The sequence below is a fragment of the Nesterenkonia halotolerans genome (genome assembly GCF_014874065.1).
GTDB classification, from domain to species: Bacteria; Actinomycetota; Actinomycetes; order Actinomycetales; family Micrococcaceae; genus Nesterenkonia; species Nesterenkonia halotolerans.
Genome location: NZ_JADBEE010000001.1, coordinates 626372 through 683742, shown reverse-complemented (window position 1 = coordinate 683742; position 57371 = coordinate 626372). Strand labels below are relative to the sequence as shown.

At 66.4% G+C, this 57371-nt stretch carries 50 protein-coding genes and 1 tRNA gene (1 of these 51 cut by a window edge); 33 read left to right on the top strand and 18 right to left on the bottom strand.

Annotated elements, in window-relative coordinates:
* Both H4W26_RS03115 and H4W26_RS03110 read left to right on the top strand, forming a co-directional pair.
* Positions 1-397 carry the final stretch of a BCCT family transporter gene (locus tag H4W26_RS03115; protein WP_192591987.1) on the top strand. Its footprint begins 1391 nt before the window's first position, so 397 of the gene's 1788 nt are visible here — the last part of the coding sequence; its start codon lies off the left edge, out of view; the stop codon is at positions 395-397.
* A 183-nt stretch (positions 398-580) separates the two neighbouring features.
* Positions 581-1198 carry an SGNH/GDSL hydrolase family protein gene (locus H4W26_RS03110; protein WP_192590695.1) on the top strand — a complete coding sequence of 206 codons (618 nt, stop codon included), beginning with the start codon at positions 581-583 and terminating at the stop codon, positions 1196-1198.
* Here the strand turns inward: H4W26_RS03110 and H4W26_RS03105 are convergent.
* The gene (locus H4W26_RS03105; protein ID WP_192590694.1) at positions 1141-2124 is read right to left on the bottom strand and encodes an EamA family transporter; all 984 of its coding nucleotides are present in this window, start codon (positions 2122-2124) and stop codon (positions 1141-1143) included. The genes H4W26_RS03110 and H4W26_RS03105 overlap by 58 nt on opposite strands.
* Before the next feature lie 72 nt (positions 2125-2196).
* Here H4W26_RS03105 and H4W26_RS03100 point away from each other — a divergent pair, with 72 nt between their 5' ends.
* From H4W26_RS03100 to H4W26_RS03075, 6 genes are all read left to right on the top strand, one after another.
* Positions 2197-3135 carry a LysR family transcriptional regulator gene (locus H4W26_RS03100; protein WP_192590693.1) on the top strand — a complete coding sequence of 313 codons (939 nt, stop codon included), beginning with the start codon at positions 2197-2199 and terminating at the stop codon, positions 3133-3135.
* A gap of 9 nt (positions 3136-3144) precedes the next feature.
* Positions 3145-3759, top strand: coding sequence for a dephospho-CoA kinase (gene coaE / locus H4W26_RS03095; RefSeq protein WP_225939574.1), 615 nt, complete (start codon positions 3145-3147; stop codon positions 3757-3759).
* Between the two features lie 9 nt (positions 3760-3768).
* Entirely contained in the window at positions 3769-5913 is a 2145-nt protein-coding gene (uvrB, locus tag H4W26_RS03090; RefSeq protein WP_192590692.1) for an excinuclease ABC subunit UvrB, read from the top strand.
* A 114-nt stretch (positions 5914-6027) separates the two neighbouring features.
* Entirely contained in the window at positions 6028-6999 is a 972-nt protein-coding gene (locus H4W26_RS03085; protein WP_318779750.1) for a glycosyltransferase family 2 protein, read from the top strand.
* Positions 6996-8036 (top strand): glycosyltransferase family 4 protein, encoded by a 1041-nt coding sequence (locus H4W26_RS03080; protein ID WP_192590690.1) that lies wholly within the window; start codon positions 6996-6998, stop codon positions 8034-8036. The genes H4W26_RS03085 and H4W26_RS03080 overlap by 4 nt, the downstream gene beginning before the upstream one ends.
* A 1-nt stretch (position 8037) precedes the next feature.
* Positions 8038-8988: a glycosyltransferase gene (locus H4W26_RS03075; RefSeq protein ID WP_192590689.1), complete on the top strand. Its 951-nt coding sequence runs from the start codon at positions 8038-8040 to the stop codon at positions 8986-8988.
* A 64-nt stretch (positions 8989-9052) separates the two neighbouring features.
* Here the strand turns inward: H4W26_RS03075 and H4W26_RS03070 are convergent, their stop codons facing one another.
* Positions 9053-10066, bottom strand: coding sequence for a glycosyltransferase family 2 protein (locus tag H4W26_RS03070; protein WP_192590688.1), 1014 nt, complete (start codon positions 10064-10066; stop codon positions 9053-9055).
* Between the two features lie 348 nt (positions 10067-10414).
* Between H4W26_RS03070 and H4W26_RS03065 the strand changes: the two genes are divergently transcribed.
* Positions 10415-11638, top strand: a complete 1224-nt coding sequence (locus tag H4W26_RS03065) for a TerC family protein (RefSeq protein WP_192590687.1) — start codon at positions 10415-10417, stop codon at positions 11636-11638.
* Between the two features lie 7 nt (positions 11639-11645).
* Here the strand turns inward: H4W26_RS03065 and H4W26_RS03060 are convergent, their stop codons facing one another.
* From H4W26_RS03060 to H4W26_RS03045, 4 genes are read right to left on the bottom strand one after another with little or no spacing between them, the layout of a single operon-like run.
* Positions 11646-12980, bottom strand: a complete 1335-nt coding sequence (locus tag H4W26_RS03060; RefSeq protein ID WP_225939573.1) for an alpha/beta fold hydrolase — start codon at positions 12978-12980, stop codon at positions 11646-11648.
* 26 nt (positions 12981-13006) lie between these two features.
* Positions 13007-15685 carry a DEAD/DEAH box helicase gene (locus H4W26_RS03055; RefSeq protein ID WP_192590685.1) on the bottom strand — a complete coding sequence of 893 codons (2679 nt, stop codon included), beginning with the start codon at positions 15683-15685 and terminating at the stop codon, positions 13007-13009.
* On the bottom strand, positions 15664-16356 hold the full coding sequence (locus H4W26_RS03050) for an MBL fold metallo-hydrolase (protein WP_192590684.1): 693 nt from the start codon (positions 16354-16356) through the stop codon (positions 15664-15666). The genes H4W26_RS03055 and H4W26_RS03050 overlap by 22 nt, the downstream gene beginning before the upstream one ends.
* Before the next feature lie 5 nt (positions 16357-16361).
* The gene (locus H4W26_RS03045) at positions 16362-17198 is read right to left on the bottom strand and encodes an HAD hydrolase-like protein (RefSeq protein ID WP_192590683.1); all 837 of its coding nucleotides are present in this window, start codon (positions 17196-17198) and stop codon (positions 16362-16364) included.
* Positions 17199-17523: 325 nt separating this feature from the next.
* On the opposite strand from H4W26_RS03045, the gene uvrA reads away from it, so the two are divergent.
* From uvrA to secG, 11 genes are all read left to right on the top strand, one after another.
* Positions 17524-20427 (top strand): excinuclease ABC subunit UvrA, encoded by a 2904-nt coding sequence (gene uvrA / locus H4W26_RS03040; protein ID WP_318779840.1) that lies wholly within the window; start codon positions 17524-17526, stop codon positions 20425-20427.
* A gap of 78 nt (positions 20428-20505) precedes the next feature.
* Positions 20506-21216 carry a lysophospholipid acyltransferase family protein gene (locus tag H4W26_RS03035; RefSeq protein WP_378625964.1) on the top strand — a complete coding sequence of 237 codons (711 nt, stop codon included), beginning with the start codon at positions 20506-20508 and terminating at the stop codon, positions 21214-21216.
* Positions 21209-23251: an excinuclease ABC subunit UvrC gene (gene uvrC, locus H4W26_RS03030; RefSeq protein WP_192590682.1), complete on the top strand. Its 2043-nt coding sequence runs from the start codon at positions 21209-21211 to the stop codon at positions 23249-23251. The genes H4W26_RS03035 and uvrC overlap by 8 nt, the downstream gene beginning before the upstream one ends.
* A gap of 48 nt (positions 23252-23299) precedes the next feature.
* Positions 23300-24193, top strand: a complete 894-nt coding sequence (gene rapZ, locus H4W26_RS03025; RefSeq protein ID WP_192590681.1) for an RNase adapter RapZ — start codon at positions 23300-23302, stop codon at positions 24191-24193.
* A gap of 2 nt (positions 24194-24195) precedes the next feature.
* Positions 24196-25206, top strand: coding sequence for a gluconeogenesis factor YvcK family protein (locus H4W26_RS03020; RefSeq protein WP_318779749.1), 1011 nt, complete (start codon positions 24196-24198; stop codon positions 25204-25206).
* A 101-nt stretch (positions 25207-25307) separates the two neighbouring features.
* Positions 25308-26288 (top strand): DNA-binding protein WhiA, encoded by a 981-nt coding sequence (gene whiA, locus H4W26_RS03015; protein ID WP_192590679.1) that lies wholly within the window; start codon positions 25308-25310, stop codon positions 26286-26288.
* 168 nt (positions 26289-26456) lie between these two features.
* Positions 26457-27080, top strand: a complete 624-nt coding sequence (locus tag H4W26_RS03010; RefSeq protein WP_192590678.1) for a superoxide dismutase — start codon at positions 26457-26459, stop codon at positions 27078-27080.
* Positions 27081-27365: 285 nt separating this feature from the next.
* Entirely contained in the window at positions 27366-28370 is a 1005-nt protein-coding gene (gene gap, locus H4W26_RS03005; protein ID WP_192590677.1) for a type I glyceraldehyde-3-phosphate dehydrogenase, read from the top strand.
* Positions 28371-28478: 108 nt separating this feature from the next.
* Positions 28479-29705: a phosphoglycerate kinase gene (locus H4W26_RS03000; RefSeq protein WP_192590676.1), complete on the top strand. Its 1227-nt coding sequence runs from the start codon at positions 28479-28481 to the stop codon at positions 29703-29705.
* Between the two features lie 113 nt (positions 29706-29818).
* The gene (gene tpiA, locus H4W26_RS02995; protein WP_192590675.1) at positions 29819-30637 is read left to right on the top strand and encodes a triose-phosphate isomerase; all 819 of its coding nucleotides are present in this window, start codon (positions 29819-29821) and stop codon (positions 30635-30637) included.
* A 73-nt stretch (positions 30638-30710) separates the two neighbouring features.
* A complete protein-coding gene (secG, locus tag H4W26_RS02990; protein WP_192590674.1) occupies positions 30711-30962 on the top strand; it encodes a preprotein translocase subunit SecG in 252 nt (83 codons plus the stop codon).
* 84 nt (positions 30963-31046) lie between these two features.
* Here secG and pgl read toward each other — a convergent pair whose 3' ends face one another.
* The 7 genes from pgl to serB form a co-directional block, all read right to left on the bottom strand.
* Positions 31047-31850, bottom strand: a complete 804-nt coding sequence (gene pgl / locus H4W26_RS02985; RefSeq protein WP_192590673.1) for a 6-phosphogluconolactonase — start codon at positions 31848-31850, stop codon at positions 31047-31049.
* Between the two features lie 59 nt (positions 31851-31909).
* On the bottom strand, positions 31910-32872 hold the full coding sequence (locus tag H4W26_RS02980; protein ID WP_192590672.1) for a glucose-6-phosphate dehydrogenase assembly protein OpcA: 963 nt from the start codon (positions 32870-32872) through the stop codon (positions 31910-31912).
* Between the two features lie 10 nt (positions 32873-32882).
* Positions 32883-34352, bottom strand: coding sequence for a glucose-6-phosphate dehydrogenase (gene zwf / locus H4W26_RS02975; RefSeq protein WP_225939779.1), 1470 nt, complete (start codon positions 34350-34352; stop codon positions 32883-32885).
* An 80-nt stretch (positions 34353-34432) separates the two neighbouring features.
* Positions 34433-36082, bottom strand: a complete 1650-nt coding sequence (locus tag H4W26_RS02970; RefSeq protein ID WP_192590670.1) for a glucose-6-phosphate isomerase — start codon at positions 36080-36082, stop codon at positions 34433-34435.
* A gap of 241 nt (positions 36083-36323) precedes the next feature.
* Positions 36324-37445, bottom strand: coding sequence for a transaldolase (gene tal, locus H4W26_RS02965; protein ID WP_192590669.1), 1122 nt, complete (start codon positions 37443-37445; stop codon positions 36324-36326).
* 94 nt (positions 37446-37539) lie between these two features.
* Positions 37540-39651 (bottom strand): transketolase, encoded by a 2112-nt coding sequence (tkt, locus tag H4W26_RS02960; protein WP_192590668.1) that lies wholly within the window; start codon positions 39649-39651, stop codon positions 37540-37542.
* Between the two features lie 209 nt (positions 39652-39860).
* Positions 39861-40823: a phosphoserine phosphatase SerB gene (gene serB, locus H4W26_RS02955; protein ID WP_192590667.1), complete on the bottom strand. Its 963-nt coding sequence runs from the start codon at positions 40821-40823 to the stop codon at positions 39861-39863.
* Positions 40824-40871: 48 nt separating this feature from the next.
* Here serB and H4W26_RS02950 point away from each other — a divergent pair, with 48 nt between their 5' ends.
* From H4W26_RS02950 to H4W26_RS02940, 3 genes are all read left to right on the top strand, one after another.
* On the top strand, positions 40872-41669 hold the full coding sequence (locus H4W26_RS02950; RefSeq protein WP_192590666.1) for an ABC transporter ATP-binding protein: 798 nt from the start codon (positions 40872-40874) through the stop codon (positions 41667-41669).
* Complete coding sequence (locus tag H4W26_RS02945) at positions 41669-42577, top strand: sulfite exporter TauE/SafE family protein (protein ID WP_225939572.1); 909 nt, start codon at positions 41669-41671, stop codon at positions 42575-42577. The genes H4W26_RS02950 and H4W26_RS02945 overlap by 1 nt, the downstream gene beginning before the upstream one ends.
* 144 nt (positions 42578-42721) lie before the next feature.
* The gene (locus tag H4W26_RS02940; RefSeq protein ID WP_192590665.1) at positions 42722-42979 is read left to right on the top strand and encodes a type B 50S ribosomal protein L31; all 258 of its coding nucleotides are present in this window, start codon (positions 42722-42724) and stop codon (positions 42977-42979) included.
* 234 nt (positions 42980-43213) lie between these two features.
* Here H4W26_RS02940 and yczR read toward each other — a convergent pair whose 3' ends face one another.
* The gene (gene yczR, locus H4W26_RS02935; protein ID WP_225939571.1) at positions 43214-44629 is read right to left on the bottom strand and encodes a MocR-like transcription factor YczR; all 1416 of its coding nucleotides are present in this window, start codon (positions 44627-44629) and stop codon (positions 43214-43216) included.
* Positions 44630-44690: 61 nt separating this feature from the next.
* Here yczR and yczE point away from each other — a divergent pair, with 61 nt between their 5' ends.
* From yczE to H4W26_RS02920, 3 genes are all read left to right on the top strand, one after another.
* Positions 44691-45338, top strand: coding sequence for a membrane protein YczE (gene yczE, locus H4W26_RS02930; RefSeq protein ID WP_225939570.1), 648 nt, complete (start codon positions 44691-44693; stop codon positions 45336-45338).
* A 276-nt stretch (positions 45339-45614) separates the two neighbouring features.
* Positions 45615-46706: a lipoate--protein ligase family protein gene (locus H4W26_RS02925; RefSeq protein WP_192590664.1), complete on the top strand. Its 1092-nt coding sequence runs from the start codon at positions 45615-45617 to the stop codon at positions 46704-46706.
* 118 nt (positions 46707-46824) lie between these two features.
* A tRNA-Leu gene (locus H4W26_RS02920) sits at positions 46825-46910 on the top strand.
* A 193-nt stretch (positions 46911-47103) separates the two neighbouring features.
* Here H4W26_RS02920 and H4W26_RS02915 read toward each other — a convergent pair.
* Both H4W26_RS02915 and H4W26_RS02910 read right to left on the bottom strand, forming a co-directional pair.
* Positions 47104-47703, bottom strand: coding sequence for a hypothetical protein (locus H4W26_RS02915; RefSeq protein WP_192590663.1), 600 nt, complete (start codon positions 47701-47703; stop codon positions 47104-47106).
* 208 nt (positions 47704-47911) lie between these two features.
* Entirely contained in the window at positions 47912-48523 is a 612-nt protein-coding gene (locus H4W26_RS02910) for a YdeI/OmpD-associated family protein (RefSeq protein ID WP_192590662.1), read from the bottom strand.
* A gap of 481 nt (positions 48524-49004) precedes the next feature.
* Between H4W26_RS02910 and H4W26_RS02905 the strand changes: the two genes are divergently transcribed.
* Both H4W26_RS02905 and H4W26_RS02900 read left to right on the top strand, forming a co-directional pair.
* Positions 49005-50345: a M20/M25/M40 family metallo-hydrolase gene (locus H4W26_RS02905; RefSeq protein ID WP_192590661.1), complete on the top strand. Its 1341-nt coding sequence runs from the start codon at positions 49005-49007 to the stop codon at positions 50343-50345.
* Positions 50346-50390: 45 nt separating this feature from the next.
* Positions 50391-51551, top strand: coding sequence for an acyl-CoA dehydrogenase family protein (locus tag H4W26_RS02900; RefSeq protein ID WP_192590660.1), 1161 nt, complete (start codon positions 50391-50393; stop codon positions 51549-51551).
* Between the two features lie 88 nt (positions 51552-51639).
* Here H4W26_RS02900 and H4W26_RS02895 read toward each other — a convergent pair whose 3' ends face one another.
* Positions 51640-51807 carry a DUF5703 family protein gene (locus H4W26_RS02895; protein WP_378625976.1) on the bottom strand — a complete coding sequence of 56 codons (168 nt, stop codon included), beginning with the start codon at positions 51805-51807 and terminating at the stop codon, positions 51640-51642.
* Between the two features lie 194 nt (positions 51808-52001).
* On the opposite strand from H4W26_RS02895, the gene H4W26_RS02890 reads away from it, so the two are divergent.
* From H4W26_RS02890 to mshC, 3 genes are all read left to right on the top strand, one after another.
* A complete protein-coding gene (locus tag H4W26_RS02890; protein ID WP_192590659.1) occupies positions 52002-52307 on the top strand; it encodes a primosomal protein in 306 nt (101 codons plus the stop codon).
* A gap of 88 nt (positions 52308-52395) precedes the next feature.
* Positions 52396-53223: an undecaprenyl-diphosphate phosphatase gene (locus tag H4W26_RS02885; RefSeq protein ID WP_192590658.1), complete on the top strand. Its 828-nt coding sequence runs from the start codon at positions 52396-52398 to the stop codon at positions 53221-53223.
* 80 nt (positions 53224-53303) lie between these two features.
* Entirely contained in the window at positions 53304-54674 is a 1371-nt protein-coding gene (gene mshC, locus H4W26_RS02880; RefSeq protein ID WP_192590657.1) for a cysteine--1-D-myo-inosityl 2-amino-2-deoxy-alpha-D-glucopyranoside ligase, read from the top strand.
* A 10-nt stretch (positions 54675-54684) separates the two neighbouring features.
* Here the strand turns inward: mshC and H4W26_RS02875 are convergent, their stop codons facing one another.
* Positions 54685-55677, bottom strand: a complete 993-nt coding sequence (locus H4W26_RS02875; protein WP_318779747.1) for a PAC2 family protein — start codon at positions 55675-55677, stop codon at positions 54685-54687.
* Between the two features lie 52 nt (positions 55678-55729).
* Between H4W26_RS02875 and H4W26_RS02870 the strand changes: the two genes are divergently transcribed.
* Entirely contained in the window at positions 55730-56479 is a 750-nt protein-coding gene (locus H4W26_RS02870; protein ID WP_192590656.1) for an HAD family hydrolase, read from the top strand.
* Positions 56476-57231: a site-2 protease family protein gene (locus tag H4W26_RS02865; RefSeq protein WP_192590655.1), complete on the top strand. Its 756-nt coding sequence runs from the start codon at positions 56476-56478 to the stop codon at positions 57229-57231. Before H4W26_RS02870 ends, H4W26_RS02865 begins: the two co-directional genes overlap by 4 nt.
* Positions 57232-57371 lie beyond the last annotated feature (140 nt).

Genomic DNA, 57371 nt, shown 5'->3' with positions numbered 1-57371 from the left:
GGCCGTGCTGCTCACCGCCACCGGTGAGGGTGGTCTGGCGGCTCTGCAGAACGTCGCCCTGGTCCTGGGGCTTCCGTTCTTCATCCTGGGCTACTTCATGATGTACAACCTGTCCCGGGCCATGCGCGAGGATGCTGGCGAGATCGGCTTCCTGAGGACCCGCCGCTGGCTCAAGACGCTTCCTCCCGAGGAGTACGAGCGCCGCATGGAGGAGCCGGACGAGTCGCTGCAGGAAGCAGTGGTCGCCCCGGATTATCACGAGGGCACCCAGCCGGAGAACGCCCCGGATGTGGACCACGCCGAGCAGCCACCCATCGTGGAGGAGTACCGGGTGCGCACCGGTGATCTGCCCAGCGTCGGCCCGAGGGAGCCCGGTGGCCCTCACGTGAGTCGCTGAGCTGCGCCGATTGATTCGCATTGCTCCACGAAGAGATGCCCGGCTCCCCAAGGGAGAGCCGGGCATCTCTGTCTGCGATGGCGGCGCACACATGATCACGGGGCGCGCATGAGCCAGAGGCGCCGGCCCCGTACTCCCACGAGAGTCTGGAAGTACGTTCCCCCCGTCGTGCTGGCTCTCGTTGTGGGCGCACTGGTAGTCCCGATCGAACGCGAACCCGAGTCTGCCTCGCAGGAAGCTGAGGTGGCCGAGTACGGCGGCGTCGCGGTGGTGGGGGATTCACACACCGAGATGGACTCTCTCAACTTCGCCGCGGGACGAATCGGGGACCGCTCCTGGGTCTCCACTCTCCTGTCCGAGGGGTACCGGTTCGCTGGCGGCTGGGCCGTGGCCGGGGCGACCTCCACCCTGCAGGCTGAAAGTTTCCGTGGGGTCAGGGGCGCAGATGCCTTGATCGTGCTGACCGGGACGAACGATCTCGTCCAGGGGGTCCCCTTTGATCTCACCGCCTCGAGTCTCGAAGCGATCGTCGCGAAGGCGCCGGCCGACCGCATCATCGTGCTGGCCATCCCCCCGCTGGACCAGGAAGTCATGCCGACGAGCAGCGAATTCAACCGATCGCTCCGAGATCTGGCTGCTGGCCGGGGCTGGGAGTACTTCGATGGTTTCGACTTCCTGCGAGACCCCGACGGTGGTTTCGTCGAGGGAATGACCTACGACGGAATCCATCTCACCCCGGACGCTCAGGAGCGATTCGGAGAGGCGGTGGCCGAGTACCTCGGTGGAGAGACTGACTCGTGACGGTTGGGATGTTCGGCCGTCTCCAGCGTCGCTGGATCTGTCCCCGAGAGTGTGACGGGGGAGGCGCCTCGCCGCGAGGCGTAGATGACTCCGCCGACCACCAGCATACCGCCCGCCAGCTCCAGCCAGGTCGGCACCTCATCCAGCACGAGCCAGGCGGCGAGGATCCCGACCACGGGCACCAGCATGGAGAACGGCGCGACGACGCCGGCCGGGTGTCTGCGCATCAGCCAGACCCAGATCCCCGAGCCCAGCACCGTGCCGATCAGCACCGTATAGGCCAGCCCTGCCCAGGCAGGCACCGTCTCGACGCTGATCGAAGAGGCCAGCGCCGCCCAGATCTCCTGCGGCCCCTCCACCAGGAACGCGATGCTCAGCAGCGGAATCGGGGGCACCACAGCCATCCACATCACCAGCGCCATCGGGCGGTCCGTCTGGGCCTTGCGTGAAGCGAGGTTGCCCAGCGCCCAGCCGAAGGCGCCCAGCAGCACCAGCAGGAAAGGCAGCCATCCGTCCAGGCTGCCCCGCGAGACACCCACCAGTGCCAGGCCCGCGACGGCGACCGCGATGCCGGCGGCTCGTCGCGCGGTGACCTGCTCCTTCAGCAGCAGCGCACCCAGGACCACGGTGAAGGGCGCTGAAGCCTGCAGCACCAGGGAGGCGAGTCCGGTGGGGAAGCCCGCTGCCATGCCCAGGTAGAGACCGAAGAACTGCAGCGTGCCGAATCCGAGGCCATAGCCCAGCAGGTGCCTGATGGGCACCTTGGGCCGGGGGATGAACAACAACGCGGGCAGTGCCAGGATGAGAAAACGCAGACCTGCGAGGAACATCGGCGGAAACTGGTCGAGGGAGAATCGGATCGCCAGGAAGTTCAAGCCCCAGAGAAAGGCGACGAGCACGGCGAGGAGGGTATGGCGCATGGGCATAGGTCAATGCTCCAGCCCCCAAGGCCATCAGGTCTACTGAATTGTTCTTCGATGACAGTGTAGGTTTCCTACATGGAGATGCGTCATCTGGAGCTGTTGCGCGAAATCGCCGCGAGGGGCACGCTGGCGGCCGTGGCGCGGGCGACCCACCGCACGCCATCGGCCCTCTCCCAGCAGCTGCGGACGGCCGAGCGTGATCTGGGAGTCCGCCTGGTCGAACCTGACTCGCGCGGGCTGCGGCTGACCTCGGCAGGGCAGCTGCTCGCCGAAGGAGCAGAAGAGGTGGCCGAGAGTCTCGCCAGGCTCCAGGCGCGCCTGGAGGAGAGCACCGGGGAACCGCGTGGACTCGTCCGGGTGGGCACGCTACCCAGTGCCGGCCAGGCGCTGCTGCCTCCGTTGATCGGACGGCTGCGAGGAAGCGCCATCACGCTGGCCTTGGATGACTTCGACATCGCCGAGGCCGATTTCGCGGCGCGTGCACTCGATGCCGACATCGTCATCAGTCACAGCCTCACCGGAGAGACGCCGACCGGCGCTGAGGGGCTCAGCAGCACACTGCTGGCACGGGAGCCCATCGACGTGGCACTCCCACGGGATCATCAGCTGGCGTCCAAGTCGAAGCTCACGCCCGAGGATCTGGTGAACCATGACTGGATCGGTGTGCCCGAGGGGTACCCCTTCGACGCGATTCCGCTCGCCATCGAGCAGCTCACCGGTCACCCCGCGCATCGCGCATTTCGGCTCAGGGACAACCACCTCGTGGAGTCACTGGTGTCCGCCGGGGCAGGGATCGGCCTGCTTCCCCGATTCAGCACCCGACCGAGCGCCGGAGTGGTGCTGCGACCGCTGATCGGCGTCCATGCGGAACGCAGCATCGTCGCACTGAGCAGAGGCGACCGATTCCAGCGACTGGCCGTGAGAACCGTCACTGCGCATCTCGTGGAGGTCGGTCGGGAGGTCGCAGGACTTCACACCGTTCCTGTGAGCAGCTCCCCAGGCCCCGAGCATTAGAATCGGCGTATGGCGGAGATCTATTCAGTGGGACTGACCGGAGGCATCGCCTCCGGCAAATCAGCGGTGGCGGCCCGGCTCGCCGAGCACGGGGCGCTGATCATCGATGCCGACCTCCTCGCCCGCGAGGCACTCGAACCCGGAAGCCCAGGGTTGGAGGAGGTGATCTCCACCTTCGGACGTGAGCTGGTGACCGAGGCAGGGGAGCTGGACCGATCCGCTCTGGGCCGGGTGGTCTTCAACGACGAGGAAGCCCGGGCAAAGCTCAACGCGATCGTGCATCCGAGGGTGCGCGCCGAAGCCGCACGGCTGCGAGAGGGCGCCTCGGTGGGAACCGTGGTGGTCGAGGACATTCCGCTGCTCGTGGAGACCGGCCAGCAGGACCGGTTCGACCTGGTGCTGGTGGTGCAGGCACCGGAGTCGCAGCGGATCAGCCGGATCGTGGAGAACCGCGGCTCCACCGAGGAGGACGCCAGGGCGCGCATCTCCGCGCAGGCCACCGACGCCGAGCGGGCCGCGGCGGCTGACGTCGTTCTGGACAACTCCGGAACCGTCGAAGAGCTGCAACGACAGGTCGATGAGCTGTACGTGAAACTCCAGGGACGTGTCAGAGCCCGGCAGTAGCATTGATCCATGAGTCTCGCTCAGAAGATCAGCCGCACTGTCGCCCCGTTTGAGGTCATCAGCCCGTTCCAGCCCTCGGGTGATCAGCCCAAGGCGATCGAAGAGCTTGCTGAGCGCATCGAGGGGGGCGAGAAGGACGTCGTGCTGATGGGTGCCACCGGCACCGGAAAGTCAGCGACGGCGGCCTGGCTGGTCGAGCGCATCCAGCGCCCCACTCTGGTCATGGTGCAGAACAAGACCCTGGCCGCCCAGCTCGCCAACGAGTTCCGCGAGCTGCTGCCCAACAACGCGGTGGAGTACTTCGTCTCCTATTACGACTACTACCAGCCTGAGGCCTACGTGCCGCAGACGGACACCTTCATCGAGAAGGACTCCTCCGTCAACGAAGAGGTCGAGCGACTGCGGCACTCCGCCACCAACGCGCTGCTGACCCGTCGCGACGTCGTCGTCGTGGCCACCGTCTCCTGCATCTATGGCCTCGGCACCCCCGAGGAGTACATCAAGCAGATGGTCGAGGTGAAGGTCGGGCAGACCATCGAGCGTGATGAGCTGCTGCGCCGCTTCGTGGGTATGCAGTACGCCCGCAACGACACCGATTTCCACCGCGGCACCTTCCGTGTGCGAGGGGACACCGTAGAGATCATCCCCATGTACGAGGAGCTCGCGGTGCGCATCGAGTTCTTCGGTGACGAGATCGAATCGATCTCCACGCTGCACCCGCTCACCGGCACAGTGGTGCGCGAGGAGGAGGAGATGTATATCTTCCCCGCCAGCCACTATGTGGCGGGCGATGACCGGATGGCCCAGGCGATCACCCGGATCGAGGACGAGCTGCGCGTCCGGCTCGAGGAGCTGGAGTCACAGGACAAGCTGCTGGAGGCCCAGCGGCTGCGCATGCGCACCACCTACGATCTCGAGATGATGCAGCAGATGGGCTTCTGCAACGGCATCGAGAACTACTCTCGGCATATCGATGGCCGCGGTCCCGGTTCGGCCTCACACTGCCTGCTCGACTATTTCCCGGATGACTACCTGCTGATCGTCGACGAGTCCCACGTGACGATCCCGCAGATCGGAGGCATGTACGAGGGCGATATGTCGCGTAAGCGGACCCTGGTGGACCACGGCTTCAGGCTGCCCTCGGCGATGGACAACCGGCCGCTGAAATGGGACGAGTTCCTGGAGCGGATCGGGCAGACCGTGTATCTCTCGGCGACACCGGGCTCTTATGAGCTGGGCCAGGCCGATGGCTACGTGGAGCAGATCATCCGCCCCACGGGTCTGGTGGATCCGCAGATCGTGATCAAGAAGACCAAGGGACAGATCGACGATCTGCTCGGCGAGATCCGCACGCGCACCGCGAAGAACGAACGCGTGCTGGTGACCACGCTGACCAAGCGCATGGCCGAGGACCTCACCGAGTACATGCTGGAGAACGGCATCAAGGTGGAGTACCTGCACTCGGACGTGGACACGCTCAAGCGCATCGAGATCCTGCGCGACCTGCGCCGTGGCGTTCACGACGTGGTCGTCGGCATCAACCTGCTGCGTGAGGGCCTTGATCTGCCTGAAGTGTCCCTGGTCGCGATCCTCGACGCGGACAAGGAGGGCTTCCTGCGCTCCACCACGTCGTTGATCCAGACCATCGGGCGCGCAGCCCGCAACGTCTCCGGCGAGGTGCACATGTATGCAGATCGGATCACCGATTCGATGCGCCGCGCCATCGATGAGACGGACCGCCGTCGGCAGCGCCAGATCGACTACAACACGGAGCACGGGATCGATCCGACTCCGTTGCAGAAGAAGATCGCCGATATCACCGACCAGCTCGCCCGAGAGGATGCGGACACGGCAGACCTGCTCCAAGGCATGGGAGGCCTCGCCACCGGATTCCAGTACGGCAAGGGGCATCGCGGCTACACCAGCTTCGAGAGCGAAGAAGCAGACGGCGCTGCCGGACAGAACTCCGGAAAGACGATGGCCTCACAGACCCCGGCGAAGGACCTCACCGATCTCATCGGCCAGCTCACCGCTCAGATGCACAATGCTGCAGAGGAGTTGAACTTCGAGGTGGCCGCGCGGCTGCGTGACGAGATCGGGGAGCTCAAGAAGGAGCTGCGGCAGATGCAGAATGCTGGGCACGATCAGATGTGAGCACAGGCCGTCGGCCGGGCCGACGGAGCTGAAGGGTTTTTTGTTTTCCCTTGAGGACGAAGGTGAACGGGGCTAAGCTCAGTCCAGCACCGTAGAGGTCAATGACATTCCTGATTGTTTTTGGCCTTGATTCTTCACATCATTCGCGCCTGCTTCGCCGAAGCTTCCGCTTCGCCGCGATCTGGAGGTCCATTGAGCTACGCCGCGCGTGACTGCTCTGTCGTCATCCCTTCGACCGGACGTGCCAGTCTCCACAATGCTGTCGCCGATGCGCTCGCGCAGACATCAGTGAACGTCGAGGTCATTGTCGTGTTGAACAATGCTGAGGACGACACCTGGTCACACCCCGATTCCCGGGTCAGAGTGATCCGGGCGGGCGACTCGGGCAGCAACGCAGCCCGGCAGATCGGCATACGTGCCGCACGTTGCGCCTATATCGCGCTGCTCGACGACGACGACCGCTGGGCACCGCAGAAGCTGCAGCTCCAGTTCGCGGTCGCCGAGGACCATGACCTCCTCACCACGGAGGACTGGGTCATATCCTGCGGTGTGGAGAAGCTCCGCGGGTCGGCAGTTGAGCTGTGGCCCAGGCGCTTCGACGCCGAAGTCCTTGACGTGCCGCGCTACCTGTTCCGCCGTGACAGCTGGCGCTCAGCTCGACACCAACTTCAATCCTCGACCCTGTTCTTCCCGAAAGCGCTGGCGCTGGCTGTGCCCTTTGACGCATCAGTGAAGATCCACATGGACTGGGACTGGCTGATCAAGGTACGCAATCTGCGCGATGCTCGTATTCTGATCCTCGACCGTCACCTGGTGCGCTACGAACAACTCGCGCAGGGCATCACCTCGCGTTCCCGCGCGGCGCTCAGCGTGGCCTGGGCGGACCAGGTTCTCCGCAGCCGACCTCGCGAGCATGGTGACTTCCTCGTGCTCTTCTCCGCCAGATTCCCGATGCTGCAGGGAGACCTGTCAGGCAGCAGACGGGTCATCAGCCAGGCCCGCACCACGTCAGCTCCCAGCCTGCGCGCGCAGCTGATCGCTCGCGCCAACCTGCTCCGTGCAGCATCAAGAAAGAGACGCCTGTGACGCCCCCCGCTGATCTGCCCAGAGTTCTTCACGTCGGACCCCAAGGAAACATCGCCGGTGGAATGGCCCAAGTCGTCAATGCCTACCTGAGCTGGACCTACACGCGGGTCCGCCTCGACGGCACTCGCTCCACCAAGGGAAAGGGAGACAGACTCGCGCTCTTCCGCTCGACGCGCTCTGCTGGGAGCATCGCGGCCCTGCGCGCGGGCAGCCAAAGGTCCGTGGTCGCGGTCCATATGTCGCAGGGCGGCTCCTTCCTTCGAGAAGGCGGCCTCGCTCGGTTGGCTCATCTGCTCGGTCATGGTGTGGCCATCCATCTGCACGGCAGCGGCTTCGCAGACTTTGCGCATCGCCATCCGAGCGTCGTGCGAAGAGCACTCGCCCCTGCCGATGTCGTCCTCGTCCTGACACAGGAGTCCGAGCGGATCTGCCGTGAGCTGGCGCCTGGAGCCTCCGTGGTCAGAGTTCCCAATGCTGTCACCGTCCCGGCGGACGTGCCTGCAAAGAAGCGGACCATCGTCTTCGGCGGTGCCGTGGGACATCGCAAAGGTGTGGACGTTCTCCTGGAGGCCTGGAACGCGCTCAGCGAGCTGCATGGGACGTGGACGTTGGTCATCGCGGGACCGCCTGATGGCATAGCGGCCGATTCCTCGGTGCCTTCCACTCGCTGGCCGGGCACCGTTCCCCACGAGGAGATGATGATGCTGCTCAACGAGGCAAGCATCGCTGTGCTGCCCTCGAGAGGCGAAGCGATGCCCATGTTCGTGCTGGAGGCGATGGCGCGTCGTTGCGCTGTGATCGCCACCGATGTGGGACAGGTCCGCGAGGTGGTGGGGGAGGCCGGAATGATCACGGACCCCGGAGATGTCCCGGGCCTCACAGACGCGCTGCGCGAGCTGACTCGCAGTGACGAGCGTCGAGCACAGCTCGCTGACGCGGCACGCGAGCGGATCCAGCGTCGGCATGATCGGGAGATCCTTGTGCCGGTCTTGGAGGACCACTGGCTCTCCACGCTGAAGAAGGGTTCGGAGGTCTGAGATGAGCCATCCTTTCCCTGAGCTTGCTGGCAAGCGCGCACTCCTCGTCGCCTCCACAGGGGGCCACCTGGAACAGCTCGTCCAGCTGGAGTCCGTGCTGGTCGTGTCCCAGAAGTCGCAATGGATGACGTTTGACTCGCCCCAGTCCGCGTCGCTTCTCGCTGGGCGCGACGCGACGATCGTGCCGTACATCGCCTCGCGGGACTGGCGAGGAGTCATGCATGCCGCCAGGCTCGCCGCGAAGCTGGATTGGGACAGCATCGATGTGGTGATCAGCACTGGAGCGGCCATCGCGCTCTCCGTGTTTCCCGTCGCACGCCTGCGCGGAACCCCCAGCTTCTATGTCGAGAGCGTCTCACGCTTCGACGGGCCCTCGTTGACAGGGCGCATCACCCAGAACCTCAGGCTCGCCCGGACGTTCACGCAGCATGTCGAGTGGTCGACGGATCAGTGGCAGTACCGGTACTCGCTGCTGAGTGCCTACGAGGCAGTGGAGAAACCCCTCGTCGAGAACTTTGCGGTGTCGCGGATCTTTGTGACGCTGGGGACGATTCGTCCCTTCCGATTCGACGCCATGGTGGACGCAGTCCTCGCCGCGGCTCCACCAGGAGCCCATATCGTGTGGCAGTTGGGCGAGACAGATCGCGCCGATCTCCCTGGTGAGGTCCACCGCACGATATCCGTTGAGGACTTTGACCGAGAAGCGAGCCACGCCGATGTGGTGGTCAGCCACGCCGGGGTCGGCTCGACGCTCAGGCTCATGGAGCTCGGAATATCACCGATCCTCGTTCCCCGTCGGAAGGCGCGGGACGAGCATGTCGACGATCATCAGACACAGGTGGCAAGCAAGCTCGAAGCGGCCGGTCTTCTGCAGAGCGTGGAGGCCCCCGAGCTGGAGCTGAAGCATCTCCTGCAGGCAGCCGCCACCAGGGTCCACAAGACCCTGAACTGATCACCTGCTCGAGGGCGCTGCCCGGTGGAGCGCGCACCGGCAGATGCCCTCCGCGCTGGGGTCCTCATCGCCGGCGTATCCTCCGGCCAAGCCTCTTGAAGACCTGGGCAGCGTGGAGAGCGACCAGATAGACCGTGCCAAGCTGAGTCACGAGCCACACCTGGTGGTGGGTGCGCCTCGAACGGACCCGCAGCTGCGCCATGTCCACAGCCTGCGCAGCGTTGCGGGCCCTCCGGATGCCGTCTCGGCGGATGGACCAGGGGGCGCGAACCCGCGTGGGGGTATGCGCCAGCGGGAGGACCAGGAACCACGCACGGAAATGATTCATCGCGCCGGTGAGTCCAGTGACCTCACCGGCTGGAAGCAGTTCGACGGCCAGTTCGTGGGCGCGCTCCAGGTTCGAGAGGTCCGGAGTCTTGCGCCGGGTGACTGATCCCTCGCGGACAAGATGAAAATAGAGAACTGGTGGAATCAGGTGGACGCATTCGCTGTTGGCCAGTGCTCGGACCACTCCTGTGAAATCCGATTGCGAAGACATGTCGAGGAAGGGATCTGCACCCAATATCGACCTTCGGAAGAGCTTGTTCCAGAGGTACCCGTGTATCTTCCCCTCGAGCACGAGATTGCATGCATGCTGTCTGGAAACAATGAGTTCGCGGGCAGAGCCGTCAATGATTGCACCAGACTGACGTCCCGGATAGCGAAGTTCCGCTTGGCAGACGACGACGTCGGCGTCGCTCCGAGTCGCGGCTTCCAGGAAGACATCCAAGATGTCGGGAGACCATAGGTCGTCGTCATCCGCGAACCAGACATACTCACCGCGTGCAGCCTTCAGCGCCGCGTTGCGCGCCCGGGCCACCCCGTGCGGGGAGTCCAGCCGGATGAGCTTGGCCTGAGGGTGCTCCGCAACGAAGGCCTCCAACAACGGTGTCCCGCCATCGGTCGAGGCGTCATCGACCAGGAGAATCTCATCGCGGTTCTGCGCCTGTTGCGCGAGGCGCTGAAGGAGCGCCGGGATGTGTGGAAGCGAATTGTGGACAGGGACGATGATGCTCACGAGGGGGGAGGAGGTCGTCATTCTTCATACCTCCGCGGGGACCAGCAAGGCGCCGCTGGCCGCACCGGCGCTCGGTCTTGAGATCTCATCATCAGAAGCACCTTATGTCGTGCGGTCCTGAAAGTCACCGAAACGGACAAGCGCTCTCCTCAAGGTTCAGTCGGCCTTCGCGAGGAAACCCCAGGGGAGAGGAGGGTGTGATCGAAAGCCCACCATCCGGTGTAACATCATCCAAGCGTGGGGGAGTATCCCAAACACTGTGGACGTCAGCACGCGAAGCAATGAGGCTTCGCCGGACGCAGGGGCCTGAGCACAGGCGGAGAGACTCGCGACGACATCGCTGTATCCTCCTCCTCGAAAGGCCTCCCTATGGAGATCTCCCCCCTGGTCTGGATCGTCACGCTCACACTGATCATCGGCCTGCTGCTCTTCGACTTCGTCTTCCATGTGCGCAAGGCGCACACTCCCACGATCAAGGAGGCGGCCCTCTGGTCTGCCTTCTACGTCGGCGTCGCCTTGCTCTTCGGCCTGGGATTCTTCGCTCTCGGCCACCCCGAGATGGCCACCGAGTACTACGCGGGCTACGTCACCGAGAAGGCTCTCTCGGTGGACAACCTCTTCGTGTTCCTGGTCATCATGGGCAGCTTCAACGTGCCCCGGGAGTATCAGCAGAAGGTCCTGCTCTTCGGCATCGTGTTCGCGCTGATCGCCCGCAGCGTCTTCATCTTTGTGGGCGCCGGGCTCATCAGCCTGTGGAGCGACATCTTCTATCTCTTCGGCATCATTCTGCTGATGACCGCGGGCCAGCTGCTGAAGAAGGAGCTTGCCGGGGACTCTGAGGAGGACGAGGCGGACAACTTCATCATCCGCTTCGCGCGCAGGCATTTGAACACCACCGACGAATACCACGGCGACAAGATCACCACCCGGATCGACGGCAAGCGCATGTTCACCCCGATGCTGTTGGTCATGATCGCCATCGGCGGCACTGACCTGCTCTTCGCAGTGGACTCGATCCCTGCCATCTACGGGCTCACCCAGGAGCCGTTCATCGTCTTCGCCGCCACCGCCTTCTCGCTGATGGGCCTGCGGCAGCTCTACTTCCTCATCGATGGTCTCCTGGACCGACTCATCTACCTCTCTTACGGCTTGGCTCTCATCCTGGGCTTCATCGGCGTCAAGCTCATGATCCACGCCCTGCACGAGAACAACCTCGGCTTCATCAACGGAGGCGATGACGTCTCGGTCGTCGAGATCTCCACCGGACTCTCGCTGGTGGTCATCATGGCCGTCCTCGCAGTGACCGTCACGGCTTCGCTCCTCGCACCCAAGGGACGAGCGCTGCGCGCCATCCAGAACGCCGAGAAGTACTCGCTGCGGTATGTGGACCTGGCAGGCAAAGAGCCGGAAGACCGCGAGTTCAACCTGCTCAAGACCGCTGAGCAGTCTGACTACTGGACGGCCAAGGCCCAGGCTGTGCCGGAGCGCTACCAGGAGGACCTGATCAAGCATCGCGATCACTACCTGGCGACGCTGGAGAAGGCGCGCGGTCTGCGCTCGGGAGTCTCTCCCGACTCAGAACCGAGGGCCTGACCCGAGGTCAGGAGGTTCGCTGCAGCAGCTCGCTGAAGACGCGGCCGCCGTCCTCGCTCAGCCCGTCGTGATGGAACTCGTCGGTCTCCCAGACGGTGATGCCCGCAACCTCGTTCGCGGTCGCCCAGGAGAGTTCACGAGCGACGTAGACATCATCGGTGTAGAGCGCCGCAGCCGTGGGGACGCGGTTGCGGCGCAGCTGCGCCAGGTCATAGAGCGGCTCCCAATCGTCGACGGCGGCCAGTTCGTCTGCTGCCGCCGCGAGCTCCTTCAGCGCGGGGTCGAGCTGCAGATGCTCGCGCAGGATCATCTCGCCCAGCAGCAGCGGAGAGTCTCCCGCGGGGTCGAACTCCTCGAATTCGCCCAGCACGCGCTCGGCCGCCCAGTTCGTGGCCGGGCGTCCGTCGGTGAGCTCCGCGGGCTGCCCGTAGATCGACTCGTGCATGACGGCGTACATCGGGTTTGCTGCGAAGGAGAGCTGCTGGCCCACTGTGCTCAGGAAGGTGTCTGAGAGCTCGGTCCGATCGTCGGAGGTGAACGCGTCCTCCAGCAGGTAGTGCAGCGTGTCTGCCCGCGTGTTCCCACCCAGGAGCATGCCGATCATCTGCAGTCGAGCCGGTGTCAATGGTGAGCCGTCGGGAAGGTCCACGGTGTGGGCCCGCACGTGCGCGAAGACGTCGTCGAGGATCTCTCGATCCTGAGGGAACCTGGCGAAGTGTTCGCGATTGCGGCTGCGCATCTTCACGTAGGTGGCGCGGTAGACCCGGTCCGCGTGCCCCGTCAGCGGGGCGAGTCCGCCGGTGATCAGCGCGCGATCCAGGGACTCGGGCGCGAAGGAGAGGTAGCTGAGCGTGGCGAACCCGCCGAAGCTCTGTCCGAGCACGCTCCAGGAGCTCAGCCCGAGGCTGCGTCGGAACGCCTCGGCATCTCTCACGATGGAATCGGCCCGGAAGTGGCGCATATATGCGGCCTGGGCCGCAGCGTCGCCGCGCAGGGCCAGCGACTGCCGGTTCAACGGCGCCGAGAGACCCGTGCCGCGCTGATCCAGCATCAGGATGCGGAACTCTTTGCCTGCTTCGGCCATCCAGCCGCCGAGCTTGGCCGGCCGGCTGCCCTTGCCGCCGGGCCCGCCCTGCAGGAAGAGCAGCCAGGGGAGCGAGTCCACCCGCTCGGGCCCCTGCTTGACGTTCTCCCCCGCGACGAACTCGCGGGCATAGAGCGTGAGCTGCTCACCCGAGGGCCGCCGGTGATCCAGCGGCACGATCAGCCGGTGATCGGTGATGCGGGTTCCATCCAGCAGCGTGGAGCTCGCGCCGTCGTCGTTCTCGCTCGCACGGTCCAAGCCTGCATCCCTCGTGCCTGCGCCCGTCATCCCAGTTCGCCCACTCGGTCCATGACGACCACCGGGGTGCCGGTCTCATCCGAGGCGGCGAGGTCGATCCAGGCGTGGATTCCCCAGTCGTGGTGGGACTCGGGGTCGTCCAATACCTGCACGGCACGCCACCAGCGGCGCTCGGCATCGGGGGTGTCCTTCGGTGAGACGTCGATGCGGACCAGCGAAGGCCCGCGGGACTGGGCGTCGGTGTAGAGGTCCTCGTACACGTCGAAGTAGGCGTCGAGCGCCTGGCCCCAGCGGTCGGCGTCCCAGCCGTGCTCGGCGTCGAGCTCGGCGAGCTTCGCCTCCTTCTCGTGGGCGAAGAGCTCCGCCCGCAGGAACATGGCGTTGCGGACCATCACCTTGAAGGCACGGGGGTTGGAGGTCACCCGGTCTGGATGGTCCAAGGCGGAGATGTCGGCCTCCATGGCGGCGAGCTCCGCGAGCTTCTCCGGATCGTCTCCCGCCTGGAGGCGCTCCCACTCCTCGAGCAGCGAGCTGTCGGTCTGCCGGACGACCTCGCCCAGCCACTCCAACAGGTCCTTCAGCTCCTCGGTGAGCCGGTTCTCCGGCACGGTCTGCTTCAGCGCCTTATAGGCGTCGCTGAGGTAGCGCAGCAGCACGCCCTCTGAGCGCGCGATCTGGTAGTGGTTGACCATATCGGTGAACCCGAAGGCTCGCTCGAGCATGTCGCGCACCACCGACTTGGGCTGCAGCGCATAGTCCGAGACCCACGGGGCACTGCCGCGGTAGACCTCGAACTGCTGGGTCAGCAGCTCTGCCAGCGGCTGCGGGGGAGTGAGCTCATCGAGGATGCGCATGCGCTCCACGTAGTCCACCCCTTCAGCCTTGAGCTCGCCGATCTTCTCCGACTTCAGCTGCTTCATCTGGGCGCCGGTGATCTGGTGCGGGGTCTCCAGGATGGACTCGATCACGCTGATCACGTCCAGCGCGTAGGACTCGGACTCGGCGTCGAGCAGCTCCACGGCCGCCATCGCGAAGGGAGCCAGCGGCTGGTTCAGCGCAAAGTTGTCCTGAAGGTCCAGGGTCAGGTCAACGGTGCGTCCGTCCTCGTCGGGACGCTCCAGGCGCTCGAGCACCCCCGCGGTGAGCAGCTCGCGCAGGATCTGCAGGGCCTGGCGCTGAAGCTGCGCCTTGCGGACCGGGGTCTCATCGGCGGCGAGGATCATCCGGCGCATGGCGCGGATCGGATCCTCGGGACGCTCCAGCAGATGCAGCACCATGGAATAGCTCACCTGCATGCGCGAGACCATCGGCTCCGGCGTCGCGGTGATGATCCGCTCGAAGGTCTTCTCGCTCCAGGAGACGAAGCCCTCGCGGGGCTTCTTCTTGCCGGCGGAGCGGATCGCCTGGGAGACCTTCTTCTCATCGTCTCCGTGCTTGGTTCGAGCCTTGGCGATGGCCTGCTCATTCTCGATCACGTGTTCCGGAGCCTGGACCACCACGGTTCCGGCGGTGTCGTAGCCGGCACGCCCGGCACGGCCGGCGATCTGGTGGAACTCACGGGCGTTGAGCTGCCGGGTGCGGGTGCCGTCGTACTTGCTCAGCGCGGTCAGCAGCACGGTGCGGATGGGCACGTTGATCCCGACGCCGAGGGTGTCGGTGCCGCAGATGACCTTGAGCAGACCCTGCTGGGAGAGCTGCTCCACCAGCCGGCGATACTTTGGAAGCATGCCGGCGTGGTGCACGCCGATGCCTGCCCTCAGCAGCCGGTTCAGCGTCTTGCCGAAGCCCTTGGCGAAGCGGAAGGTCTCCAGCTTCAGCCGGATCAGTTCGCGCTCCTCCTTGGAGACCACGTTGAGCGAGGCCAGTCCGACGGCGCGCTCGGCCGCCTCCCGCTGGGAGAAGTGCACCACATAGACCGGGGCCTGGTGTGTGGTGACGAGCTCCTCCAGCTTGGTCTGCAGGGGAGTGGTGGAGTACTCGAAGCTCAGCGGCACCGGACGTTCGGCGCTGCTCACGGTGACGACGTCGCGGCCGGTGCCCTCGCTGAGTCGGGTCTCGAACCTGGTCGTGTCGCCCAGCGTGGCGGACATGAGCAGAAACTGCGCGCGGCTGCCGGCGGATCCGCGGCCCGGGCTGCCCGCGTCCGCGCGGCCGGTGAGCTCCAGCAGCGGCACCTGCCAGGCCCAGCCGCGCTGCGGGTCGGCGTAGAAGTGGAACTCGTCCATGATGACGGGCCCGACGTCGGCGTCTCGGCCGTCGCGCAGGGCCTCATTGGCGAGAATCTCCGCGGTGCAGCAGATGACCGGCGCCGAGGCGTTGACCGAGGAGTCACCGGTGACCATGCCGACGTTCTCGGCGCCGAAGATCTCCACCAGCGAGAAGAACTTCTCGGAGACCAGCGCCTTGATGGGTGCTGTGTAGACGCTGCGCTCCCCGCGGGAGAGCGCGAAGAAGTGCGCAGCCGTGGCCACCAGGGACTTTCCTGAACCGGTGGGCGTGGACATGATCACGTGCTGTCCGTCGGCGAGCTCGAGGATCGCGTCCTGCTGGGCGGGGTAGAGCGTCAGTCCCTGCGTCTGAGTCCAAGACTCAAAGGCGGCGAAGAGCTCCTCGGGTCCAGGAGGCCCCTGCGATTCGGCGGGGGATTCCAGCTTGTGCAGACGCTTGGACGCGGTGGCCGCGCTCACCAGCCGCGTTCCCGCCATGCGGGGAGCTGGCCGCGTTCGGCGCCCAACGTCGTGGGGTCGCCGTGTCCGGGATGGATGATCGTGTCGTCCTCGTAGACGTCGAAGATCCGCGCTTCGACGTCGTCGAGCAGCGTGCTGAAGTCTTCCTGCGACCAGGTCTTGCCGACTCCGCCGGGGAACAACGAGTCCCCGGTGAAGATGTGGGTGGGCCCGTCCTCCACCGGGTAGACGAAGGCCACGGATCCGGGGGTGTGGCCGCGCAGGTGGATCACGTCCAGCGCGATGCCGTCGTATCTCAGCTGATCGCCGTGCTGGACCCGGCGGTCGATGGTCACGCCCTTTTCTGCCTCGATGGTCGGGGCATCCGCTTCCCCGGCCGCAGCCTCGACCCCGGTGCCCGTGGCTGTTTCTGCGGTGGGGGTATCGAGCAGGTCGGGGAGGGCCCGGGTGTGGTCCCAGTGCGCATGGCTGGTGATCACGGCGGCCAGCTCCAGCGGGCAGGGGGTGTCCGGCGTGGCGGAGGCCAGCAGTTCCCGGATCGCCCCGGCGTCGTCGGCGGCATCGATCAGCACCTGGACCCCGGACTTCTTCGCGGTCAGCAGATAGACGTTGTTGTCCATCTCCGAGACGGACACGCGCCGAAGCGTGATTGCGGGGAGATCGTAGAGCAGGGAACTGTCAGAGGCCATGGGGTTCAGTCTAGGGTCTGGCGCGCTGGCGCTGCCACGGGCTGTGCCTGCTCGGCGCCGGGGTCAGACGACTGCGTGGTCGGCAGGATTCCCGCATCGGCGAGAGCCTGCCGGAGATGCTCCGCGGTGTCCACGATGGGGGTCGCCCCGGCCTGCTGCAGCTCCCCCTCGGGCGCGTAGCCCCAGGTCACTCCGATGCAGCGCAGGCCATGATCCGCAGCGCCCTCCACATCGAAGATCCGGTCACCCACCATGACCACGCGGGCGTCACGGGTGGAGAGGGGGTCCTGGTTCGTGGGAGAGCGCAGACCGATCGCTGCCAGCGCGGCGCCGACGATCGGGCCCTTGCCCGCATGGGGGATCGACTCGTCCTCGGGGGAGCCGTGCACCGCGGCGAAGTGCTCACGGATGCCCATGATGCTCAACAGTCGCTCGGCCAGACCGGTGGGCTTCGAGGTGGCCACCGCGCAGATCACGCCCGCTGCGTTGAGCGTGCTCAGCAGCTCCTGGATGCCGGGGTAGACCCGGCTGGCCTGCATGCCTTCGGCGAGATACCGCTGTCGGTACTCCTCCACGATGGAGGGGATCAGCGCCTCGGTGACACCGGGCAGGCTCGCCAACGAGGTGGCCAGCGGCGGACCGACGAACGAGTCCAGCCGCTCCCGGTCCGGGACCTCGATGCCGTGCACCCGCAGTGCGTGACTGATGCCGCTGGTGATGGCCCCTGCCGGGTCCACCAGCGTGCCGTCGAGGTCGAAGAGCACCCCACGGACGCCGGAGGAGTCGGCCGCATCGGCCGAATGGTCGGAGGGAAGGGGCGCGGCGGAGGAGTCAAAGGTCACCGCGCCATTCTGGCATGCCCTCCTGCGCGGCTCCCCGGCGAGGGGCGGAACACTCACGTTCCCGCGTCGAGAGGCGGAATCTCCGAACAGTTCGGCCCGAAATCCGCTTGAGGTGCCCGGAAAATCCGCCGCTCAACGGGGTGGGGCTTCGCCCGTCAACGGGGTGGGTGACCTTTCCCACTCTCGCTTCGAACATTTGTTCGAGCCCCTCCGGGGTTCTACACTGAACCACGTGTCAGAGCGAGCAGCCGAAACAGCCATCATCGAATCCGTAGACGACTATTACGCCGAGGGTGCGCGACGAAAATCCGCCACCAACGGCACGATCGGTCGTGCCGAGGCAGACCGGATCGTGGTCCAGGGTGCCCGCGAGCACAACCTCAAGGACGTCACCGTGGAGCTGCCGCGGAACTCCTTCATCGTCTTCACCGGCCTCTCCGGCTCGGGCAAGTCCTCGCTGGCCTTCGACACCATCTTCGCCGAGGGTCAGCGCCGCTACGTCGAATCACTCTCCGCCTACGCCCGCCAGTTCCTGGGCCGCGTGGACAAGCCGGACATCGACTTCATCGAAGGGCTCTCCCCGGCGGTCTCCATCGATCAGAAGTCCACCTCGAAGAACCCACGCTCCACGGTGGGCACCGTCACCGAGATCCACGACTACCTCCGCCTGCTCTGGGCCCGCATCGGCGTGCCGCACTGCCCGGTCTGTGGCGAGAAGATCGAGCGACAGACCCCGCAGCAGATCGTGGACCAGGTCCTCGGCTTCCCCGAGAAGACCCGCTTCCAGGTGCTGGCCCCGGTGGTCCGCGGCCGCAAGGGTGAGTTCAAGGACCTCTTCCGCGACCTCGCCTCCGAGGGGTTCTCCCGCGCCATCGTCGACGGCGAGATCATCCAGCTCAGCGAGCCGCCCACGCTGGAGAAGACCTATAAGCACCAGATCGAGGTCATCATCGACCGCCTGGTCATCCGTGAGGGCATGCGTCAGCGGCTGACCGACTCGGTGGAGACCGCGCTGAAGCTCGCCGACGGGCGGCTGGTCATCGACCTGGTGGACCTCGACGACGACGGCGAACCCACCAACGACCGGGTCCCCGAGGGCCTCACCGGGCCCAAGCACCGGCCCTTCTCAGAGAACCTGGCCTGCCCCAACGAGCACCCGCTGGAACTCGACGAGATCGAGCCGCGGTCCTTCTCCTTCAACAACCCCTTCGGCGCCTGCCAGGTCTGCTCCGGAATCGGCTCCAGCCTCGAGGTCGACACCGACCTGGTGATCCCCGATGACACGCTCTCCCTCGAAGCCGGCGCCATCGCGCCCTGGGCACTGGGCAAGGCCTCCAAGGACTACTGGCTCCGGCTGATCACCGCACTGTCCAAGGAGCTGGACTTCTCGGTGCGCACCCCCTGGAAGGATCTCCCGAAGAAGGCGCAGAAGGCTCTGCTGCACGGGCGCAACCACAAGGTCGTCGTGCAGTACCGCAACCGCTTCGGCCGCGAACGCACCTACTCCACCGGGTTCGAAGGCGTGCTCTCCTACATCTCGCGCAAACACCTCGAAGTGGAGTCCGACAACGCCAGGGACCGCTACGAGCAGTACATGCGGCAGATCCCCTGCCCGGCCTGCAACGGTCAGCGACTGAACCCCGCCGCATTGGCGGTCACCGTTCAGGGCGCCTCCATCGCCGAGATCGCCCGCCTGCCGCTGGACAAGTGCGCCGAGTTCTTCTCCACGGTGAAGCTCTCCGCCCGTGACGCCACCATCGCCGACCAGGTCCTCAAAGAGATCATGGCCCGGCTGAACTTCCTGCTCGACGTCGGACTCAGCTACCTCAACCTCGAGCGCGCCGCCGGGACGCTCTCCGGCGGTGAGGCCCAGCGCATCCGGCTCGCCACCCAGATCGGCTCGGGATTGGTCGGGGTGCTCTACGTGCTGGACGAGCCCTCCATCGGGCTGCACCAGCGTGACAACGCCCGACTCATCCAGACGCTGACCCGGCTGCGCGACCTCGGCAACACGCTGATCGTGGTCGAACACGATGAGGACACCATCGCTGAGGCCGACTGGATCGTGGACATCGGCCCCGGCGCCGGCGAGCGAGGCGGCGAGATCGTCCACTCCGGCTCGGTCCAGGGCCTGCGCGAGAACACCCACTCCATCACCGGTGACTACCTCTCCGGCCGACGCAGCATCCCCGTGCCAGCCACGCGCCGCCCGGTGGACAAGACCCGGATGCTCAAGGTCATCGAGGCCCAGGAGAACAACCTGGACAAGGTCTCTGTGGAGATCCCGCTGGGGGTCTTCCTTTCCGTCACCGGCGTCTCCGGATCGGGCAAGTCCACGCTGATCAACGAGATCCTGTACAAGTCGCTGGCGAACAAGCTCAACGGCGCCAAGCAGGTCCCCGGTCGGCATCGCCGGATCGACGGGATCGACGACCACCTGGACAAGGTGATCCACGTGGATCAGTCACCGATCGGTCGCACCCCGCGCTCCAACCCGGCGACCTACACCGGGGTCTTCGACCACGTCCGCAAGCTCTTCGCCCAGGCACCCGAATCCAAGACCCGCGGCTACCAGCCCGGCCGGTTCTCCTTCAACATCAAGGGCGGCCGCTGCGAAGCCTGCTCGGGCGACGGCACGCTGAAGATCGAGATGAACTTCCTGCCCGATGTCTACGTGCCCTGCGAGGTCTGCCACGGTGCGCGCTACAACCGCGAGACCCTCGAGGTGAAGTACAAGAACAAGAACATCGCCGAGGTCCTCGACATGCCGATCGAGGAGGCGGCGGAGTTCTTCGCGGCATTCGCTCCGATCGCGAGGCACCTCGACACGCTGGTCGAAGTGGGCCTGGGCTATGTCCGGCTGGGCCAGTCCGCCACCACGCTCTCCGGCGGCGAGGCGCAGCGCGTGAAGCTGGCCAGCGAGCTGCAGCGCCGTTCCAACGGCCGCAGCGTCTACGTGCTCGACGAGCCCACCACGGGGCTGCACTTCGAAGACATCCGCAAGCTGCTCCAGGTCCTGCAGGGACTGGTCGAGAAGGGCAACAGCGTGATCACCATCGAACACAACCTTGATGTGATCAAGTCCTCCGACTGGGTGATCGACCTCGGCCCCGAAGGGGGCAGCGGGGGCGGGCTCGTCGTCGCCCAGGGCACCCCCGAGAAGGTCGCCTCCACGGCGGAGAAGACCGGATCGCATACCGGCGCGTTCCTCGCACCACTGCTAAAGTGAGTGGGCCAGTTCACAGACCGGCACCCACGGCACAGAGCAGAACGACGTCGCTGATCAGCGAGTAAGCGGAGGCACCAGGTGAGCACCACCCCCGAGGCGCAGGAGTCCGAGCGCGTCGCCACCAATGATGCGGTCCGCAAAGCTTTCGAGATCGCGGTGAAGCTGTCCTGCCGTCCGGTCATCACCGGGCTTGAGAACACTCCGGCCGAAGGCGGGTTCATCGTCGCCTCCAACCACCTGTCCTTCCTGGACTCGGTGCTGATCCAGGCGCTGTTCCCGCGCACGGTCAGCTTCTTCGCCAAGGCGGAGTACTTCAATCAGACCGGAGTGAAGGGCCGCGCGATGAAGCTGTTCTTCGAGTCGGTGGGTTCGGTGCCGGTGGAGCGTCAGCATCACTCTGCTTCGGTGGAGGCGCTCTTCTCGCTGGGCGCCATCGCCTCTGCGGGCCACGGTGTCGGCATCTACCCCGAGGGCACCCGCAGCCGGGACGGTCGGCTCTATCGCGGCAAGAACGGTGTGGGATGGCTCGCCGTCGCCACCGGGCTGCCCGTGGTGCCCGTCGGACTGCGCGGCACCGAGGCGCTGCAGAAGCCGGATTCGCGGATGGTTCGACCGCGGAAGTTTGAGATGCACGTGGGGGAGGCGCTGCACTTCGAGCAGCTGGGCAAGAAGCACCCACTGCCTGCCCGCCGGAAGGCCACCGAGGAGATCATGGATTCGATCGCCGCGCTCAGCGGCCAGGAACGCGTGGCGAGCTACAACGCGCCACCGGCAGAGGCCGATGGCTGATCCCAGCACCTACCGGCCGAAGCCGGGCGAGATCCCCACCACTCCAGGGGTCTACCGATTCATCGACCCCCACGGACGTGTGGTCTACGTCGGCAAGGCCAAGAACCTGCGCTCCCGGCTGAACTCCTATTTCGCCCGGGTCAACACGCTGCACCCCAAGACCCATGCCATGGTCCATGCCGCCGCCAGCGTCGAATGGACCGTCGTCGGCTCGGAGCTCGAGGCGATCCAGCTCGAATACACCTGGATCAAGCAGCACACCCCGCGGTTCAACATCATGTACCGGGACGACAAGTCCTACCCGTACCTGGCCGTGACCATGAATGAGAAATACCCCCGGGTCCAGGTCATGCGCGGGGACAAGAAGCCCGGGGTGAAGTACTTCGGACCCTTCTACCCGGCCAAAGCGATCCGCGAGACCGTGGACACGATGCTGCGCGTCTTTCCGGTGCGCAGCTGCTCCGCCGGGGTCTTCAAGCGCGCCAAGGCCTCGGGCCGGCCGTGCCTGCTGGGCTATATCGGCAAATGCGCCGCGCCGTGCGTGGGGGAGATCAGCGAGGAGGACCACCGCAAGCTCGCGGAGGAGTTCTGCGATGTGATGGCCGGGCGTCCCGGCCCCCAGGTGAAGCGGATCGAGAATCAGATGAAGGCCGCCGTGGCGGATCTGCGCTTCGAGGACGCGGGCCGGCACCGGGATGACCTCGAAGCCATTCGCCGAGTCTTCGAGCGCAACGCCGTGGTGCTCTCGGAGGACACCGAGGCCGACATCTTCGCCTTCGCCGAAGATGAGCTTGAGGCCGCCGCCCAGGTCTTCCACGTCAGACAGGGCCGCATTCGGGGTCAGCGCGGCTGGGTCGTGGAGAAGGTCGAAGACACCGACGCCGGCGCCATGGTCGAGCAGCTGCTGATGCAGGTCTACGGCTCGATGGCCGATACCGAACGCATTCCGCCCGAGGTGCTCGTCCCGGCGCTGCCGGACAACGCCGAGGAGATGACCACCTGGCTGCGTCAGCTGCGCAGCGACTCCGGCGAGGGCAGAGCGCAGATCAACCTGCGCGTGCCGCAGCGCGGCGACAAGGCAGCCCTGCTGGGAACCGTGCAGGAGAACGCTGAACAGGCGCTGCGACTGCACAAGGCCCGGCGCAGCTCAGACATCACCACGCGCTCCGCTGCGCTGCGCGATCTGCAGGAGGCACTCGGGGCCGTCGAGCCGCTGCTGCGCATCGAGTGCTTCGACATCTCGCACACCTCGGGCACCAATGTGGTGGCCTCGATGGTGGTGCTGGAGGACGGTCTGGCGAAGAAGCGCGACTACCGCAGGTTCTCGGTGAAGGGAGATGCGGCGCGCGATGACACGTCGGCTATGTATGACGTGATCTCTCGCCGCTTCGCGCGGCATCTCAAAGATCAGGAACAGGCCACCACGGCCGTCCCCGAGCCGGTCGACGCCACCGAGCCTGCTGGCGCTGCGATGCCTGCCGCCACCGAGTCTGCCGATGCCGCTGGGGCGGACGCCGAGGCCTCTGGCGACGTGCTGACCTCCACGGTGGTGGAGCGGGAGGCGGAGCGCTTCGCGTACCCGCCGAGCCTCGTCGTCGTCGATGGGGGACAGCCGCAGGTCAACGTGGCCAAGCAGGCCCTGGATGACCTCGGCATCACGGATCTTCCCGTGGTCGGGCTGGCGAAACGGCTTGAAGAGGTCTGGCTCCCCGGCGATGACTTCCCGCTGGTGCTCCCTCGCTCCTCGGAGGCGCTGTATATGCTGCAGCGCATCCGCGACGAGGCGCACCGGTTCGCGATCGCCTACCACCGCTCCAAGCGGTCCAAGCAGATGACCGCCTCGGCGCTCGACGATGTGCCAGGTCTCGGGCCGAGCCGCCGGGCGGCGATCGTGGCGCACTTCGGTTCGGTGGCCAACCTGAAGAAGGCTTCCGTGGAGGAGATCTCCGAGGTGCCAGGACTGGGACGCGGCACCGCGCAGAAGATCCTCGACCACCTGAACGCGGAGACCGAGACGACCAGCTCAGCGTCCTGACCGGTCATCTGCTTCACCCCATCCGCGCATCACGGCTAAGGTCTAAGCATGGATGTTGGTCTGACCCCGGTGAAGCCCCCCGAGAACGAACTGTTGATCGTCACCGGCATGTCCGGCGCCGGCCGCACCACTGCTGCCCATGCCTTGGAGGATCTGGGCTGGTACGTGGTGGAGGGGCTGCCTCCCGAGCTGATCACCACCATGATCGACATCATCTCCCGCCACCCCGGCTCCATGGAGAAGCTCGCCGTGGTGATCGATGTGCGCACCCGCGCGCTCTTCTCCAACATGCTGGGCGCACTGGAGCAGCTCAAGGCCACCGGTGTGACCTACCGCATGCTCTTCTTGGACTCCTCGGATGACCTCCTGGTCCGCCGGTTCGAACAGGGGCGGCGCCCACACCCGCTGCAGGGCTCCGGTCGGATCCTCGACGGCATCACCGCGGAGCGTGACCTGCTCAAAGAGGTCAAGGCCGCCGCAGAGATCGTGCTGGACACCACCGACCTCAACGTGCACGGGCTGGCCAAAGAGATCATCGAGATCTTCAACGCGGACGGGCCGGTCCAGCTGCGACTCAACGTGATGAGCTTCGGGTTCAAATATGGGGTCCCGGCTGACGCGAACTTCATCGCCGACATGCGGTTCATCCCGAACCCGCACTGGGTGCCCGAGCTGCGCGCGTTCACGGGTCAGGACGCCGCGGTGAGCGAGTACGTGCTGGGCAATGAGGGGGCGGGTGAATTCATCGATCGCTATGTCGAGGCCATCCAACCGGTCATCGAGGGCTACCGGCGTGAGAACAAGCACTATGCCAACATCTCGGTGGGCTGCACCGGCGGCAAACACCGCTCGGTGGCCGTCGCGGAGGAGCTCTCGCGGCGCCTGGGCCAGCTTCCGAACGTCACGGTGAACACCATCCACCGCGATCTGGGACGTGAGTGAGCGTGAGCCAGCTGCCGCCTCCGCTGCACCGCGGCACCTTCAGGGTCTCTGCGCTGGGCGGGGGGCACGGGCTCTCCGCCACGCTCTCAGCTCTGCGGGTGATCGCCGCGGAGCATCTGACCGCCATCGTCACCGTGGCCGACGACGGCGGCTCCTCGGGCAGACTCCGCCAGGACATGGACGTGCTGCCCCCGGGTGACCTCCGCATGGCCCTGGCCGCGCTGTGCGACGACACGGACTGGGGCCGGACCTGGGCCCAGGTGATGCAGCACCGGTTCCGCTCGCGCGAAGGCGTCACCGGAAGCCTCGACGACCACGCCATGGGAAACCTGCTGATCGTCGCTCTCTGGGAGCTGATCGGGGATTCCGTGGAGGGACTGCGCTGGGCCGGGACCCTGCTGGGTGCCCGCGGCCAGGTGCTCCCGATGTCGCGGCAGCCGCTCACCATGTCAGGAACGGTGGAGCCCGCAGAGGGTCAGTCGGCCTCCGACCCAGCCTTCAACAACGGCGAGCGGCTCTCCTCCCAGGTGGCGCTGGCACACGCCGGAAGCATGGGCCGGCTTCGAGATGTTCAGCTGCACCCGCAGGAGGCGGCAGCCTGTGCCGAGGCGCTCACCGCGATCGAGCTCAGCGACTGGGTCGTGCTCGGCCCGGGGTCCTGGTACACCTCGGTGCTGCCCCACCTGCTGCTCCCGGAGCTCCGGGACGCACTCTATGAGACCGAAGCCCGGCGGTGTATCGTGATGAACCTCACACCACACACCGATGAGACCGCTGGCATGAGCCCCGCCGATCACCTGCGGGTACTCCACCAGTACGCCCCTGATCTGCGCATTCACCGCATCATCGCGGACCCGGCCTCTGTCCCTGACGAGGAACGGGCGGAGTTCGCCGAGGCCGCTGAAGCGCTCGGGGCGCGGGTCTGCTATCACGACGTCGCGAAGGCGGGACAGCCCGAGATCCACGATCCGCTCAGACTCGCCATCGCCTTCAGCGAGGTCTTCACCGACTGAACCGGGCCGCCGTCCGTGGCCGCACCTTGTGAGAGGGTCACGGTGAGGGCATTGGGTACGATGGCTGAGCTGCATCACACGAAGACCAGAGGACTATACATATGGCGCTGACCGAGTCGGTCAAAGAAGAGCTCTCCCGCCAGCACGTCAAGACCACCTCGGAGCGCAAGGCCGAAGTCTCGGCGATGCTCCGGTTCGCCGGGGGGCTCCACATCATCTCTGGTCGCATCGTGATCGAGGCTGAGCTGGACCATGCCGCCACCGCTCGGCGGCTCAAGACCACCGTGATGGAGGTCTACGGGCACAACCCCGAGGTGATCGTGGTCTCCGGCAACGGCATCAAGCGCGGCTCGCGCTACGTCGTGCGGGTCGTCCGTGAAGGTGAGGCCCTGGCCCGTCAGACCGGACTGCTCGACGCGCGCGGCCGCCCCGTGCGAGGTCTGCCCTCTGTGGTGGTCAACGGTTCGATGGCCGACGCCGTCTCCGCCTGGCGCGGAGCATTCCTTGCGCACGGATCGCTGACCGAGCCCGGTCGGTCGTCGTCGTTGGAGGTCACCTGCCCCGGCCCCGAGGCTGCGCTCGCCCTGGTGGGATCTGCGCGCAGGCTCGGCATCCCCGCCAAAGCCCGGGAGGTGCGCAACGTCGACCGCGTGGTGATCCGCGACGGTGACTCCATCGCGAAGCTGCTCACCCTCATGGGAGCGCACCAGACGCTGCTGGTCTGGGAAGAGCGGCGCATGCGCAAAGAGGTGCGAGCCACGGCCAATCGTCTGGCAAACTTCGACGACGCGAACCTCCGACGCTCGGCTCAGGCCGCCGTGGCCGCCGGAGCGCGCGTGGAGCGTGCCCTGGAGATCCTCGGCCCCGAGGCCCCGTACCACCTGAAGTACGCGGGCGAGCTGCGCCTCGCACACAAGCAGGCCTCACTCGATGAGCTCGGTCGGCTGGCCGATCCGCCGATGACCAAGGACGCCATCGCAGGCCGGATCCGCCGGCTCCTGGCCATGGCGGACAAGCGGGCCGGTGAGCTGAACATTCCAGGCACAGAGTCCAGCGTGACTCCTGACATGCTCGAGAGCTGAAGCGTTCCCGTCCACCCCGCTGCGGCTCCCGCAGCGGAGTTACTCCAGTGGTGAACACCGCAGGTCATAGGCCGTCAACTCCTTTATGGCCCGGCGCCGACGGCATAGGATGACGAGTGAGTCGAGGTGCTGTCGGCCTCGACGAACCCCCGTCACTAGGAGGACATTTTGACTGATTTCACGCTTCCTGAACTGGACTATGACTACTCCGCGCTGGAGCCACACATCTCCGCGCGGATCATGGAGCTTCATCACTCCAAGCACCATCAGACCTATGTCGCCGGTGCGAACACCGCGCTGGAGAAGCTGGCCGAAGCCCGCGAGAAGGGCGACTACGCCACGACCCCCAAGCTTCTCAAGGACCTGCAGTTCAACCTCGGCGGGCACACCAACCACTCGATCTTCTGGAAGAACCTCTCCCCAGAGGGCCAGGAGCGCCCCGAGGGTGAGCTGGCCGCCGCGATCGATGAGTACTTCGGCTCCTTCGAGGCGTTCCAGCAGCAGTTCACCCAGGCCGCGCTGACCATCCAGGGCTCCGGCTGGGCGATCCTCGCCTACGAGCCCATCGGTGGCAACGTGGTGATCGAGCAGTTCTACGATCAGCAGAACGGCGTGCCCGTGGGCACCATTCCGCTGCTGATGCTGGACATGTGGGAGCACGCCTTCTACCTCGACTACCAGAACGTGAAGCCTGACTACGTGAAGGCCTTCTGGAACATCATCAACTGGACCGATGTCGCCTCACGCCTGGAGGCCGCCCGCTCGGGTGCCTCCAAGCTCGTCACGCCCTGATCACGCTCAGTTCCTGATCCTCGCCGCCGCGACCGGCCCGCAGATGTTTGGGCCAGTCGCGGCGGCGTGATTGAATAAGACGCAGGAAAACTAAAAATCGCGTTCTGCAGACAGCCTGAGAACAACGATGTTGTTGGGGGTCAGCGGTTCGACTACGGTCGAGCTGCTGATCCCCAACGCGTGTCTAGGGACAAGTTGCCCGGAGAGATCTCGGCGGGCTGACTGGGCAGGAACGCTTCGAGGGACCGCAGGAAATGCGGACCCACACGTCAAGGAAGGAACCTCATGGCGACAAAAATCGCGATCAATGGTTTTGGACGCATCGGCCGCAACGTGCTGCGGGTGCTGGAGAACACCGGCCGCACCGACCTCGAGCTCGTGGCGATCAACGACCTCACCGACCCCGCCCAGCTGGTGAACCTGACCAAGTACGACTCGGTCATGGGCCGCTACCCGAAGGACGTGTCCCTCGACGGCGACACCCTCGTCGCAGGTGAGCGTCGCATCAAGCTCTTCTCCGACAAGGACCCGGCGAACCTGCCCTGGGGCGACCTCGAGGTCGACGTCGTGCTGGAGTGCACCGGCTTCTTCACCACCAAGGAGACCGCAGGCAAGCACCTCGACGCCGGCGCCAAGAAGGTCATCGTCTCGGCACCGGGCAAGGGCGTCGACGCGACCCTGGTCATGGGCATCAACGAGAACACCTATGACCCGGAAAAGCACACCGTGGTCTCCAACGCCTCCTGCACCACCAACTGCCTGGCCCCGCTGGTCAAGGTGCTCAACGACGAGTTCGGCCTCGTCGAAGGCCTGATGACCACCGTGCACGCGTACACCGGCGACCAGCGCCTGCACGACGCCCCGCACAGCGATCCCCGCCGTGCCCGCGCCGCAGGCGTGAACATGGTGCCCACCTCCACCGGTGCTGCCGCCGCCATCGGCGCCGTCATCCCCGAGGTCGACGGCAAGCTCGACGGCTACGCCATCCGCGTGCCCGTCATCACCGGCTCCGGCACCGACCTCACGGTCGCCATCGAGAAGGAGGGTGTCACCGCAGAGGACATCAACGCCGCCTTCAAGAAGGCAGCGGAGGGACCGCTCAAGGGCATCCTGGCGTACAACGAGGACCCGCTGGTCTCCTCCGACATCGTCGGCGACACCCACTCCTCGATCTTCGACGCACCGCTGACCAAGGTCATCGGCAAGACCGTCAAGGTCTTCGCGTGGTACGACAACGAGTACGGCTACTCCTCCCGCCTGGTGGACATGACCGCTCACGTCGGCCGCTGATCCAGACCGAGTGACGAAGGCCCCGGTCTCGACGATTCCCCGTCGAGACCGGGGCCTTCGCATGCCGAGTCCCTGTTTGCCCCTTCCAGCGATTGGTACCCTGAACTCATGACTGCAGCCACCCTTGACGCCCTGATCTCCGAAGGCCTCACCGGCCGTCGTGTCCTGGTCCGCTCCGACCTCAACGTGCCGCTCAAGGACGGTGTGGTCACCGACGACGGCCGCATCCGCGCCTCACTGCCGGTGCTGGAGAAGCTCGCCGCCGCCGGGGCCCGCGTCCTGGTCACCGCCCACCTGGGGCGCCCCAAGGGTGAGCCCGACCTGCAGTACTCCCTGGCCCCCGTCGCGGCCCGCATGTCCGAGCTGACCGAGGTCCCCGTGCGCCGCGCGGAGGACCTGGTCGGCGAGAGCGCCACAGCCGCCAGCGAAGAGCTGGGCGAAGGCGAGATCCTGCTCCTGGAGAACGTCCGCTTCGACCCCCGCGAGACCTCCAAGGACGACGACGAGCGTGCCGCACTCGCGGCAGACCTCGCCGCGCTGGTCGGCGAGACCGGAGCCTACGTCAACGACGCCTTCGGCGCCGTGCACCGCCGGCACGCCTCGGTCGCAGACATCACCGCGAAGCTCCCCGCCTACCAGGGGGACCTGGTCCGCGACGAGCTCGAGGTCCTGAAACGACTGACCGAGACTCCGCAGCGTCCCTACACGGTGGTGCTGGGCGGCTCCAAGGTCTCGGACAAGCTGGCAGTGATCGAGAACCTGATGAGCCGCGCCGACACGCTGCTCATCGGCGGCGGCATGGTCTTCACCTTCCTGAAGGCGCAGGGCTACGGCATCGGCAAGTCCCTCGTGGAGGACGACAAGCTCGAGACCGTCAAGGGCTTCCTCGCGGAGGCCGATCGGATGAACTGCCGCATCGTTCTTCCCACCGATATCGCCATGGCGTCCGCATTCGCCGCGGACGCCGAGGTCGAGGTGCTGCCCACCGAGTCGCTGGAGTCCGGCAAGCACGGCGAGCAGGCGCTGGGACTCGACATCGGTCCCGACACCGCGAAAGCATTCAGCGCGGAGATCGCCCAGTCCAACACCGTCTTCTGGAACGGTCCCATGGGCGTCTTCGAGATGGAGGCGTTCGCCAAGGGAACCGCCGCGGTCGCCGAGGCGCTCACCGCCACTGAAGGCTTCACCGTGGTCGGCGGCGGAGACTCCGCAGCCGCCGTGCGCGCCCTCGGCTTCGACGAGCAGAGCTTCGGGCATATCTCCACCGGCGGCGGCGCGAGCCTGGAGTACCTGGAGGGCAAGACCCTTCCGGGCATCGAGGCCCTCGGCTCCTGAGCCGCAGCCGCCCAGCAGCCACCGGTGAGCACCGCCTCACCTGACCATCCAGCAGAGACTCTGACCACCCCGTCGGGACTCTGAGAACCCGTCAAGACAAGGACACAGCCTCCATGACCACACAGAAGAACGGCCAGTACGTGCGCCGGCCGCTGATCGCCGGCAACTGGAAGATGAACATCGACCACATGGAAGCGATCGCGCTCGTGCAGAAGCTTGCGTGGACGCTCGACGACGCGGGCCACGACTACGAGCGCATCCAGGTCTCGGTCTTCCCACCCTTCACCGATCTGCGCGGTGTCCAGACTCTGGTCTCCGGAGACAAGCTCGATGTCGACTATGGGGCCCAGGATCTCTCGGACCAGGACTCCGGCGCCTACACCGGAGACATCTCCGGAGCATTCTTGAAGAAGCTGGGCTGCTCGCAGGTCCTCATCGGTCACTCAGAGCGGCGTGAGGTCCATGGCGAGACCGACGAGCAGCTGGGCGCCAAGCTCTCTGCCGCGCTGCGCCATGACCTCGCACCGGTCCTCTGCGTGGGCGAAGGCCTCGAGGTGCGTGAAGCCGGGAACCACGTGTCTCACACGCTGGCCCAGCTCGAGGGCGCGCTGAAGGGGCTCTCTGCCGAGGACCTGACCGAGCTCGTCGTCGCCTATGAGCCCGTCTGGGCCATCGGCACGGGCAAGGTCGCCGGTCCCGAGGATGCACAGGAGATGTCTGCCGCCGTGCGCACCAAGCTGGCGGAGCTCTACTCCCAGGAGTTCGCCGACACCGTCCGGGTGCTCTACGGCGGTTCGGTCAAGTCCAAGAACGTCGCCGCGGTCCTGGCCGGGCCGGACGTGGACGGCGCCCTCGTGGGTGGAGCGAGCCTGGATCCCGAGGAGTTCGCAAAGATCATCTCCTTCGAGAAGCACATCGCCGCCCAGGGCTGAACCGCCCATGGGTGACCCCGTCCCGGGTTATCCTGGTAGCTGATACGCCCACGATTCATCACGAAAGGTCGCTGTGTCTGCGCTGACCATCGCACTCCAGGTTATCCTGGCGCTCATCAGCATCATGCTGATCATGCTCATCCTGCTCCACAAGGGGCGCGGCGGTGGCATGTCCGACATGTTCGGCGGCGGAGTGACATCCTCGCTGGGCTCCTCCGGCGTCGCCGAGCGGAACCTCAATCGACTGACCATCACCCTGGGTGTCACCTGGGGCCTGATCGTCGTCGCACTGGCGCTGCTGGTGCAGGTGGGCGCCGACATCTGAGCGACCACTCGTCGTCCTGGCTGATGGAGTGCTCTGGTGGCTGCCTGGCCGCCGGAGCACTCATCTGTAGGGGGTGACTGGGCGTCAGCCGAGCTCTGCTGCGGCTGCCTGGTCCAGGTGCCAGATCGTCTCCATGGTCCCTGCGACGCGAGCAGCCGGGATCTCGCGCGGATCTGTGCCCTCGGTGAGCGCCTTGGCGGCGGCCGCCGCCTTGTCCTGGCCCACCACCACCGTCCAGACGCGGTCGGCAGTGTGGATCGCGTCGAAGGTCAGTGAGACGCGCTGCGGCGGTGGCTTGGGGGAGTCGTCTTCGCCCACGGTGACCACTCCGCTTACGCCCAGCGAGTCCTTGCCCGGGAAGAGGCTCGCGATGTGACCGTCCGGGCCGACCCCGAGCAGGAGCACGTCGAAGCGGGGGAGCGCGAGTCCGGAATGGCCACCCTCTTCCGCGAATGCCTCCATGCTCGCTGCATACATCTCCGCCCCCACGGTTGGCGATGCCGCATCCTCGGAGGTGGGCATGCGGTGCACGTTCTGCGCGGGGAGCCCGTGCTCCGCAATGAGCGCGTCCAACAGGGCCGCATGGGCCTGCATGGCGTTGCGCTCTGGGTCGTCACTGGGGAGCAGCCGCTCATCGCCCCACCAGAAATGCACGGCTGACCAGGACGGGGTCTCCGTGCCGGGTTCCGCGACCAGCTCAGCGACCTTCTCCAGCACGGCGATGCCTGCGCTGCCGCCGGTCAGGACTGCATGAGCGCTGCCGTGATCTGCAACCGCGTCCACGAGGACTGCCAGCAGCCGCTCAGCGACAACGCTCACCAGCTCGTCCTTGCCTGCGTAGATCTCGGTGCGCGGCGCGGTCACGGGTGCCTTCGCGGGATCAGTCATGTCTGTAGGTCCTCTCAGGGCTGTCGTGCAGGGCTCGTCGTCCGAGCATAGTCGGTGAGTCAGTCGGCGGAGGAGGCGCTCTCCAGGAAATCAGTGGCTGGCAGGGCTCGGGACAGCACCTCGCCGAAGATCTCGTCGGAATCGAGTCGGCGGAGCTCCTCCGCGAGGCAGTCCTGGAGTGTGCGCACCGGAAGCGGCACCCCTTGAACGAGCCCGTCGGCAGAGTGCAGCACCGCGATCTCCTCGCCGCGAGGCCGGGAGAGACTGACATCACCCATCTCGCGATGGAAGGTGACAGCGGTGAGTGTCAACGGCAGCTCCGAATCCTCCGGCGCCGCGGTGGAGACCAGCTCGACGGGAATCTCCAGGCCCATCCTCAGCCAGGCCGCGAGCAGGGCGGCGCTGGGCAGATCCGCAGCAGCCTCCACGGTCACCGACGTGATCGCCTCGGGGTCCAACGTGTCGAGGATGCTGGCCAGCTGGATGCGCCACCCGGTCAGCCGGGTCCAGGCCAGATCCGTGTCGCCCTCGCTGTAGTGCGTCGAGAGTCGGCGCAGCGCCTCCAGCGGGCGGGGGTCCATCGCCGTGTCGGTGATCCGCCGGTGCGCGATCTGTCCGATGGGCGTCTCGCTGACACCGTCGGGCAGCTCATCGGCCCACCAGGCGACGATGGGGGCATCGGGCAGCAGCAGCGCGGAGACCATCGCCTCGTTCTGTTCAGCGAGCTCCCCGGAGGCCTCCAGGACGATCACCTCAGAGGCGCCGGCATCTCCACCGACCCTGATCTGTGCATCCAGACGTGTCTCATCTGTGGCTCTGCCGGAGGCGAGCACGATGATCCGGCAGGGGTGCTCCCGAGACGCCAGGTTGGCCGCCTCGATGGCCGGTTCCGCATTGTCCTTGGAGGTGAGGATGACCAGGGTCAGCACGCGGGTCAGCGCGACCACGCCCCCTGCCTCACGGAGCTCGCGCAGCTTCTTCGAGACCTTCGAGGTGGTGGTGTTCTCGATATCGACGATCATGGGGTTCTCCTTATGGCCTGCGCCAGGTGCGGCCATCTCGGGCGAGCAGGTCGTGGGCGGACTGCGGCCCCCACCCGCCGGGGGCGTAGGGCTCAGGCTGCTCCTGCTTCGCGGCCCAGTGCTCTTCAAAGGGATCGAGGATCTTCCAGGAGAGCTCGACCTCCTCATGCCGGGGGAACAGCGGCGGTTCGCCGAGCAGGACGTCGAGGATCAGGCGCTCGTAGGCTTCCGGGCTGTCCTCGGTGAAGGCATGGCCATAGCCGAAGTCCATGGTGACGTCCCGGACCTCCATCTGGGTGCCGGGCACCTTGGAGGCGAAGCGGATGGTCGCCCCCTCATCGGGCTGGACCCGGATGACGACGGCGTTCTGGCCGAACTCATGATCGTCGTGATCCTGGAAGAGCAGATTGGGGGCACGTTTGAAGATCACGGCGATCTCCGTGACACGACGCCCGAGCCGCTTTCCAGCGCGCAGATAGAACGGTGCTCCGGCCCAGCGACGGGTGTTGATGTCCAGCTTCAGCGCCGCGAAGGTCTCGGTGGTCGAATCAGGGTTGAAACCCTCCTCGTCCAGGAAGCCGACCACCTGCTCACCGCCCTGCCAGCCCGAGGTGTACTGGCCCCGGGCGGAGGCGGCGTCGAGGTCCTTCGGCAGCCGGACGGCGGCGAGCACCTTCTCCTTCTCCGCACGCAGATGATGCGCGTCGAAGGAGATCGGCTCCTCCATCGCGGTCAGTGCGAGGAGCTGCAGCAGGTGGTTCTGGATCACGTCGCGGGCCGCACCGACGCCGTCGTAGTAGCTCGCGCGGCCCCCGATCCCGATGTCCTCGGCCATGGTGATCTGCACATGGTCCACGTACTGGGCATTCCAGAGAGGTTCGAAGAGCTGGTTCGCGAAGCGCAGCGCGAGCAGGTTCTGCACCGTCTCCTTGCCCAGGTAGTGGTCGATGCGGAAGACGGCGTCCGGCGGGAAGACCGATTCCACCACCTTGTTCAGCTCCTGGGCCGACTTCAGGTCGTGTCCGAAGGGCTTCTCGATGACCACCCGGCTCCAGGGATCCTCGTCGGAGTCCTGGGCGGCGGCGAGGCCGTGGGAGGAGAGCCGCTGGCACACGATCTCGAAGGAGTTCGGCGGGATTGAGAGGTAGTAGGCGTGATTTCCTCTGGTGCCGCGGGACTCTTCGAGCTCCTCGAGCGTCTCGCCGAGCCGGGTATAGGCGGCGTCGTCGTCGAAGCCCTCCGCCTGCACGAAGCGCAGCCCGGCCGCCAGCTGGTCCCAGACCTGCTGGTCGAAGTTCGTGCGCGCAGAGGCCTTCACATGGTCCAGGACCTCGGCGGCGAACTGCTCGTGGGTCCAGTCCCGGCGCCCGAAGCCCACCAGCGAGAAGCTCGGCGGCAGCAGGCCGCGGTTGGCCAGATCGTAGATGGCGGGCAGCAGCTTCTTGCGGGCAAGGTCGCCCGTGACGCCGAACATGACCATCGCCGAGGGGCCCGCGATCCGGTTGAGCCGCCGGTCCCGGGCGTCTCGGAGGGGATTGCTGCTTCTGCTGCGGGAGCCACTCACAGGGCCTCCACCGTGTCGATGAGCTGGGTCAGTCCTGCCTGCCGGTCCTGCAGATGGACGCGGAGCACGGGCATGCCGTGATCGGCCAGGACCTGGGCGTCGCCGGCGGCCTGGGCCGCGATGAGCTTGGCCAGCGTGAAGGGGCGGTCGGGAACCTCGACGTCGCCCTCGGATTCGGTGGTGATCTGCAGGAATGCACCGATGTGGGGTCCGCCCTTATGGAACTGACCGGTGGAGTGCAGGAACCGTGGGCCCCAGCCGAAGGTCACCGGGCGCCCGGCAAGCGAGGAGAGCTGCGCGCGGATGCTTTCGAGCTCGTGCTCGCTGGTGCGGTCGAGATAGGCCATGACGGCGAGGTAACCGTCCTGCCGCACCGTCTCCAGCAGAGCCTTCAGCGCGGCCTGCAGGCTGGCGGTGTCGGCGTCGGTGAGTGCGGAGCTGCCCAGCGTGCGGATCTCCACGGCGCCGTCGACCTCTGCCTCGGTGGACTCGGGGGTCTCGGCGTCGAGCATCCCGCGGGCGGCGACCTTTGCGGACTCCACATCAGGCTGATCGAAGGGGTTGATGCCCAGCAGCGCCCCTGCGACGGCGGTGGCGACCTCCCAGAGCATGAACTGCGCGCCGAGGCTGCCGCCGGTGCGGACCTTGTGCGAGCTGACGACCAGGTCGGCCACGTCATTGTCCACCGAGGTGCCGTCTTCGGCGTCCACGTCGATGATCTGGACGGTCAGCACGTCATCGGCATCGCGGTGCAGCTCGGGCTCGCCGTCGCCCACGATCACCGGGAGCAGCCCGGTGCCGTTCTTGCCGGTGGATTCAGCGATGAGCTGTTCGATCCAGGCGCCCAGGCCCAGCAGCGGAGATCCGGCGTCGACGACGACCAGCTTGTTGCGCAACGGTGTGGTGCCACCGATGGCGGCGCCGAGGCGCAGACCCGGGTTGTCGGCGTCGTCCTCAGCGAGGATCGCCAGGGTCTCTTCAGCGTCATCGAGGAGCGATTCGAGGTCGGCACCGGCCAGGCCGGAGGGGACCAGCCCGAAGGCGGTCAGTGCGGAGTAGCGTCCGCCCACGGTCGGGTCCGCCTCGAACACGGCGCGCACGCCGGCCTCGGCGGAGGACTTCGCCAGCGGCGAGCCGGGGTCGGTGACGATCACGGTGCGGGACTGGGCGTCGATGCCGGCCTCGGTCATCGCCTGCTGCACGATCCGTCGCTGGGAGTCGGTCTCCACGGTCGAGCCTGACTTCGAGGACACCACGAGCACGGTCTTCTCGATATCGGCGCCGATGACCGAGGCGACGTGCTGAGGGTCCGTGGAGTCCAGCACGGTCAGCTCGACGCCCGCAGTGGCGCAGATGACCTCGGGCGCCAGCGAGGACCCGCCCATGCCCGCGAGCACCACACGGGTGACGCCCTCACCGGCGAGCTCTTCGCGCAGCGCGGTGATCTGGGGCAGAAGCTGGCGGGATCCCTCGAAGAGATCGACCCAGCCGAGGCGCTTGCTCGCCTCATCCTCAGCCTCGACCCCCCAGAGGGTGTGGTCCTTCGCCGCCAGCCGGGAGGCGAACTCGTGGTCCAGCAGGCCGGGGACCTGGTTCTCAGCGGCTTCGCGGGCCGCCCCGGTCAGTGTCAGGGAGAGTGAGCTCATGACGTGCTTCCTTTCTCAGCCGAACGCCTGGGTTCGACCTGGCCAGCATCTGCACTTATAGGGGGCCGGTGGGATTCACACGGCTGTTGACCCTGACCGGTGCCCGGTCGAGACCTGGGATCCAGAGATCCGCAGACCTCGAGATCCTCAGCGGCTGGGATTCTCACACCCAGCGACCGGGCACCGTACGGAGTGAACAGTCGCCGGGCCCGCCCTCGCGGACGGGCCCCGCAGACTCCGCTCAGCTGTTGCGCTTCAGGCCATCCTCGATGGTGCCCAGCAGGCCCTTCCAGGAGACCTCGAACTTCTGCAGGCCTTCATTCTCCAGGGCGTCGACGACCTCGCGGTAGCTGATGCCCGCCGCGGAGATGCCGTCGAGGACCCGGTTGGCCTCCACATAGGTGCCGGAGAGCGTGTCGCGCTCCACCACGCCATGGTCCGCCAGTGCGAGCAGCGTCTTCTCCGGCATGGTGTTGACCACGTCGGCACCCGCGAGCTCGGTGACGTAGAGGGTGTCGGAGAGGTTGGGGTCCTTGGTGCCGGTGGAGGCGAGCAGCAGGCGCTGCGGGCGTCCGCCGCGCTCGGCCAGCAGCTGCCAGCGCTCGGAGGAGAAGGTCTCCACCGCGATCTGGTGTGCCAGGCGCGCATTCGCCACGGCGGCCTGGGACTTCAGCTTCTCGGTCCCGGGCTTGCCCTCCTCGGCTGCCAGCTCCAGGCGCTTGTCGATCTCTGCATCCACGCGGGAGACGAAGAAGGATGCCACGGAGTGGACCTTCGAGATGTCGATGCCCTCGGAGTGGGCCTTCTCCAGGCCGAGCATGAACGCGTTGATCACTGCGCGGTAGCGTTCCAGCGAGAAGACCAGCGTGACGTTGACGCTGATGCCTTCGGAGACCACGGCGGCGATCGCCTCGATGCCCTCGACGGTGGCGGGGATCTTGATCATCACGTTCTCGCGGTCCACGGCCTTGTACAGCTCGCGGGCCTGGGCGATGGTCCCTGCGGCGTCGCGGGCGAGACGGGGATCCACCTCGATGGAGACGCGACCATCGACGCCGTTGGAGGCGGCGTAGACACCGGCGAACACGTCGCAGGCCTCGCGCACATCGGAGGTGGTGATGTCGAAGACGGCCTTCTCGGCGTCGGCCCCGGCGGCTGCCAGCTCGGAGAGCTGCTGCTCGTACGCCTCGCCGTCCTTCAGCGCGGATTCGAAGATGGTCGGGTTGGTGGTCACGCCGACGACGTTGTGGGTGTCGATCAGCTTTGCCAGCGAGCCCGAGTTCAGCCGCTCGCGGGAGAGGTCATCGAGCCAGATGGAGACGCCGAGGTCGGACAGCGCCTGAGTGTTGGTGTTTGCAGTCATATTCAATGCTCCTGATGCCAGGGGGTGGGTAAGTGGGTGGGCCGGCCGCCAGGGTTCCCGCAGCCGCAGCTGCGGGAACCCGTGACGGACTGCCTCAGGAGGCCGCGGCGATGGACTCCTGGGCGGCCTCGGTGACGGCTGCCGCGGTGATGCCGAACTGCTCGTAGAGCACCTTGTAGTCGGCGGAGGCGCCGAAGTGATCCAGTCCCACGATCCGGCCGGCGTCGCCGACGATGTCGCGCCAGCCCATCGGGGAGGCGGCCTCCACGGAGACGCGCGCCTTCACGGCCGCGGGGATGACGCTCTCGCGGTAGGCCTTGTCCTGCTCGAAGAACCACTCGCGGCAGGTCATGGAGACCACGCGGGCGGCGACGCCCTGCTCAGCCAGTGCCTCGCGCGCCTCGACGGCGAGCTGCACCTCCGAGCCGGTGCCGATCAGCACGACGTCGGGGGTCACCACGGCGCCGTCCTTGGCGGACTCGGCCAGCACATAGGCACCCTTGGCGGCGCCCTCCACCGAGCCGAACTCTGTGGCGGTGGCCGCTCCGGCGCCGCGGGCGTAGGTGGGGATGCCCTGGCGAGTCAGGGCCAGGCCGGCCGGGCGGTCGCTGCGGCGCAGCACCTCGCGCCAGGCGATGGCCACCTCGTTGGGGTCGCCGGGGCGCACCACATCGAGGTTCGGGATGGCGCGCAGCGTCGCGAGCTGCTCCACCGGCTGGTGGGTGGGTCCGTCTTCGCCCAGCCCGATGGAGTCATGAGTCCACACGAAGATCGATCCGATGCCCATCAGTGCCGCCAGGCGGATGGCCGGGCGCTGATAGTCCGAGAAGATCAGGAAGGTGCCGTTGTAGGTGCGCAGCGGTGCCGACAGCGAGACGCCGTTGGTGATCGCCGCGGCTGCGTGCTCACGGATGCCGAAGTGCAGGTTGCGCCCGTAGGGGTTGCCGCTGAACTTCTCCGTGGAGTGGGAGGTCGGGATGAAGGACTCGTACCCGTCGAGGTGCGTGTTGTTCGACCCTGCGAGGTCGGCTGAGCCGCCCCAGAGCTCGGGAAGGACCTCGGCAATGCCATTGAGCACCTTGCCGGAGGCGGCGCGGGTGGCCATGTCCTCTCCGGCGGGGAACTCGGGCAGCTGGGACTCCCAGCCGTCGGGAAGCTCGCCGGCGGTCAGCCGGTCCAGCAGCTTCGCCTCATCGGTGTTCGCCTCGCGCCAGGACTGGTACTGCTTGTCCCATTCCTGGCGGGTCTCGACGCTGCGCTCGAGGATCTTGCGTGCGTGGGTCAGGACCTCGTCCTCCACCGCGAAGTGCGCCTCGGTGTCGAAGCCGAGGAGCTCCTTGAGCGCCACCAGCTCATCGGTGCCCAGCTTGGAGCCGTGGATGCCGCCGGTGTTCTGCTTCTTCGGGGAGGGGTAGCCGATCACCGTGCGCAGCGCGATGAGCGAGGGCTTCGAGGTCTCGGCCTTCGCGGCCAGCAGCGCGCGGTGGAGCTCGTTGATGTCCTCGTCGTAGTCGCCGGACTTCTTCCAGTCCACGCGCTGCACGTGCCAGCCGTAGGCCTCGTAGCGCGCTGAGACGTCCTCGGTGAAGGCGATGTCGGTGTCGTCCTCGATGGAGATCTTGTTGTCGTCCCAGATCACGATGAGGTTGCCGAGCTCCTGGTGGCCGGCCAGCGAGGAGGCCTCGGAGGTCACGCCCTCCTGGAGGTCACCGTCGGAGGCGATGACGTACACGTTGTGGTCGAAGGGGGACTCTCCGGCAGGCGCATCAGGGTCCATCAGTCCGCGCATCCGGCGCTGGCCGTAGGCGAAGCCGACCGACGAGGCGAGGCCCTGGCCCAGCGGCCCGGTGGTGATCTCTACGCCCGCGGTGTGGCCGTACTCGGGGTGGCCCGGGGTCAGCGAATCCCAGGTGCGCAGCGCCCCGAGGTCCTCGACCTCAAGGCCGTAGCCGGAGAAGTAGAGCTGGAGGTACAGGGTCAGCGAGGTGTGGCCGGGGGAGAGGATGAAGCGGTCGCGACCGATCCACTGGGGATCGGTGGGATCATGCTTCATCACCTTCTGGAAGAGCAGGTAGGCAGCGGGGGCCAGCGACATCGCCGTGCCGGGGTGGCCTGAGCCGACCTTCTCCACGGAGTCGGCGGCCAGCACGCGCAGCGTGTCGACTGCCCGCTTGTCCAGATCGGTGAATACGGCATTCTCGGTCACGAGGGGTTCCTCCAAAAGGGTGAGTGACGGTGGACAACGAGGTCCGCGCACATCGTTGTGCCGCGCAGGATCAACCCTACCGGGGTAGTGGCTATTCCTGGCAGATCATCACGGCATAGCAGAATGCCTGCCCGTGATGACCGCGGAATTGAGATCTTCGGTATCAAATCTGGGGCCTGCGCCAGTGCAGGGCGATCGGTGGTGCTGCGTCAGCCCAGTCCCAGCGCCAGCGAGATGAGCTCGAAGGAGCGGTGACGGATGACGAGGTCTGCCTGCTCTTCCAGGGCAGGCTTCGCGCAGAACGCGATGCCCACTCCGGCGGCCGTGATCATGTCGAGATCGTTCGCTCCATCTCCGACGGCGACGACATTGCCAGGCCGCAGCCCCTGTGATGCCGACCACTGTTCAAGATACTCCTTCTTGGCCGCGCGGTCGACGACGGCGCCGCGCACAGTGCCTTCGAGGGTGCCGTTCGCGGAGATGGCGAGGTCATTGGCATGGAACCCGGTGAGTCCGAGTTGCTGGGCCAGTGGAGCGAGGACCTGGAGAAACCCGCCCGAGACGGCGTAGCTGGGCCAGCCGCGGCGCGTCAGCTCGGCGAGCAGGGCCTCGGCGCCCTGGGTGGGGGTGATCGAGGCGAGGGTGGAGGTGATCACGTCCTCGGAGAGGCCGCTCAGCGCGGCGACCCGCTGGTGCAGCGAGGCCTCGAAGTCGATCTCGCCGCGCATGGCCCGCTCGGTGACCTCCGCGACCTCAGCCTCACGCCCGGCCCCGCGGGCCAGCAGTTCGATGACCTCCTGATCGATCAGCGTGGAGTCCACGTCCATGAGCAGCATGAGCCGGCCGTCCTCGGAGTGGAGCGTCTCACGCTGCGCTCCGGGCAGCACTGTCTGGGTGACGGGGCCCTGGAGCTGGTCGGCGGCGTCCTCCAGGAGTGAGACCGCGAGCTGCGCTCCATAGGAGTCATCGGCGTCATCCAGAGTCACAGACCAGCGCGCGGCCTGGATCTCGCCCCCGCCGGCGACCGGGACGTCTCGCAGCTCCACGCTGTGCACCACGCCGCGACGGGAGAACTCATGGGTCAGCGAGCGGATGAGCGGACCGTCCAGGGAGGGGGCCGCCAGGAGGGCCACGGTGCCTTGCGGGACGTCAGGGTGTGGGAGCGCAGTCATAGCGTGTTCAGCCTATAGCTCCAGGTCCCGTTCGATAGTGTTGAGGCCATGAGTCCTGTCCTCGAAATCCAGAATGTCACCGTGCGCCGGGGGCGCAAGAATCTTCTCAACAACGTCTCCTGGACGGTGAATGAGGACGAGCGCTGGGTGATCCTGGGCCCCAACGGCGCAGGGAAGACCACCCTGCTGCAGATCGCTGCGGCCCGACTGTTTCCCACCACCGGCACCGCCCGGATCCTCGATGAGCAGCTGGGCGCCGTCGACGTCTTCGAGCTACGGCCGCTGATCGGCTTCAGCTCGAATTCGCTCACCAGCACCATGCCCATGCAGGAGACCGCGCTGAACGTCGTGGTCACCGCCGCCTACGGCGTGACCGGACGGTGGCGCGAGGAGTATGAGCAGCTGGATGAGCGGCGCGCCTTCGAGCTGCTCAACGAGTGGGGCGTGGGCACGGTCTTCGATCGGCCCTTCGGAACGCTGTCCGAGGGTGAGCGCAAGCGGGTGCAGATCGCACGGGCGCTGATGACCGATCCGGAGCTGCTGCTGCTGGACGAGCCGGGTGCAGGTCTGGACCTCGGAGGCCGAGAGGCACTCGTGGAGCGCACCAGCCAGCTGGTCACCCATGAGGAGTCTCCCACCACGGTCTTGGTCACCCACCACCTCGAGGAGATCCCGCCCGGGTTCACCCACGTGCTGCTGCTGCGCGACGGGGCCCCGGTGGCCTCCGGGCCCATCGAAGAGACCATGACCTCGGCGAACCTCTCGAAGACCTTCGACACCGAGCTGGACCTGGTGCACCGTGACGGCCGCTATTCGGCCTTCAAGAAGCAGCCGGCGCAACACTGATGGAGGCGCTCAGCGATATCGCCCTGCATGGGCTTGGTCTGGAGATGCTGGCCCTGATCTTCGTCGCCGGCATCTGGGCGGGCGCCATCAACACTGTGGTCGGATCCGGCACGCTGGTGACCTTCCCGGTGCTGGTGGCCATGGGCGTGCCCCCGGTCTCGGCCACCGTGTCCAACGCGATGGGCCTGATCGCCGGCAACTTCACCGGTGCCTGGGGATACCGGCGCGAGATCCGACAGGTGAAGTCGGTGCTGATCAAACTGATTCCGGCCTCGGTGCTCGGCGGAGTGATCGGCGCGGCACTGCTGATCACGCTGCCCGAGGAGGTCTTCGGACGGGTCGCACCGATCCTGATCGTGGTCTCGCTGATCTTCGTCCTGGCGCAGCCCAGGCTTTCGGCCTGGGTCAGGGCGAGGGCAGCTCGGCGGGAAGCGGGGACAGAAGGTTCGGTCCAGTCCGCCGAGCCCGCCACCCAGGACGCACCGGCGGAGCCCTCGAAGACTCCCTCCATGCCCACGGTGAGCCTGGTGCTGATGCTGCTGGTCTTCGCGGCAGGCATCTATGGCGGGTACTTCGTCGCTGCGCAGGGCATTCTGCTGATGGGCATCCTGGGCATCTTCCTGATGGCGAACATTCAGCAGGCCAACGGCGTGAAGAACCTGCTGGTCGCCGTCGTGAACCTCACTGCCGCCATCAGCTATGTCCTGGTGGACTATCTGCTCCGAGAGCCGGACGAGCGGGTGATTCTCTGGGGCGTCGTGGCCATCATCGCCGTGGCCTCCACGCTCGGCGGACTCATCGGGGCGTGGGTGGGACGGCGGCTCTCCCCGCTGCTGCTCCGGGCCGTCATCGTCACGCTCGGCCTGGTGGCGCTGTTCGTGATGTTGCGCAACCTCTTCATCGGCTGAAAATCAGCGTCGCCACGACGCTGCATGCTCTCCCGGGCGGGGGAGCCCCCGATTTGATATAGTGCTGTGTTGGTCCATTCTGGCCACGCCTCAGTTCCACGCTTCTGGCAAAATCCAGCGGCAGATGAAAAGGACACACACCTCATGAAGTCTGATATCCACCCCAAGTACGAGCCGGTCATCTTCAATGACCTGGCCTCCGGCGAAAAGATCCTGACCCGCTCCACCACCTCGTCGAACAAGACGATGGAATGGGAAGACGGCAACACCTACCCGGTCATCGACGTCGAGATCTCCGCTGCGTCGCACCCGTTCTACACCGGCAAGCAGCGCATCATGGACTCCGCCGGCCGCGTCGAGCGCTTCAACGCTCGCTTCAAGGGCTTCGGAGGCAAGAAGTAAGGGATCTCCCACTTCACACCCCAGCTTTCACGAAGGGCCGCAGTCACTGACTGCGGCCCTTCTGCTGTCCCCATCGCAATCCGGTGACCGTTTCGCCGGCCCATCGCTGGTCCCCTTTGCCGGTCTCTTTTGCGATCCGTCGTATCCCTGTGCCATGTCCCATCGCTATCTCCATCCAAAGCGATGGGACATGGCATGGACGTGCGATGCATTGAACGCCACCCGGGTTTCGGCTCAGACCAGCGCTGGTGTGAAGTCGGCGTCGACCCTGCGTAGAGGTTCCACGCGGTGCCACGCCTCTGCCAGAATTTCTACGGCCAGGCTGGTCTCCTCCGCCGGGTAGCTGAGGGGGAAGCGGAGGAAACGCTCGAAAGCTCCGCCGAGTCCAAACCGCGGGCCCGCACCGATGGGGAGGCCCCCCTCGCGAGCGGCCAGTGCGAGCTGGGAACTCACCGGCTCTCCGATATTGACCCAGGTGCACAGCCCCCCGCCGACGTGCGGCACATCCCATTGCGGGAAGTGTGATCGGAGCAGCTCCTCCGCGTGGTCTCGCCCTTCCCGAAGCTGAACCGTGCGGTAACGAAGGATCTCCTCGTACTGGCCGAGCAGATCCAGTGCGATGAGCTGCTCGAGGATGGGGGTGCCCAGGTCCTGGGCGTATCGGGACTGTTCGAGTCGTTGGATCTTGTCCTGCTCTGCACGGATCCACCCGATCCTCAGTCCGCCCCATACGGTCTTTCCCATGGAACCGACGAGAAGTGCCGGCCCATAGGTCGCCAACGGAGCTCCCGCGACGCCATCGATGTGCAGGTCCGCGGTGGTCTCGTCTGCCACCACCAGTGAGTCGTGACGTCGGGCGAGGTCCATGAGCAGCTGGCGCTGCGGAGCCGGCATGACGGCGCCTGTGGGGTTGTGGAAGTCCGGCATCACGTAGGCAAGAGCAGGTCTCGCCTCGCGAAAGGTCTGCGCCAGTCCGTGGTCATCCCAGCCCCGACGCGGATCGACGGTGACGGTCACGAGCTTCCGAGCCCTCAGTCTGAGCGCGTCGTAGGCGTGCGGATAGCTCGGAGCCTCCACCAGTGCGGTGTCTGCGCGGGAGAGGAAGGTCTTGGTGATCAGCGAGATTGCGTGCTGAGCTCCCAGCGTGACCATGATGTTCTCGGGCTCCGTCGGGACGCCTTTGGCCGTGTACCGCTCGGCCAGGGCCTGGCGCAGGCGTGGCAGTCCGAGTGGGTCATAACCCGTGCCACCCAAATAGGCCGGCAGCGCCTGTGCGGCCCTCACTGAGGCCTCACCCACCTGCGGGGCGGCGGGCAGCGCGGCTTTGCTGAAGTCGAGCGTGGTGGCGGTGCGCGCCTCGATGTCCTCGACCGGGCTGCGGCGCCCAGGAATCGTGACCACGCTGCCGGAACCTCGAGTGCTGCGAAGGTAACCAGCCTCACGAAGACGCGCGTAGGCGGCCGCGACTGTCGTCCGACTCACTCCCAGCTCCGACGCCAGTTCACGTTCGGCCGGCAGCCGCGTGCCGAGCGGGATCCGTCCATCAAGCGCGAGGAGCCGAACGCGGTCAGCGAGAGCGCTGTAGGCCGGGCCGCCCGCACGCCATGCTCCGAGTTCCGTGACCAGCCGGCGGGCTGTGAGAACCATCATCAGTCCACCATGCCACAATTGGCATCTTGTTGTAATGCCAATCTGCTGGTGAACTTCTCTCATGAGTCTTCTCAGCGCGTGGCGCGGCACCCAGCTGTTGGTCGGTCTGTTCCTCTATGGGTTCTCGCTCGCCATGATGATCCGAGCCACCCTCGGCGTCTCGCCGTGGGACGTCCTGGGGCAAGGCTCGGCGCTGCAGACGGGACTCCCGTTCGGTGTCATGACCAACATCATCGGACTCATCGTTCTCCTGCTGTGGATCCCGCTTCGGCAGAGGCCGGGAGTCGGGACGATCCTCAACGTGCTCCTGGTGGGCCCGAGCGCCGAAGTCGGCCTCGCGGTCCTCGGCGAGCCTGAAGCGCTGTGGACGCGAATCCTGTTGTTCACCGGGGGCCTGGTTCTCCTGGCGGTTGCCAGCGGGCTCTACATCGGAGCTCAGTACGGACCCGGCCCGCGAGACGGACTCATGACGGGAGTGCACCACCGATACGGGCTGCCCATCTGGCTGGTTCGCACCGCGATTGAAGGCACAGTGCTGCTCCTGGGCTGGATTCTCGGCGGTCCCGTCGGGCTGGGGACCGTGGCTGTCGTGCTGCTCATCGGCCCCCTGGTCCATCTGGCGCTGCCCATCTTCCGAATCCCGACCCGTCAAGAGCTTGAGAGCGACAGGCTGGAGCAACAAGCCCCGGCCCGCGCGGAAGGATCATGATGCTCTCGATATTCGCAGTGTTGATCCTCACCCTTGCGGTCTTCGCGTATATCGGCAGGGTATCGATGCCCGTCCCGGAGCGAATGCCGGTCACTCGTTGGAGCCTCCAGGACTTGTTGCGCAATGCGTGGCGAGGTTTGGGACTCTGTTCTTCGCATACGCCCCTGGGGAAGATCTTTGATGATTCTGGTGACCATGATGCCGCCCGGTGGTGAAACGGTGCCGCCTCACCGACATCCACCGAACGGCGGGTGGCGGCAGGAATAGGATTGTCCTATGACGGACACTCATCAGCATCACGGTGAATACAAGGTCGTCGGCGGCAAGCTCGTCGTCGTCGATCTCCAGACTGACCTCGACCCACGCGCCCATCCGCGCGAAGCGACGATCACGGCCGCCTCGGTCAACGGTGACTTCTTCCTGGAGCCTGATGAGGCCCTGGAGTCGCTCAACGCCGCCCTGATCGGGCTGCCGGTCCGGGCCACGCGCGAGGAGATCGCCGAATCCGTGCGTGCTCAGCTGCCCGATGAGGCGCACATGTTCGGCTTCGATGAATACGCCATCGCCACTGCGGTGCGCCGCGCTCTGGGCCACGCCACACGCTGGGAGGACCATGAGTGGGAGGTCATGCCCGCGGTGCAGCTGCCCGTCGAGATGCATGTGGCGCTGGACCAGGTGCTCACTGAGGAGGTGGGACTGGGCAACCGCCCTCCGCTGATGCGGATGTGGGACTACTCGGGCCGTGCCGTGGTGATCGGGTCCTTCCAGTCGCTGTCCAACGAGGTGGATTCAGAGGCTGCCGAGCGCATGGGCGCCACCGTGGTGCGTCGAATCACCGGTGGGGGAGCGATGTACATGGACGAGGGCAGCTTCGTCACCTATTCGCTCTCCGTGCCGCAGTCGCTGGTGGACGGGCTCAGCTTCGCCGACTCCTATCCGTTCCTCGACGCCTGGGCGATGGAGGCGCTGACCGAGATTGGAATCTCCGCCTCGTATAAGCCGCTCAACGACATCGTCTCCACCGAGGGCAAGATCGGCGGGGCCGCGCAGAAGCGCCTGGCCAGCGGCGCCATGGTGCACCACGTGACCATGAGCTACGACATGAACGCCGATGACATGCTCCAGGTGCTGCGCATCGGCCGGGAGAAGATCTCCGACAAAGGGATCACCTCGGCGGCGAAGCGCGTGGATCCGCTGCGCAGTCAGACCGGACTGGCGCGGGAGGAGATCCTGAGGGTGTTCGTGGAGACCTTTGCGCGGAAATACGACGCGAAGATCGCCGAGATCCGTCCGGAAGAGCTCGCACGGGCAGAAGAGCTCGTCAGGGAGAAGTTCAGCACCCAGGAATGGACTGCACGAGTGCCCTGAGCTGGGAGGACAATGCGCCCACCGAGGACGACGACGGCGCGTGCTGAGGTCCCCGATTCGCTGTCTGGTTCGGCGCCGTGCTAATGTTTCTTGTCGCTGCCAATGAGGCAGAAACGATGCGCGGGTGGCGGAATAGGTAGACGCGCTAGCTTGAGGTGCTAGTCCTCGTATAAGAGGGTAGGGGTTCAAGTCCCCTTCCGCGCACATTGTGAACACGGCATGTGAATGCCGTGCAGACCCCGGTCTGACGAGGAGAGATCCCGTCGGCCGGGGTTCTTTGCGTCGAGGGGCGGATTCTCCGGGCATCTCATGCGGTTCTAGGGCTGTACTGTCCGGTATTTCCGCCGCTCAGCGCTTGGGAAGCGGCTCAGCCGGCGTTCTCCGCTCACAGGTTCGATCAGGAACCACTTTCAGGTTCCCAATCGGCGCGGGCCTGAGACTGGTCCCAGAGGAATGAGTCGATTGCCTCTTGGGACTGCCCGTCCCGGACAAGGGTTGATGTCTCGGGGCCTTCCCAGCGTGCAGTGAAGGCCTCCAGGTACTCCCATTCGCCGATCTCCAGGTAGTCAGGGTGGCACAACGGGTCAGGCATCGCTCCGGTGCCGTCCCACTCCTGCGGCCACCCGACTGGTTGTTCACCGTTGTTGTGCTCGGACTTCTCGGCCAGTGCCTCGTCGTCGTCACAGTAGAGGTGATGGACTTCCGCGCCGTCGTCCTCTTCCGGGGAGATGTAGTGGAAGTCGACACCGCCCGAACCGATCATGATCTGTTGACCGCCGCGACGTTCGCCAGCGTCCGCCCCACCGCCTGCCGCAGCGGTTTCTTCCTCGCTGGCTTCAGCGACCGCCTGGGTCGTTTCACTGGGGCTTGGCGCCGACTCCGCCTCACTGGCATCTGCCGCAGGGGCCTCAGCGCCAGGAGTGTCGGCGGCGCAGGAGGAGAGCAACAGTGCGGCACCCGCTGCAGACAGCAGTGGCATCCAGGTTCGTGTGAGCATTCACTCACCCTACATATATTCGATTCCCCTGTGAATAAAAAAGGACATTCATTCGCTTTAGGAGTGCTTGATTTCTTCGGGTGCATCACGCAGTTCAACGGTCCGGCAAGGTGGAGATTTCGCTCTCACGGGTGGGGCAGGTGGATCGGGGCAGGGGAGTGGTGCAGGTGGCGGACCGCGCGAAGGGAAGCATGGCTCAGATCCTCGGTCACGTCCTCGATCCGTCACCTCGTGAGGGGCGCCATTGATTGGCGCGCTGGTTCAGGGCGGCCTGTCGTGCTGTCTCCGAGATCCGGGCTTCCCGCGTGGCAGGGCGTTTCGCTTGGATGATCCATCCCAGGATCCCCCGTCGGGCGGAAGGCGGGAACTGATCCCAGTTCTCCTGAGCGGGTGGCGTTCGCGTGAAGGCCTCCTTGAGGTCCTCGGGCACGATGAGGTCTTCGACCTGATCCAGCAGCGTCCACGCGCCGGAGTCCACGGCCTGGGCGATCACGCGCTCACCGGCTTCGGTCATCGCGCCGCTGCGGCGGAGCTGCTCCACCCGGAGTTTGTTCGGTCGGGACCAGGCGCTGCCAGGCTTGCGAGGGGAGAAGTAGAGCATCGTGCGCTCTTCGTCGAGCTTGCGGGGCTTGCTGTCGACCCAGCCCACGGCGAGTGCCTCGGAGACTGCATCGTCGTAGCTCACCGCTGCCCGACCGGTCGCCTTCTTCCAGGAGATCAGCCACACCGAGGGTGCGGTCTCGTGGTGGGCCAGCAGCCATTCCCGCCATTGGCTGCGCGTCTCCGCGTGGACCCGCGGCGCGGACTCTGGATCTGCCATGTCGGAACCCCCTGCTGAGCTGACTGCCCGGCGCGTGCCACCTGCTGCCTCCAGTGGGATCGCGCTCTGAGGGACAGAATAACGGGCCCGGATGCGAACCCACGCAGCACCCACCACATGCTGAGGGGCGGATCCTACGAGCAGTTCATGAGGTTATGGGCCTCATGTACTCGGAGAATCCGCCCCTCAATGGAAGTGGGGTTCGCCCCTCATCGGGGGTACCGGTGGGTCAGTGGGTGGGGGTGCCTGAGCCCGGGTTCTTCCGCGAACGATTGCGGAACATACGGAAGAGCTTTCGGCCAAGCCACATGAGGACTGTTCTGAAGATCATGTCAGGAGCATATCCGAGTACCCCCGTGTGGGCACGTCTGCACAGACGAACGTGGCCGGACGCATGCGAACCAGGATGTCTCGGCACTGCCCAGGAGACTCCGCAGGCGGATGCCGAAGTGGCTAGGCTGGGCACAGAGATTCCTACCCCATGAGGAGAGCATCTGTGAGCACCGCATCCGGCGCGACCCCCGCAGCAGCGGCCGAAGCAGAAGTCATCGACTTCTGCCGAGATCTGATCCGGCTCGACACGTCCAACTGGGGGGAGGGGCGTTCCAACGGTGAACGCGAGGCCGCCGAGTACTGCGCCTCCATCATGCGGCAGGCGGGGCTGGAGCCGGAGATCTTCGAGTCCGCGCCGGGCCGCACCTCCGTCGTCGCCCGGATGAAGGGTGCGAATCCTGAGCTGGGCGCGCTGGTCGTGCACGGACACCTCGACGTGGTCCCCGCACAGGCACAGGACTGGCAGGTGGACCCCTTCGCCGCAGAGATCCGCGACGGCATGATCTGGGGCCGCGGCGCCGTGGACATGAAGGACATGGACGCGATGATTCTGGCCTCGATGCTGCGGATGCACCGCGAGGGCCACCAGCCGCAGCGAGACCTCATCTTCGCCTTCTTCGCGGATGAGGAGGACAACGGCAACTTCGGGGCCAAGTGGATGGTCAAGCATCACCCCGAGGTCTTCGAAGGTGCCACCGAGGCCATCAGCGAGGTCGGCGGCTTCTCCACCGACGTCGCGGGTCAGCGGGCGTACCTGATTCAGACTGGCGAGAAGGGTCTGCACTGGACCAAGATGACCGCCTCCGGGACAGCTGGACATGGATCCGCCATCCACAGTGACAACCCCGTGGTCCGCCTGGGGGCCGCCGTGGCCGCCATCGGAGAGTACGAATGGCCGCTGGACTACACCAAGACCACCCGTGCGCTGATGGAGCAGCTTTCCGAGCTCACCGGCATTCCCTTCGACGAAGAAGATCCGTCCGAGCTGCTCGCCGCCACCGGCAGCGCCTCGAAGTTCATCTCCGCCACGCTGCGCAACACCTCGAACCCGACCCTGCTCGAGGCCGGATACAAGCACAATGTGGTCCCCGGCTCCGCCTCCGCACTGGTCGATGCCCGCACGCTGCCCGAGCAGGACGCCCAGGTCGCGGCGAAGCTCGAGGAGCTCGCCGGCGAGAAGGTCAGCTTCGAGCTGCTCAACGGCGGCCCGTCCCTGGAGGTCCCGTTCTCGGGGCTGCTGGTGGAGCAGATGGTCGCCTCGCTCAAGGCCGAGGACCCCGACGCCGCAGTGCTTCCCTACATGCTCGGCGGCGGCACGGACAACAAGCACCTGGCCTCATTGGGCATCTCCGGGTACGGCTTCGCTCCGCTGCAGCTGCCCGCGGAGCTCGACTTCACCGGCATGTTCCACGGAGTCGACGAGCGCGTCCCCCTGGAGGCACTGACCTTTGGAGTGCGCGTGCTCCACCGCTTCCTCGCCGCCCAGTAGAGCCCCACGTCGCCACCCCCGAGCCACGACTTCCAGGAGCATTCCATGGATCCCATCACCGCCGTGCTGAGCGAGGAGCTGCTGGCACGCATCGCCGTCAGGGCGCCCGGCTACGACGAGCGCAATGAGTTCTGCCACGAGGACCTCGCCGAGCTCACGGCCGCCGGGTACCTGCGCGCGCTGGTCCCCACGGACCGAGGGGGCCTGGGCTGGGACCTGCCCACCCTCGTCGCCGCTCAGCGCCGCCTCGCTGCGGCTGCCCCCGCGACGGCGCTGGCGGTGAACATGCACCACATCTGGGTCAGCGTGTCCCGGCAGATGGTCGAGCGCGGCCACACCGAGTTCGAGCAGGTGCTCCAGGAGGCGGCAGCCGGGGAGGTCTTCGCCTTCGGCATCTCGGAGGCCGGCAATGACGCGGTGCTCTTCGACTCCACCACCGAGGCAGAGGTCGACGACGACGGCTCGGTCACCTTCACGGGGACCAAGATCTTCACCACACTGGCCCCGGTCTGGACCCGACTCGGGCTCTTCGGCAAGGACACCGCTGCCACGGGTGCAGAGGGCGAGACCCCGCTGATCTTCGGCTTCCTCGAACGAGAGACCCCCGGCTGGCGCACCCTCGAGAACTGGGACACGCTCGGGATGCGGGCGACGCAGTCACATGCCACCTCCCTCGAAGGTGCACGAATCTCGGCGGATCGGATCGTCCGGCGGCTGCCCGTGGGCCCGAACCCGGACCCGCTGGTCTTCGCGATCTTCTCCTCATTCCTGACCCTGCTCGCCGCGGTCTACACCGGCATCGGCGATCGCGCGCTCACGCTAGGGGCGGAGCTGGTGGCCCAGCGCACCTCGATGATCAGCGGGGAATCCATGGATCGAGACCCGGACGTGCGGTACAAGCTGGCTGAGGCTCAGCTGACGCAGCTCTCCCTGGACTCCCAGCTCCGCGGGATCGCCGCGGAGGTGGAGTCCGGGGCCGAGCACGGTCCCTCCTGGTTCCCGCGCCTCGCGGCGCTGCGGACCACGGCAACGCGCACAGCACGGCAGGTCGTGGACCAGGTGCTCAGCGTCAGCGGTGGCGCGCAGTATCACCGGGAATCGGAGCTCAGCCGGCTCTACCGGGACTCACTGGCCGGTATCCATCACCCCTCCGATGACGAATCCGCGCACCGCACGTTGGCCACCTACACCCTGGGCCCGCTCTGAAGCCTCAGGTCACAGCCGCAGCGCTCCCGGGAGGGGGAGAGAACCTTGGTAAGCCAGGCAGGTGGCGGCCTGCGCGCGGCTTACACGGCTAGAGCGTGCGCTGGACCCGCATCACGCGCCGACGCAGCCAATACCGGCGAAGCCCGCCGGTGTACATCACGGAGCGGCGGAGCTCCCATTTGCCGTACTCGGCATGGTCGATGACCCGCCTGCGCACCTGGTTCAAGGACTCCTGCGGCTGGCAGGTGATGACCATGTATTCCCAGGTGGGTCCGGCGTCGTCGACCTCTGAATAGAGCTCGGCCGTGGGCTGGGACCACCAGTTCTGCTGCGCCATCGGGTGTTCACCTTCACTTTCGCCGGGAGGTCTCAGCCTACGTGGGACGGGCCTCGACTCCGAGTTCATGACCAGGACTTACCGAAGTGGTGTCTCGTTGGTACGGTGAGCGTATGACTATGGATCCTCGCGTGGCACTCAACGCGCTGACAAACGCTCTTGAAGAGCACCTCTCCGCCTCGATGAATCGCCGTGGAGATGAGGATCCGGCAGTCGAATCGGCCTTCTACAACATCTCTGATGCGTTCGAGGCGTACGAGGATGCGCTCTTCGCCGCCAGCGGTGAGGTGACCCCGCTGGATCTCTATGACGAGGAGGACGGCGAGGACGACCTCGACGAGGACGAGGATTCCGAGGATGACCCGGACCTCGACTCGGAGGAAGAGATCTACGAGGACGAGGAAGAAGAGCAGCGCTAGCCCTCCGCGGCGTCCAAGCCGCATCTGATCAGCACCGACACCGCTGTCGCTCACCGCGGGTCGAGCCTTGATGCTCTAAGCTCGGCGTGTGCAGTGGATTGAAGCGATCATACTCGGACTGGTCCAGGGGCTGACCGAATTCCTCCCCATCTCCTCCTCTGCGCACCTGCGCATCGTGGGGGAGTTCCTTCCCGGTGCGGCAGATCCAGGGGCGGCGTTCACGGCCATCACCCAGCTCGGCACCGAGCTGGCGGTGCTGGTCTATTTCTGGCGCGACATTGTGCGCATCGTCAAAGCATGGTTCGCCGCTCTCGCCGGCAAGCTGCCGCATTCCGACGCCGATGTGCGGATGGGCTGGCTGATCATCATCGGCACCATCCCGATCGTGGTGCTCGGACTGCTGCTCGAGGACATGATCGAATCGGTCTTCCGCACGCTCTGGCTCACCGCCACCATGCTGGTCGTCTTCGCCGTCGCGCTGGCCTTCGCCGACGCCTACGGCAAACAGCGCAAACCGCTGGATCAGCTCAGCGTGCGCGACGGCGTCATCTTCGGCTTCGCCCAGGCCATGGCATTGATCCCGGGCGTCTCCCGCTCGGGCGGATCCATCACCGCAGGCCTGCTGCTGGGGTACACCCGCGAGGCCGCGGCCCGCTACTCCTTCCTGCTCGCCATCCCCGCCGTGTTCGGCTCCGGGTTCTACAAGCTCTTCGGCTCGCTGGGCGAACAGGCCGGCCCCTATTCGATGGGTCAGACCCTGCTGGCGACCACCGTCGGCTTCTTCGTGGCCTATGTGATCATCGGGTGGTTCCTGAAATACGTGTCCAACAACTCGTACACGATCTTCGTCAACTACCGGATCCTGCTGGGTCTCTTCGTCTACATCATGCTGGGTCTCGGAATCATCAACGCCTGATCGGCGTTGGACCTCTGAGACCCGTCGCGCTGACGACCCCGTCGCCCGACTCCTGACCCCAACGGTGAAAGGACCTCTGCGTGAAATCGTGGACCTCCCCGGACGTGCCCGCCCTGCCTGCGCTGCCCGAGAACCTGCAGCTGCATGACACCTCCACAGGGGCGCTGGTGCCGGTGGAGTCTGACGACGGCGTGGGGTCGATCTATGTCTGTGGCATCACCCCCTATGACGCCACTCACCTGGGTCACGCCAACACCTACGTGCAGTTCGACCTGCTGGTCCGCTATTGGCGCGCCGCCGGGCTTCAAGTGAACTACGTGCAGAATGTCACCGACATCGACGATCCGCTCCTCGAGCGAGCCACCGCCACCGGCGTCGACTGGTTCGACCTGGCGCAGCAGCAGACCGAGCTCTTCCGCGAGGACATGTCAGCGCTGGGAGTGATCGCCCCCGATGCCTATCTGGGCGCCGTCGAGACGATCCCGGTGGTGGCTCAGGACGTGGAGCGGCTGGTCGAGCTCGGCATGGCCTACCCTGTGCCGGTTCCGGTCCAGGAGCTCGCCGAGGGTGTGCAGCCCGGTGCTGCTGAAGCCTTCGACATCTACTTCGACACCGCCCAGGCCGAGGCGAGCACTCCGTGGACCCTGGGCAGCATCGGCAACTACGACCGCGCCCAGATGGAGGAGCTCTTCCCGCAGCGCGGCGGTGACCCGCAGCGGCCGCACAAGCGCGACCCGCTGGATCCGCTGCTCTGGCGAGCTCGCCGCGACGGGGAGCCGCACTGGGATGGCCGCAGCCTCGGCGAGGGCAGGCCCGGATGGCACATCGAATGTTCGGTGATCGCCCGGCGCCACCTCCCCGCCCCGTTCATGGTCCAGGGAGGCGGGTCCGACCTGCGCTTCCCGCACCACGAGTTCAGCGCCGCCCACGCCACAGCCGCCGACGGCGTCGCCCTGGCCAGCACCTATATGCACACCGGAATGGTCGGCCTGGACGGCGAGAAGATGTCCAAGTCCAAGGGCAACCTGGTGCTCTCCTCTCGACTGCGCGCCGAGGGCATCGACCCTCAGGTGATCCGCACGCTGCTGCTCTCGCACCACTACCGCGAGGACTGGAGCTACGCGCCGGACCAGCTGCGCACCGCTGCCCAGCGGTGGACGCGGTGGAACCAGGCACTCGCCTCAGCGCCGGAGACCGACCGCTTCGGCGAGCTCGGCACGGACTCCGCCGTCGCCGATGACCTTCAGTACGCCCTGCACTCGGCGCTGTCACAGAACCTCAACGCCCCGGCCGCACTCGAGACGCTCGACATGTGGGCCGACGGTCAGCTGGCAGCAGATTCAAGCCGGGAGCGCGTGGCCGCCGTGGTCAAGGCGCTGCTGGGGATCGAGCTGCTGGCCGCCGAGCCGGCGCACAGCATGGCCGCCTCGGGAGTCGAGGCGCTGGGCTGAGCCCCCGAGCTCAGCTCTCCGGCGGCTTGCGACGGCGCAGGTAGCGTTCGAACTCCTGGGCGATCGCCTCGCCGCTGGCCTCGGGCAGGTTCGTCGTGTCCGTGGCCTCCTCAAGCTGCTTGACGTAGTCGGCGATCTCCGTGTCCTCCTCGGCGAGATCATCGACGCCGCGCTCCCAGGCCTCCGCGTCCTCGGCCACTTCACTCTCATCCAGCGTCAGACCCAGCAGGTCCTCGAGCTCACGCATGATGGCCAGCTGCGCCTTCGGTGAGGGAGCCTGACCCACATAGTGGGGGATCGCGGCCCACAGCGACACCGCCGGCAGTCCTGCCTGCGCCGCCGTATGGGCGAGCACACCCACGATCCCGGTGGGGCCCTCATAGCTGGGCTCGTCGATCTCGAGGATCTCCTGCAGCGCCACGTCCTCGCTGGAGAGTGAGGCCGGAATCGGTCGAGTGTGCGGGACATCGGCGAGCAGTGCGCCCACCAGGACGATCCCGGAGACGTCGTTCTCTGCCGCGCGGGTCAGGATGTCTGCGGTGAAGGCCTGCCAGCGGAAGCTTGGTTCCACGCCGTGGACCAGCAGCAGATCGACAGCGGCGCGCGCCGGACGGGCACGGTAGATCTTCGTCGAAGGCCAGATGATCTCGCGGTGACCGCCGGTGCTGCGCACCTTGGGTCGGGAGAACTGGTAGTCGTAATATCCCTCGTCCTCGACCTTCCCGATCAGCTCCGCGCCGCAGGCCTGACCGACTGCGCGCACGGCGGAGGAGGCGGCCGCCCCGGCGTCGTTCCAGCCCTCGAAGGCCATGACCATCACGGTGGGACGCGACCCGCGGCTCTGGCCCTCTTCAGCGGTGGCTGCCGCAGACTGCGTCGCGCGCAGGTGCTCGGCGAAGCGCTGAGCGAAGCCTTCAGGCACGGAGCCTTCTCCGGCGGGCAGTTCAGCTCCCGGATCAGTGCCGTCAGCGGAGGTGTCCTCCGGGGGGATCTCTTCATTCACGCAACTCACACTATCCCCCTGAGGTACGCATTAGAAGCGTACGATGTTGCCCATGTCTTCGACCTTCCCCTCAGCCGTGCAGACCAGGACAGAGCAGCCAGATGATGCCCCCGCGGAGGTCACCGGAGCGCTGCAGGCGGTGTTCTGGGACATGGACGGCACCATGGTCGACACCGAGCCGTTCTGGATCTCAGAGGAGCGCAGCCTGGTCGAGGCGCACGGCGGCGTCTGGACTGAGGAGCAGGCGCACAGCCTCGTCGGACAGGCCCTCACGCACAGCGCCGCCGTGCTCCAAGAGGCCGGCGTGGCGATGACCTCCCGCGAGATCATCGATCACCTCATCACCCGCGTCGCGGCTCGTGCCCAGGCCGATATGCCGTGGCGCCCCGGTGCCCGCGAGCTGCTCGCCGATCTCCACGCCGCCGGCGTGCGCTGCGCGCTGGTGACGATGAGCGAGAAGCCTCTCGCTGAAGCGGTCGCCGCTGCGCTGCCGAGCGGGCAGATGGAGTTCATCGTCAGCGGTGACATGGTCTCCCGCGGCAAACCCGATCCAGAGGCCTATCTGCAGGCCTTCCAAAAGATGGCGGCGGACCACCAGCAGCGCACCGGCGTCGAGCTGCAGATGAACCGCTGCATCGCGATCGAGGACTCGATCCCCGGGGTCTCCTCCGCCGCCGACTCGGGACTGGTCACCATCGCGGTGCCGCATTACACGCCGATCCCCGAGGATGGCCGCTGGCAGCTGCTCCCGGGCCTCAGTGGAGTCGACGCGGCCAGCCTCGAACAGCTCCTGCCCCGATGACCTCTCGCCCCGGCGCCGGCGCACGCCGCTCCGCGCGGATGCGGATCGCCGGGGTGCCCGTCCGCTTCCGCGCCTCCTGGTTCCTGGTCAGCGGAGCCATCGTGCTGCTGTTCGGTCCCCAGGTGCAGCGCATCTTCCCAGAACTGGGACTCCTGGCCTATGCCGTGGCCCTCGGCTATGCGCTGCTGCTGATGCTCTCGGTGCTCGCCCACGAACTTGCCCACGCGCTGGCCGCGAGATCCTTCGGCTGGCCTGCCACCGAGATCGAGCTCAACCTCTGGGGCGGTCACACCGAGTTTCTCGCACACCGCGCCACCCCGGTGAAGTCTCTTGCGGTCTCCCTGGCGGGTCCGGCGGCGAACCTGGTGATCGCCGGTCTCGGCTGGTACTTCTCCGGACTCTTCGAACTGACAGGGGTGGCCGCGCTGCTGGTCCAGGTCACCGTCCTGGTGAACTTCATGGTCGGGGTCTTCAACCTGCTGCCCGGTCTGCCGCTCGACGGCGGACGCATCGTGGAATCCGCCGTCTGGGGCGCCACCGGGAGCCAGGACCGCGGACTGCGCGCGGCAGGGTGGGGCGGCCGCGTCGTCGTCGTGCTGCTGCTGAGCGGACTGGCTGTGCTGGTGATCACCGGGGTCCGGGAGATCAGCCTGGTGGTGGTCGTGGTGGCCGTGATGGTGAGCTTCTTCCTCTGGCAGGGCGCCTCGGAGAGCATCAAGGTGGCCAACGCGCGGCTGATCAGGTCTCGCTGACCAGCGTGCTTCTCGGTGCGTGAACGCGCACAGCGCCGAGGGACTCGACAGCGATAGGCTGAACGCAGAACCCAGCTTCGGCGGCCACATTCCTGGTCCTCGGAGCGACAGCCCCTCAGAGAGCGAGATTCAGTGAGCAC

Excerpts from the sequence above, each read along its gene's own strand:
- tal (WP_192590669.1), bottom strand. The coding sequence starts at position 37,445 with ATGACTGCAAACACCAACACTCAGGCGCTGTCCGACCTCGGCGTCTCC.
- H4W26_RS03065 (WP_192590687.1), top strand. The coding sequence starts at position 10,415 with ATGGAGATCTCCCCCCTGGTCTGGATCGTCACGCTCACACTGATCATC.
- gap (WP_192590677.1), top strand. The coding sequence starts at position 27,366 with ATGGCGACAAAAATCGCGATCAATGGTTTTGGACGCATCGGCCGCAAC.
- H4W26_RS03070 (WP_192590688.1), bottom strand. The coding sequence starts at position 10,066 with ATGACGACCTCCTCCCCCCTCGTGAGCATCATCGTCCCTGTCCACAAT.
- H4W26_RS03000 (WP_192590676.1), top strand. The coding sequence starts at position 28,479 with ATGACTGCAGCCACCCTTGACGCCCTGATCTCCGAAGGCCTCACCGGC.
- H4W26_RS02895 (WP_378625976.1), bottom strand. The coding sequence starts at position 51,807 with ATGGTCATCACCTGCCAGCCGCAGGAGTCCTTGAACCAGGTGCGCAGG.
- uvrC (WP_192590682.1), top strand. The coding sequence starts at position 21,209 with ATGGCTGATCCCAGCACCTACCGGCCGAAGCCGGGCGAGATCCCCACC.
- pgl (WP_192590673.1), bottom strand. The coding sequence starts at position 31,850 with ATGACTGATCCCGCGAAGGCACCCGTGACCGCGCCGCGCACCGAGATC.
- H4W26_RS03055 (WP_192590685.1), bottom strand. The coding sequence starts at position 15,685 with ATGGCGGGAACGCGGCTGGTGAGCGCGGCCACCGCGTCCAAGCGTCTG.
- H4W26_RS03100 (WP_192590693.1), top strand. The coding sequence starts at position 2,197 with ATGGAGATGCGTCATCTGGAGCTGTTGCGCGAAATCGCCGCGAGGGGC.
- serB (WP_192590667.1), bottom strand. The coding sequence starts at position 40,823 with ATGACTGCGCTCCCACACCCTGACGTCCCGCAAGGCACCGTGGCCCTC.
- H4W26_RS02905 (WP_192590661.1), top strand. The coding sequence starts at position 49,005 with ATGAGGAGAGCATCTGTGAGCACCGCATCCGGCGCGACCCCCGCAGCA.
- H4W26_RS02910 (WP_192590662.1), bottom strand. The coding sequence starts at position 48,523 with ATGGCAGATCCAGAGTCCGCGCCGCGGGTCCACGCGGAGACGCGCAGC.
- H4W26_RS02870 (WP_192590656.1), top strand. The coding sequence starts at position 55,730 with ATGTCTTCGACCTTCCCCTCAGCCGTGCAGACCAGGACAGAGCAGCCA.
- H4W26_RS02865 (WP_192590655.1), top strand. The coding sequence starts at position 56,476 with ATGACCTCTCGCCCCGGCGCCGGCGCACGCCGCTCCGCGCGGATGCGG.
- yczE (WP_225939570.1), top strand. The coding sequence starts at position 44,691 with ATGAGTCTTCTCAGCGCGTGGCGCGGCACCCAGCTGTTGGTCGGTCTG.
- H4W26_RS03105 (WP_192590694.1), bottom strand. The coding sequence starts at position 2,124 with ATGCCCATGCGCCATACCCTCCTCGCCGTGCTCGTCGCCTTTCTCTGG.
- whiA (WP_192590679.1), top strand. The coding sequence starts at position 25,308 with ATGGCGCTGACCGAGTCGGTCAAAGAAGAGCTCTCCCGCCAGCACGTC.
- H4W26_RS03075 (WP_192590689.1), top strand. The coding sequence starts at position 8,038 with ATGAGCCATCCTTTCCCTGAGCTTGCTGGCAAGCGCGCACTCCTCGTC.
- H4W26_RS02915 (WP_192590663.1), bottom strand. The coding sequence starts at position 47,703 with ATGCTCACACGAACCTGGATGCCACTGCTGTCTGCAGCGGGTGCCGCA.
- H4W26_RS02945 (WP_225939572.1), top strand. The coding sequence starts at position 41,669 with ATGGAGGCGCTCAGCGATATCGCCCTGCATGGGCTTGGTCTGGAGATG.
- zwf (WP_225939779.1), bottom strand. The coding sequence starts at position 34,352 with ATGGTCATGTTCGGCGTCACGGGCGACCTTGCCCGCAAGAAGCTGCTG.
- H4W26_RS02980 (WP_192590672.1), bottom strand. The coding sequence starts at position 32,872 with ATGATCGTCGATATCGAGAACACCACCACCTCGAAGGTCTCGAAGAAG.
- H4W26_RS02970 (WP_192590670.1), bottom strand. The coding sequence starts at position 36,082 with ATGAGCTCACTCTCCCTGACACTGACCGGGGCGGCCCGCGAAGCCGCT.
- H4W26_RS02890 (WP_192590659.1), top strand. The coding sequence starts at position 52,002 with ATGACTATGGATCCTCGCGTGGCACTCAACGCGCTGACAAACGCTCTT.
- yczR (WP_225939571.1), bottom strand. The coding sequence starts at position 44,629 with ATGATGGTTCTCACAGCCCGCCGGCTGGTCACGGAACTCGGAGCATGG.
- H4W26_RS02900 (WP_192590660.1), top strand. The coding sequence starts at position 50,391 with ATGGATCCCATCACCGCCGTGCTGAGCGAGGAGCTGCTGGCACGCATC.
- H4W26_RS03050 (WP_192590684.1), bottom strand. The coding sequence starts at position 16,356 with ATGGCCTCTGACAGTTCCCTGCTCTACGATCTCCCCGCAATCACGCTT.
- tpiA (WP_192590675.1), top strand. The coding sequence starts at position 29,819 with ATGACCACACAGAAGAACGGCCAGTACGTGCGCCGGCCGCTGATCGCC.
- rapZ (WP_192590681.1), top strand. The coding sequence starts at position 23,300 with ATGGATGTTGGTCTGACCCCGGTGAAGCCCCCCGAGAACGAACTGTTG.
- H4W26_RS02940 (WP_192590665.1), top strand. The coding sequence starts at position 42,722 with ATGAAGTCTGATATCCACCCCAAGTACGAGCCGGTCATCTTCAATGAC.
- uvrB (WP_192590692.1), top strand. The coding sequence starts at position 3,769 with ATGAGTCTCGCTCAGAAGATCAGCCGCACTGTCGCCCCGTTTGAGGTC.
- coaE (WP_225939574.1), top strand. The coding sequence starts at position 3,145 with ATGGCGGAGATCTATTCAGTGGGACTGACCGGAGGCATCGCCTCCGGC.
- H4W26_RS02950 (WP_192590666.1), top strand. The coding sequence starts at position 40,872 with ATGAGTCCTGTCCTCGAAATCCAGAATGTCACCGTGCGCCGGGGGCGC.
- H4W26_RS02925 (WP_192590664.1), top strand. The coding sequence starts at position 45,615 with ATGACGGACACTCATCAGCATCACGGTGAATACAAGGTCGTCGGCGGC.